Source organism: Bradyrhizobium sp. LVM 105 (assembly GCF_003957705.1).
Classification (GTDB): Bacteria; Pseudomonadota; Alphaproteobacteria; order Rhizobiales; family Xanthobacteraceae; genus Bradyrhizobium; species Bradyrhizobium frederickii.
Map to the genome: position 1 here is coordinate 55263 of NZ_QZMV01000016.1, position 57009 is coordinate 112271.

Sequence of the window (57009 nt, forward strand, 5' to 3'; positions counted from 1 at the left end):
TTCCAGCCGTTGAAGACCTCGGCCGAGAGCACCTCGGCGGCGGAGAGCGCCATGCGCAATGATGAGAAGTCGGTCTTGTCCGCGCCCTCGGCCTTGGTCAGCGACGTATACAGCGTCGGCAGGCCGAAGAACACCGTCGGCCGGTACCGCGCGATCGCTGCGAAGATCGCGGCGGGTTTCGGCTGGCCCGGCAGCAGCAGCGTCGCAGCTCCCGCCGAGAACGGGAAGGTGACGGAATTGCCGAAGCCATAGGCGAAGAAGATCTTCGGCACGGAGAAGCAGATGTCGTCGGGCGTGAGCTTCAGGATGTTCCGAGCGAAGGCGAGATCGCTGTAGGCCATGTCGTGCTGGAGATGCACGATGCCCTTGGGCCGGCCGGTCGAGCCGGAGGAGTACATCCAGAACGCCATCTCGTTGCGATGCGTGTGGGCTTCGGCCAACTCGGTCGAAAACTGCGTAAGCCAATCCGCCGCCGCAACAGCTGCTGGCGCCGCGTGATCGCCCACCGCGCCATTGACGACGATCAGCGTACGCAGCTTCGTGTCCTTGCAGGCTTCGACGTTGAAGCGCGCGGAGAATTCGGACTCCGCCACCGCAACGACGGCCCCGGAATCGGCGAGATAGAATTGCAGCAGGTCGGGCGGCGTCAGCGTGTTGATCAGGAGCGGCACGAAGCCGGCGCGCACCGCGCCGAAAAACGCGGCCGGATAGGCCGGGGTGTCGTCGAGGAATAGCAGCACGCGGTCGCCGCGCTTCAGGCCGAGCGAAGCAAAGCCGTTGCCCCAGCGGCAGGCGTCCGCGCATAGCTCGGCATAGGTCCGCGTGCCCGCGGGCCCCAACAGCGCCAGCTTGTCACCGCGGCCCTTGCCGAGGTTGTCAAACAGCACTCGGCTGGCATTGTAGATGTCGGGAACGGCAAAGCCGATCTCGCGCGTCCCCGCGCTGTCGGCAGGCACCTGGTCGAAAATCTCGTTGCTCATGCCTCGTCTCCGCCGTTCTTGGCCGCCTCGTAGCGGGACATGAAGGCCGGCGACATCGCGCGCAGCCGGGAATCGTCGATCCGGCCCGAGCGGGTGATGTAGCTGTAGGCGAAATCCATCAGGGGAAGCTTCATGTGCTCGGCAAAGCGCTCATACCAGAACGCCGAGGTGCGCGCGGCGTTGACGAGCTTCTGCACCACCGGTTTGCGCGCGGCCTGGTAGCGATGCAGGGCGGTCGCAAGATGCGCATCCGATTCCAGCGCCTTGACCAGCGCAATGGCGTCCTCGATGGCAAGCCGCGTGCCCGAGCCGATCGAGAAATGCGCCGAATGCAAGGCGTCCCCGAGCAGCACCATGTTCTTGAACGACCAATGCTCGTTCCAGACCCAGGGGAAGTTGCGCCAAACCGATTTGTTGGAGACGAGGCAATGGCCGCCAAGCGTGTCCGCAAACACTTCTTCGCAGACGCCCTTGGACTGCTCGACGTCCTTGTAGGCGAAGCCGTAGGCCTGCCAGGTCGCATGGTCGCATTCGACCAGGAAGGTGCTCATGGCCGGCGAGTAACGGTAATGATGCGCGTTGAAGGCGCCGCGGTCGGTCTTCACGAAGGTTTGCGACAGCGTGTCGAAGCGCTTCGAGGTGCCGTACCAGACGAACTTGTTGGAAGAGTAGGACAGTGAGGTGCCGAAATCGCCCTCATAGGCGCGGCGCACCAGCGAGTTCAAGCCGTCGGCGGCGACGATCAAATCGTGGCCATTGAGCTGGTCGATGGCGTGGATCTGCGAGTCGAAGCGGGGCGTGACGCCGACGTCGAGCGCGCGCTGCTGCAGGAATCTGAGCAGCTCCAGCCGCCCGATCGAGGAGAAACCGACCCCGTCGATGGCGACGCTGTCGCCATGAAGGTTCAGCGTGATGTTCTCCCAGCTCTCCATATGCGGCGCGATCGCGTCGACCGTCTCGGGGTCGTCGGCGCGCAGGAATTCAAGCGCCTGGTCGGAGAACACGACGCCAAAGCCCCAGGTCGCGTCGGCCGGGTTCTGTTCGAACAGGTCGACCTGATCCTCGGGGTGACGCTTCTTCCAGAGATAGGCGAAATAGAGCCCACCGGGCCCCCCGCCAATCACGGCGATCCGCAACGTCTGCCTCCCTAATTGACAGTATACTTACTATCTAGGGGTAGACTAATGTGCTCCGGCGTCCGGCGCCAGCGGAAATTATCCGCCGAGCGCGGGCGCCGCAGCTCGCCCTCGGACACACGTCTTGTGCGCATCCGAAGCCGTCAGATCCGAACCATAGCCAAACCGCGCCGGCTTGGCTATTCGCGCATCAGACGCAGCGCTTCACATAGACCCCGTTCACCAACACCCTGGTACAGCGGACCACGGGGGCCGGCTTGCGGACCACGACGGCCGCGTTCGGCCCGGCGCAGCCGGCGCGATAGACGCCGCGGGCGCACACCACCGCGTTGGCGTCGGTGGCCTCGAGAATCATGGACGCTCCGAAGGCGAGCAGCGCAGAAGCAACGAGCAGCAATGAACGCATGGTGTCCTCCCGGGGCTTGTCGTGGTCGAAACTGGGTCTGAAGAAAGTATCTGCGTCAGCGTGCGAGCAACTGGTCGCGCACTGCGCAGTTCATCTCCGTGCTGCGGATAAACATCATCCGCTCCGCCCTATCTGGCGGCGAAAGGCGCGAGCACCTCCTTGCAGGCCGGCGAGAGCGATGCCGCCCGGTTGGAAATGCATTGGATGATCCGGCCGCCGCCGGGCGCCACGCCGGCGCAGAGGGTGCGGATGTCGGCGCCGCAAGCCGACCGCGCGATGAACAGCTCTTCGCGCGGCAGCAATGGCCGCAGCACGATGGTGGCCGGTGCCGCGGCAGGCGCCGCCGCGGCGGCCGGTGCAGCACCCGACGCGGGCGCGGCCGCTCCGCCACCGAACGCCGCATTCACGGCCTTGGCGCAACCGGCCGACACCTTCGCCTTGTTCTTCTCCAGGCATTCGATGGCGGGCGCGCCGCCGGGCGGCACGCTGGCGCAGACCTTGGGATAATCGCCGCGGCAGGCGCTCTTGATCGCGGAAGCCTGGGCAGGGCTCGGCTGCTTTGCTGCTGCAGCCGGCTTGGCCGCTGGCTCGGCGGCGGGCGCCGCTTCCGTTTTTGCCGGTTCAGATTTGGTAGGCTCGGATTTGGCGGGCGCCGCTTCTGTCTTCGGCGCGGCGGCCGGCTCGACCGCGCGAACCGCAGCCTGGCACCCCGACGACAAGCTCGACATGTTCTTGGCGAGGCATTGAACCGCCTCCACTCCGCCGGGCGTCACGCTCGAGCAATGCGCCATGAAGTCCGAGCGGCATGCGGACCGGATGGCGCTCTTCTGGGCCTCGGTCTGCGCGAGCGCTCCTGTTGCAGTTGCGAAGAGTGCCGTCGCCAGCAACGCGGTGCGCGTCGATGCATGTTTCAACGTGTTGAGCATTTGAATGAATTCCTGCCCGGTCGGGAACGCCGACTATTTTGAAAAGATATACAAGCGCAATCGTCGCGAGGGTCAGCTCGCGAGCGGCATCTTTGGCTGCTTCGGCCTCTACCGCAAGTCAATTATGCCGGCGCAATTGGGCGCGACTACGTCGTCAGTCTCACCATGCGCTTGCCGCGGTTCTCGCCCGCGAGCAATCCGATCAGCGCTCCTGGCGTGTTCTGCAATCCGTCGATGATGTCTTCCTGCACCTTCAGCTTGCCGGATTTGACCCAGGCCTGGAGCTCGGCGAGCGCGCGCTGGCTCTCCTTCATGTAGTCCATCACGATGAAGCCCTGCATGACGAGCCGCTTCACCACGATCAGTCCCGGCACGCCGCGCGGGCCGTGCGCTGCGGGCGCGCCGTCGTATTGCGAGATCGCGCCGCAGCAGGCGATGCGGCCGTAATTGTTCATCTGCGGCAGGCAGGCTTCGAGAATGTCGCCGCCGACATTGTCGAAATAGACGTCGATGCCCTTCGGAGCAGCCGCGCGCAACGCCTTGAAGACCGCGCCATCCTTGTAGTCCACGGCGGCATCGAAACCGAGCTCGGAAGTAAGCCAGTTGCACTTGTCCGCGCCGCCGGCAATGCCGACCACGCGGCATCCTTTGATCTTGGCGATCTGTCCGACGATCGAGCCGACCGAGCCCGCGGCCGCGGAAACCACCACGGTCTCACCCTGCTTGGGCTTGCCGATCTCGAGCAGGCCGAAATAGGCGGTGAGGCCGGCGATGCCGAACACGCTGAGCAGATGCGTCATCGGCTCGAGCTTCGGCATCTTGGTGAGATGCTTCGCCGGCACCGCGGCAAATTCCTGCCAGCCGGTGTCGCCGAACACGATGTCGCCGGCAGCCAGGTCCGGCGCCTTCGAGCTGACGACCTCGGCAATGGCGCCGCCGGCCATCACGCTGTTGGCCTCGACCGCGGAGCGATAGGTCGCGCCGTGCATCCAGGCGCGGTTGGCGGCGTCGAGTGAAATGTATCGCACGCGCAGCAGGGCCTCGCCGTCTTTCGGTTCCGGCATTGCGCCGTCCACCATCTTGAAATGCTCCGGGCCGAGCTTGCCGCTGGGCTTTTCGACCAGCAGAATTTGGCGATTGGCGTTGCCGCTCATGGCGTTTCCCTCATTGATGTCTTGACGATTATTGATGCAGCCGCCGCAAACAAAACGTGCAGGCCGCATGTGTTCTGCGCCGCATGAAGGCTAGAGCGCGGCGTGCGATTTCACAACGGGAACATCCCGAAAACGCGACCACACGCAAAGCGTGTTGCGTCGCTGTAATATCTACGACATCATGAAGCGCCGATGTACGTGGGGATCAACGATGTCCAACAGGTTTACGCAATACATTCTGGCGGCGATGGTGCTCGGCATCATCATGGGGGCGGCGATCTACAGCTTCCTGCCCGACACGCGCGCCGAGTGGGCCTCCGCCATCAACCTGATCGCCATGATGTTCCTGCGCCTGATCAAGATGATCATCGCGCCTCTGGTGTTCGCGACCCTGGTCGGCGGCATTGCCCATATGGGCTCGGGCTCCAAGCTCGGCCGCATCTTCGCCAAGACCATGGGCTGGTTCGTCAGCGCCTCCTTCATCTCGCTGCTGCTCGGCCTGATCATGGTCAATCTGCTGCAGCCCGGCGCGAATTTCCCCGGCACGTTGCCCGCCGCGGATCAATCGACCGGCCTGCCGGTGTCGGCCTTCTCGATCGAGAAATTCCTCACCCATCTGATTCCGACCTCGATCGCGGATGCGATGGCGCAGAACGAGATCCTGCAGATCGTGATCTTCGCCGTGTTCTTCTCGGTGGCGATGGGCGCGATGCCCGAGCGCTCCAAGCCGATCCTGGCGCTGATCGACGACATCGGCCACATCATGCTCAAGGTCACGAGCTACGTGATGCTGTTCGCGCCGCTCGCGGTGTGGGCCGCCATCACCGCCACGGTCGCCAAGAACGGTCTCGGCGTGCTCTGGAAGCTCGTCGTCTTCATGGGCGGCTTCTATCTCTCGCTGGCGATCCTGTGGGCGATCCTGATCGTCGTCGGCTTCATCGTGATCGGTCCGCGCTACAGCCATCTCCTGAAGCTGATCCGCGAACCGCTGATGATCGCGTTCTCGACCGCGAGCTCGGAGGCGGCCTATCCGAAGACGCTGGAGGGCCTCAATCGCTTCGGCGCCTCGTCGCGGATCTCGAGCTTCGTGCTGCCGCTCGGCTATTCCTTCAACCTCGACGGCACGATGATGTATTGCACCTTCGCGAGCGTCTTCATCGCGCAGAGCTATCACATCGACATGCCGCTCGGCACCCAGCTCGCGATGCTGGCGACGCTGATGATCACCTCCAAGGGCGTCGCCGGCGTGCCGCGCGCCTCCCTCGTCGTGATCGCCTCGACGCTGGCGCAGTTCAACATCCCCGAGGCGGGCCTGCTGATGATCATGGGCATCGACACCTTCCTCGACATGGGCCGCAGCGCCACCAACGTGATCGGCAACACGCTGGCGACCTCGGTCGTGGCCAAATGGGAAGGCGAGCTCGGGCCCGAGCACGCGCTCGGACCCGGCGACGTCGTGCCTGAGGACATGGTGCCGGGCGAGGTGCCCGCGATGGCCGGCCATGGCTAGGAGCGAACCATGGTCCAGATCCTGGCGAGGTCGTTGACCTCAGGCCGCCTGTGGCTCGCGGCATCGCTGCTCGCGGCCGCCTTGTCCGCGACCTCTTTGTTCGCGACCTCTGCGCGCGCGCAGACTGGCGAAGGGCTCAGTCCGACCCTGGCCGCGATCAAAAAGGCGCATGCCGTGCGGCTGGGTTATCGCGAGAGCTCGCCGCCGTTCTCCTTCCTCGACCAGTCGGGCCGCCCGATCGGCTACAGCCTGGAGCTCTGCGAGGCCATCGTCGAGGAGATCGGCGTCGAGGTCGACGATCCCAACCTCAGGATCGACTACGTCAAGGTCACCTCGGACGACCGCATCGACGCCATGCTCCAGAACAAGATCGACCTGGAATGCGGTTCGACCACCGCCAATGCCGAGCGCGGCAAGCGCGTTGCCTTCTCGCCCTTGATGTTCGTCGCCGGCACCAAGCTGATGGTGCCGAAGGGAGCGGCTGTTTCCGGGGTCGCGGACCTCAAGGGCAAGACCGTGGTGGTGACCAAGGGCACCACCAACGAACAGGCGATGCACGCTGTCGACAAGAAGCTCTCGCTCGGCCTCAACATCGTGACCGCGCCGGATCACGAGCAGTCGTTCCGGATGGTAAACGACGGCAAGGCGGATGCGTTCGCAACCGACGACATTCTGCTCTATGGCCTGATCGCGCGTCATAAGGCGCAAGGCTATTTTCGCGTGGTTGGGGACTATTTGTCCTACGATCCCTACGGCATCATGTTCAGGAAGGGCGAGCCGCAGCTCGCCGCATTGGTCGAGCGCGCCTTCCGCAAGCTCGCCTCCAACCGCGACCTCGTCCCGCTCTACAACAAATGGTTCACCGCACGGCTGCCCACCGGCGAACGCCTGAACGTGCCGATCTCGCTGCAGCTGGAAGAGGCGTTCAAGGCGATGGACGATTCGGCCGGCGCGAACAATTGAGCCGGGGCGTCTCTCTCACTCTCTCGCTCCGTCATCCTGAGGCGCGCGCTCGGCGGTGCAAGCGCACCGCTGAGCAAGCCTCGAAGGATGAACGGTCGAGCCGCCAGTTGGGCCGTCGTCCTTCGAGGGCCGCTGAAGAAGCGGCCACCTCAGGATGACGGTGATGGCTCAGCGTTCGTGGCGCGATTCGTCGAACACCCGGTCCAGCGCCGCGTCATACGTCGCCTGCACCAACTCGGGATGCAGCTTCGCCAGCGCCTCCATCATCACGCCGGAATTGATCTCGAGCACGCGCCACGCGCCGTCGACACGAACCACGTCGATCGAGGCAAAGACAATGCCGATGGCGCGCGCGGCGTCGATCGCGAGCTTGACGCAGGCGGTGCGGACATCGCCATCCTCCAGCAGCAGCGGTTTTGCGCCGGCATCGAGATTGTGCCGCCAATCCGCGCCACGCTGCTTGCTGTAGGCGACGCGCGGCAAATCATCCAGCAGCACCACCCGCACCTCGTCCTCGATCGCGACATAGGGCGAGATCACGAGGCCCGTGCTCATCGAGAAGACCTCGCTGGTCGCGCGGTCGAGGTCCGCCTCGGTCGCCACCTTGAATACCGAGCGGCCCGATGTTCCCTCGTTCGGCTTCACCACAACGCCCTGCGGATTGTCGCCGAGCAGCTCGAGCATGGCCGCTCGCCAGCCGGCGCCGACCACGTTCCTTCCCAGCTTCGGATTGAGGAAGAGGTGATGCGGAACGCAGGGCACGCGCTCCAGCGTCAGCACCTCGGCGGTGGCCGATTTGTCGTTGGCGAGACGGTGCGCGATCGCGCTGTTGAGGCCGATGTCGTAGCCGAAGGCGAAACGGCGCATCTGGCCCCGGCGCATCGCGATCAGCCAGCCGTCGGCGCGCAGATCGACGGCGATGCCGTGGTCCGCACAATAGCGCCTGATTGCCTGAACGAAGATTCGCTCGTCGCCTGTCATGTCTTTCGTCGTTCCTGTCGCCGAAGACCGCAAAAACGCGGGCAAAGGCGCCAATCGCGTGGGAAATCAGAGCTATTCTTAATGAAATTCTCGCGAGCGCGACGGAAATTAAGTGCTGCAATCGAGCCCTGCAGGGAAAAGAAATTGCCCTCTCTGCAGCAGAGGCAGCAGATTCGTTAATGATGCGTCCAATTCCGCCGCAAATGCCGGTTTGATCGGCATCAATTGCAGCCGAAACGAGGTTGATTATTGGTCTCAATGGCGTAGATCACACACGCGAAATCCTCCGCCATGGCAATGGTGTCCGCCCCGTTTTCAGGGGCCGGGCCACGCTGTTGCCCGAAAACCGCAATTATTCGGAATATCGAAAATCATGAGCGCGTTTTACCGAGAGAAGGTTCTTTCCGTCCAGCACTGGACCGACACGCTGTTCAGCTTCCGCGCCACGCGCGATACCGGCTTCCGCTTCCAGAACGGCCAGTTCGCCATGATCGGCCTCGAAGTCGACGGCCGTCCGCTGCTGCGCGCCTACAGCATGGCCAGCGCCAACCACGAGGAAGAGCTCGAGTTCTTCTCGATCAAGGTTCAGGACGGCCCGCTGACCTCGCGCCTGCAGAAGATCAAGGAAGGCGACACCATCCTGGTCGGCCGCAAGGCGACCGGCACGCTGATCACCGACAACCTCCTTCCCGGCAAGCGGCTGATGCTGCTCTCGACCGGCACGGGCCTCGCGCCGTTCGCGAGCCTGATCAAGGACCCCGAGGTCTACGAGCAGTTCGAGTCCATCGTGCTGGTGCACGGCTGCCGCCAGGTCTCCGAACTCGCCTATGGCGAGAAGCTGGTCGCGACCTTGCGCGAGGACGAGCTGTTCGGCGAGCTGCTCGCAGACAAGCTCGTGTACTATCCGACCGTGACCCGCGAGCCGTTCAAGAACCGCGGCCGCATCACCGACCTCATCAGCTCCGAGCAGATCTTCAACGACATCGGGCAGGGCCCGCTCGACATCGCAACCGATCGCATCATGATGTGCGGCAGCCCGGCGATGCTGGAAGAGCTGAAGGTGATGTTCGAGAGCCGCGACTTCATCGAAGGCAGCGGCAACAAGCCCGGCCATTTCGTCATCGAGAAGGCGTTCGTCGAGCGGTAAGTTCTGTCGAAGAAGTGGCGTGATCGCGCGCCACATCCGACTCGTCATCCCGGACAAGCGCGCTCAAAGCGCGCGCCGATCCGGGATCCATACCCACAGGCCGGGGTTATGCGATAGTTCGGAGTGACAGCTTTCCCTCACCACGCAATCCTGTGGTTATGGATCCCGGGTCTGCGCTGACGCTTGCCCGGGACGACAGCTGAATGCGTGGAGGCGCGTGTGGGCCCCATTGGCGACCGATCGGGGCGTCGCTCAGGATCGCTCACCATCCCCAGCCCCTTGCTGCACCGCAACACCCGCCCATCGGGCTGATTGATTTGTCTCGGCCGAATTCGCTAGCCTGAAACAAGGGCCGCGTCATATCCGTATGACAGGCGAAGGCGTATCGTACCGCCTCATGCTGGCGAGAGGATAGGAATCGTGGCCGACGACAACAAGACGCAGCAATCCCCCAAACGCCTGCCGCTGGCGGAAGAGGGGATCATGGAAACCCTGCTGCTGCCCTTCTCGCCCCGCTTCATCGTGCTGACGATCTGCGCGGTCGTCACCGCGCTCCTGATCGGTATCGGCATCGTCGACAGCAAGATCTTCGACATCCTGCTGGTGCCGATCCTGATCTTCGGCGCGCTGACGCTGCTCGGCGTCCGCGATCTCCTGCAGAAGAGCCACGCGGTGCTGCGCAACTACCCTATCTCGGCGCATATCCGCTTTCTGCTCGAAGAGATCCGCCCCGAGATGCGGCAATATTTCTTCGAGAGCGAGAAGGACGGCATGCCGTTCTCGCGCGACACCCGCGCGGTGGTCTATCAGCGCGCCAAGATGGAGCTCGACAAGCGTCCGTTCGGCACCCAGGAGGACGTCTACCGCGAGGGCTACGAGTGGATGCACCACTCGGTCGCGCCGAAGACGCATGCGCCGGAGAAATTCCGCATCACCGTCGGCGGTCCCGATTGCACCAAGCCCTATTCGGCCTCGGTGTTCAACATCTCCGCGATGAGCTTCGGCGCGCTCAGCCCCAACGCGGTGCGGGCGCTCAATGCCGGCGCGAAGAAGGGCGGCTTCGCGCACGACACCGGCGAGGGCGGCGTCAGCCCCTACCATCGCGAGATGGGCGGCGACATCATCTGGGAGATCGGCTCCGGCTATTTCGGCTGCCGTCATCTCGACGGCAGCTTCGATCCCGAAGCGTTCGCGCGCGTCGCCTGCGACGACCAGATCAAGATGGTCGAGCTCAAGGTCAGCCAGGGCGCCAAGCCCGGCCATGGCGGCGTGCTGCCGGCGGCAAAGGTCTCGGAGGAGATCTCCAAGATCCGCGGCGTCGCGATGGGCGAGGACTGCATCTCGCCGGCCTCGCACCGCGCGTTCTCCACCCCGGCCGGCATGATGCAGTTCATCGCCGAGATGCGCCGCCTCTCGGGCGGCAAGCCGGCCGGCTTCAAGCTCTGCATCGGCCATCCCTGGGAATTCCTGGCGATCTGCAAGGCGATGCTCGAGACCGGCATCTATCCGGATTTCATCGTCGTCGACGGCAATGAAGGCGGCACCGGTGCGGCGCCGCTGGAATTCATGGATCACTTGGGCACGCCGATGCGCGAGGGCGTCAATTTCGTTCACAACGCGCTGATCGGCATCAATGCGCGCGACCGCATCAAGATCGGCGCCTCCGGCAAGATCGCCACCGCCTTCGACATGGCGCGCGCCATGGCGATCGGCGCCGACTATTGCAACTCGGCGCGCGGCTTCATGTTCTCGCTCGGCTGCATCCAGTCGCTGAGCTGCCACACCGACCGCTGTCCGACCGGGGTGGCAACGCAGGACCCGACGCGCGCGCGCGCGCTCTATGTGCCGCTCAAGATCGACCGCGTGCACAATTATCACCACGCGACGCTGCATTCGCTGACCGAGCTGATCGCCGCCGCCGGCCTCGATCATCCGCAGCAGCTGCGCCCGATCCATTTCAGCCAACGGACTTCGACGACGCAGGTGAGATCCTTTGCTCAGCTCTATCCGGCGCTGCGTCCGGGCGAGCTGCTCGAAGGCACCGCGGACCCGCGTTTCAGCGACGCCTGGCGGATGGCACGCGCGGACACGTTCCAGCCGGCGCTGTAGCGGCAGCGCCCCACCGCGCTACCGGCCTGCGCAAGGCGAGAGCGGAGCGGGCTTTTAACGGTTGGTTCAACTTTGGGTGTAAATTATGCCCATGGACGAACGGCGCAACAAGGCAAGGCATCGCGTGCTGAAAGCCGGAACCATCGAGTTCGGCGGCGGCGCGATCGATTGCACCGTCCGCAACCTGTCCGACACCGGCGCCGCGCTCGACGTCACCAGCCCACTCGGCATTCCCGAGCATTTCACCCTGTTCGTTCCGGCGGACGCAACGCATCGCGCTTGCAGGGTGGTCTGGCGCAAGGAGAAGCGGATCGGCGTGAGATTCGGGTGAGTGGGTGCGGAGCGCGCCGCAATCTCCGGTGTCGTCCCGGACGAGCGCGCTTGTCCGGGACGACAGCGGAGATTGAGGTTCGCGCTTTGGCTCAATTCACCCCGTCTCGACCTCGCTCAGCCGGCTCGCCAAGATCTTGTCGATCCTCCGCCCGTCGAGATCGACCACCTCGATGTGCCAGCCGCCGAAGTCGAAGGCATCGCCAGTGTTCGGCAGCGCGTTGAATTGTTGCAGCACGAGGCCCGCCACCGTGTTGTAGCGGTGCGGCGGCAATTCGACGCCGAGCAAATCGCCGAACTCGTCGACCGGCATCCAGCCGGAGATCAGGAACGAATCGTCCGCGCGCCTGACATAGGCCGGCTCCGGCGGTCCCGCTTCGGAATGGAAGGCGCCGACGATCGACTCGAGGATGTCGGTGGCCGTCACCATGCCCTCGAAGCCACCGTATTCGTCGTAGACGAAACCGACATGAACCGGAGCGGTCCTCAGAATGGTCAGCACGTCGCGCGCATCCGCCGACGCCGGGATGCCGGGCGCCTCGCGCACCAGCGCGCGCAGGTCGGGGTTGCGTTCGTTCATATAGGCGACCAGCAGATCCTTGGCCTGGAGCACGCCGATCGGCTTGTCGCGGTCGCCGTCGGAGACGGGAAAGCGCGAGTGCGGGCTCCTGGCGACGATCTCGCGAATCTCCTCAGGCGGGGCGTTCAGGTCGATCTCGTCGACCTCCGTGCGCGGCGTCATGACCGCGCCGACCGGCCGGTCGCCGAGCCGCATCACGCCGGCGATCATCTCCTTCTCGCCGGGCTCGAGCACGCCTGCACTCTCGGCCTCGCTGACAAGATGATGGATCTCGTCCTCGGAGACCTTCTCCTCGGCCTTGCCGCCGCGGCCGAGCAAAGTGAGGATCAGCTTGCCGGAGACGTCGAGCAGAAAGACCAGCGGCAGCGAGACCTTCGCGAGCACGTGCATGGCCGGCGCGACCCTCACCGCGATGCTTTCGGGGTCGCGCAGCGCCACCTGTTTCGGCACCAGCTCGCCGACGATCAGGGTGGCGTAAGTGATGAGCGTGACGACGAGGCCGACGCCGACGATGTCGGCAAGGCCGGGGGACAGGCCGAGCTCGAGCAGCCATTGCGTCAGCCGCTGTCCGAGCGTCGCGCCCGAGAACGCCCCGGAGAGCACCCCGACCAGCGTGATGCCGATCTGCACCGTCGAGAGGAATTTGCCGGGATCGGCCGCCAGCGTCAGCGCCCGCTCGGCTCCGCGCACGCCCTTGGCCGCGAGCAGCGACAGCCGCGCCGGACGCGACGAGACCACGGCCAGCTCGGACATGGACAGGAGGCCGTTGATCACGATCAGGACGACGACGATGACGAGTTCGACCGAGAGCATTCAGGTTCCGAGGTAACGGAGTGCGGCCAGAGCAGCGGCACCTGCCTTGATATAGGTATTCGGAGCGGAAATGCCGGCAATTTCGCCACATCTGGCCGACGGAACCCGTGCGCGACAACGTTACCGAAGCGTCCTTGACGACCCGATACTCCGCGGAACTACGGATTGATGCTTAACCGCCCCTTCATGGCCGGCAGCTAGATTTTCGACATTGCAGAAATATATTCGGGGAACTCCAAGATGCGGATCGGGAAACTTTTTGCGCTGTCGATGCTGACGGTGACGGTCTTTGCGGTCGTCCTCGGCGCCGAGGTGCTGATCCCCCAGACGCGCATCTTCACGAACCGCTCCGACGCGATCAAGACGGTCGACGCCTTCGGTGCGATGTTGACCGTCAGCCAGCATATCGCCGGGTTTCGTGCGCCCTATATCGGTCCGCTCTTCCAGGAAGCCGCTGCGACGCCGGCCCAGAGCGAAGCTGCCGGGAAGGCCGCCAAAACGGCCGATGCCGGATTCGAGGCGGCAAGGCGCGCCATCATGGTGCTCGATGACAGCGCAGCGATGATCGACATTCTGGATCGCACCGCCCGACGGCTCAAGGATATCTACACGGCGGCAGATCGCGCGATGAGCGTTCCCCTGGCGGCGCGCGACAGCGCTGTGGTCAAGGGCTTCCTGCCCGCCGTTGCCGAGGTCCTCAGCAATATCGAGCCGGTCATGAACCAGCTCGAAGGGCAGGTCGTCAACGCCGATTCCTCGCTTGCGGCGCTCTTGAGCCTGGCGCGAACGGCGCAGGATCTGCGTGTCTCGGCCGGCAGCCGCGCCGCCACCTTGTCACCGGCTCTGTCCACACGCCGTCCGCTGGTGGCCGCCGAAATCTCGTTGATGGACCGCATGCAGGGACGTGTCGAAGCCGACCGCGAGCGCATCGAGGCCGGCATGCAGCAGCTCGGCAATCCGCCCCGGATCGCCACCGCGCTGAAGGCGGCGACGGAGTCCTATTTCGGAAAAGCAGCCCCGATCGTGGAGCAGGCGATGCCTGCGGCCCGCAGCGACGGCAAGTATGGCGTCAACGCCGAGGAGCTGGCGAAGGTGATCGTCCCCGCCATCCAGATGTTCTACGGCGTGCGCGACGCCGCGCTGGCCGAAGCGGCCGAGCGCGCCACGGCTGCGCGCAACGGCGCCCTGGCGATGCTCGCGCTGGCGGGCGTCGCGGTGCTGGCTTTGCTCGGAACGCTCGGTGGCGTGACCATGATGCTGCGCAAGCGCGTGGTGGCACCGCTCGGCCGGATCGCGGACGTGATCGGAACGCTCGCCGCCGGACAGCACGAGGTCGAGATTCCCACGACCGGCCGCGACGACGAGATCGGCCGGGTGGCGGGCTCGCTCCAGCACTTCAAGGATTCGCTGCTCGCCAAGAAAGCCGCCGACGAGGCCGCTGCGGTCGAGGCCGAGGCGAAGCTGCGGCGCAGCCAGCGCATGGACCAGATCGCGCGCGAGTTCGAAGCCATGATCGGCGACGTCATCAACACGGTGTCGTCGGCCTCGTCCGAGCTGGAAGTGTCCGCGGGCACGCTGACGAGCACCGCCGACCAATCGGAGAAGGTCACCGCAACCGTCGCGGCCGCCTCCGAGCAGGCTTCCACCAACGTGCAGACCGTTGCCGCGGCGGCCGAGGAGATGGCCTCGTCGGTCGACGAGATCAGCCGCCAGGTGCAGGATTCCGCGCGCATTGCCGGCGAGGCGGTGCAGCAGGCGGGGCGGACCAACGACCATGTCGGCGAGCTCGCCAAGGCTGCAGGGCGGATCGGAGATGTCGTCGAGCTCATCAGCCAGATCGCGGGCCAGACCAATCTTCTCGCCCTCAACGCCACCATCGAGGCGGCGCGGGCCGGCGAGGCCGGGCGCGGCTTCGCCGTCGTCGCCTCCGAGGTCAAGGCGCTCGCCGAGCAGACCGCCAAGGCCACCGGCGAGATCAGCCAGCAGATCTCGGGTATCCAGACCGCGACGGAGGAATCCGTCGGCGCCATCAAGGCGATCGGCGACACCATCACCCGCATGTCGGAGATCGCCTCCGCGATCGCCTCGGCGGTCGAGGAGCAGGGCGCGGCGACGCGGGAGATTTCCCGCAACGTGCAGCAGGCCGCGCGCGGCACCCAGCAGGTCTCCGCCAGCATCGTCGACGTGCAGCGCGGCGCAAGCCAGACCGGCTCGGCGTCCGCCAACGTGCTCACGTCAGCGAGATCGCTGTCCGGCGAGAGCAGCCGTCTCAAGGTCGAGGTCGGCAAATTCCTGGACGCGATCCGGGCGGCGTAGGCAGGGTCAAACACCCTCGCCGGGATTCTCCAGGCTGAACGTCTCGGACTGCTCGTCATAGGCGAACAGCTCGGCGTAGCGTCCCCAGGACACGACCGTCTTCAGCGTCTCGTCCGCGTAGTCCTCGGACATGTAGTCCTCGAGCTCGTTGCGGAAACGCGCGGCCGGTGCGGTGTGCGAGGGACGTTCGTCGAGCACGCGGCGGATCAGTCCGATGACCGGCACGTAGGAAACCAGATGCTCCGCGAACAATCGCTTGCGTGCGTCGGTCTCGAGATGGGCGAAGCGCCGGCCGGCATCGGTGAGCATCAAATCGCCCTCGCTGAGCTGAGCAAAGCGCAGCAGCTGCAAGGACTCGCCGAGATGCAGGATCTCGTCGGCCTCGAACTGGAGCTGGCTTGCGAGCACGGGCAGGTCGGCGTGCCCGTGATAGGGTGGGCTCGCCAGGGCCTCGATCAGTCCGGACAATACGTTCGACGACACGTGGTGCAACGCCATGCCGACGCCGGTGCCCGGGATCCCCTCATGGGAAGGCATTTTGGGCTCGGCGCGCTGGGTCATGCGCGCGTAGATGCTGTCGACGAGCTGCCGGAAATAGGGATCGAGCCGGTTGCGCGGATGCGGCATGTCGACCTTGATCTCGGCGGCGACGCGGCCCGGATTGGACGAGAACACCAGGATGCGGTCGCACATCAGAACCGCTTCCTCGATATTGTGCGTCACCATCAGGACCGACTTGATCGGCAACCGGCCTTCGGTCCAGAGGTCGATCACATCTGTGCGCAGCGTCTCGGCGGTGAGGACGTCGAGTGCGGAGAATGGCTCGTCCATCAGCAAGAGGTCGGGATGGACGACCAGCGCACGGGCAAAACCGACGCGCTGGCGCATGCCGCCCGACAGTTCCTTGGGGTAGGCGGATTCGAAGCCGTCGAGGCCGATCAGGTCGATCGCGGCGAGCGCGCGCTTGCGCCGCACGGTGGTCTCGATGCCAAGTGCCTCCAGTCCGAGCTCGACGTTCTGCAGCACCGTCAACCAGGGAAACAGCGCGAACGACTGAAATACCATGGCGATCCCGTTCGGCGGACCGACGATGGTGTCGCCGCGGCAGGTCGCGCTGCCCGAGGAGGGCGTGACGAGGCCCGCGATGATCCGCAGCAAGGTGGACTTGCCGGATCCGGAGCGGCCGAGCAGGCCGACGATCTCGCCCGATCGGATCGTGAGGTCGACCCCGTCCAGCACCAGCAGCTGCTCGCCGCTGCCCTTCGGAAACGAGCGGGAGAGGTTCCGGATGTCGATGAGGGCGGATGGCTCTACCTGGTCAAGCATGGATTCCTCCTCATCAGCCGAGGCGAAGGCGGCGCTCGCCGAAGGCATAGAGTGGCCGCCAGAGCAGGCGATTGAACAGCGTCACCATGATACACATCGCGGCGATGCCGAGCACGACCCGCGGAAAGTCGCCGGCCTCCGTTGCCGTGGCGATATAGGCTCCCAATCCGGTGGCCTGCAAATGCGTGTCGCCCCAGCTGGCGACCTCCGCGACGATGGACGCGTTCCATGAGCCGCCGGACGCCGTGATCGCGCCGGTGATATAATAGGGAAAAATGCCGGGCAGGATCACCTTGAACCACCAGCGCCATCCGCCGAGATGGAAGCTGCTCGCGGCCTCGCGCAAATCGCCTGGAAAGGCGCTCGCACCCGCGATCACGTTGAACAGGATGTACCACTGCGTGCCCAGGATCATCAGCGGGCTCAGCCAGACATTGGCGCTCAACCCGTAGTGGACGATGAGAGAGACGAAGACCGGAAAGGCGAGGTTGGCCGGGAACGCGGCGAAGAACTGCGCAAGCGGCTGCACACGCTCGGCAAGCTTTGGACGAAGTCCGATCCACACGCCCACGGGCACCCAGATCAGCGTGGCGAGGCTGATCAGCACGACCACGCGCAACAGCGTGATGAGCCCGCTGCCGATGACGACGAGAACGTCGGACATTCCGAGACTGGCCGAGAGGTAGCGATAGGTCAGCCAGGCGGCATAGGCCGTGCCGGCGAGGACCAGGGCGATCCACAGCGTGTCGACGAGGCGGGACGGACGGCCCTTGCCGCTTCCCGCAGGAGACAGTGTCGGCAGCGGGACGCGCAAATTCGAGACCATCCTGTTCGCCGCCGCGAAGGGGCGCGTGAGGGCGCGCAGCGCCCGGGTGCGACGGAACAGGTCGAGCATCCAGGAGGTCGGCGCGTCGCCGGAGGCGGTTTGCTCGAACCGGAACTTGTCCGCCCAGGCGACGATCGGGCGAAACAGCAGCTGATCATAGGCGATGATCACGAGCAGCATGGCGAGGATGGCAAAGAGGATTGCGGACAGGTTCTGCTGCTGGATGGCCAGCGCGACGTAGGAGCCGACACCCGGCAGCGTCACCGTGGTGTTGCCGACGGTGATCGCCTCCGAGGCCACCACGAAGAACCAGCCGCCCGACATCGACATCATCGCGTTCCAGATCAGGCCCGGCATCGCGAAGGGCACGTCGAGGCGCCAGAAGCGCTGCCAGCCGGAGAGGTGGAAGCTGCGCGTGGCCTCCTCGAGGTCCTTCGGCACGTTGCGCATCGACTGGTACATGCTGAAGGTCATGTTCCAGGCCTGGCTGGTGAAGATCGCAAACACGGACGCGAGCTCGGCGCCCAGTACCTGGCCCGGAAACAGGTTCATGAAGAACACGACGGTGAATGTCAGAAAACCCAGGATCGGCACCGATTGCAGGATGTCGAGCAGCGGGATCAACACCATCTCGGCGCGCCGGCTCTTGGCGGCGATCGCCGCATAGACGAAGGTGAAGACGGTGGAGCAGACGATCGCGAGCAGCATCCGCAACGTCGTGCGCAGCGCATAAAGCGGCAGGTTCGACGGGTCGAGCGACACCGGCGTCAGCTCGAGCTCCGACAGCGGCGCCGTGGTCTGCTCGCCGCCATAGACGATCAGCACCAGTGCGCCGACCACCAGGATCAGTGCGGCGATGTCCCAGACATTGGGACGCAGCGCCTGCCCGATGGCGGCGCTGCGAAAATCCTGGAGCTTCATGCGGCCTGCCCTTCTGGAAGGTTGGGCTGAAGTGGTGGGGCTAGAACTCGGCGTGCAGGCGGCCCGAGAAGATCGAGACAGGCCCACGGTCGGCGTTATAGGCCGGGTTTGTGATGAACTGGTAATCGAACGTCATGGTCGTCCAGGAATTGAGCTTCCAGGCATAGTAGGCTTCGAGGATGCGTTCCGGGCTGTAGTTGAGCCGCCCGTCGCCGATCAGCAGGCCGGTGCCGCCGGCGGCGAGGAAATCGCGATGCGCGTCGGAGAGCCCGTTGACGGCGCCGCCGATGCCGATCGTATCGTCCGGCCGCCCCCAATGGCTGCCCTTGATCGACAGGCCGCCCGATACGCTGCGGTCGATGTCGGTGAAGGACAGGATCTGGTTCTGGCCGTCATTCCAGCTTGCGCGCGCGAACAGCCCGACGTCCTTGACGATCTGCTGCTCGAGGTTGACGTAGAAGCCGTATTTCGAACGGTCGCGCTGGTTGGCCATCGTGATGTCGTTGATGTCGAGCGCAGGGTTGGCAGCGGCGATCGCGACCACCTCGCGGTAATTGGCCGTGTTGCCGCTGTTGTAGAACGTGCCAAGCCGCAGCTTGCCGGGTTGGTCGAAGATCGAGTGGCGCTCTTCGAACTCGACGACGGCGCCGCCGGTCTTGAACACCAGCACGTCGCTGTTGGGCGCATCGGGGACCTGGAACAGGCCGGCGCGGACCGCCCAATCCTTCCGATTGAGCTCGACCACGGCGCCGCGGGTGTAGCCGGGCAAATCCGCGGGGAAGTCGTAAGCGGCCGACGACCACATCGCCCAGTTCATGAAGTCGGCGCGGGGATCCTTGGCGTAGGAATTGCCGTCGAAGAAATCGCCGACGGCGAAGCGGCCGACGATCAGCGTGACGCGGTCGATGTCACGCTTGCCCGCGAGCTGGTTCGGGGCGTCGGGCACTTCCTCCTGCTCGCCGCCGAGGCCAAAGGTCTGCCTGAAATAATAGCGTTGCGCGCGGATCCTCGGAAACGGCGCGCCGGCCTTCTGCGCCTCGCCGTTGGAGAAGCCGGCGAGGCCGAGCGTGCCGTTGATGCCGAAGCCCTGCGCCAGTTCGGGATTGAAGTAGAACTCGCCGCCGTCCCACAGCCGCGCGCCCAGGAAAGCCGTGGTCGTCCAGGTCGCCTGAAACTGGCCGCCGCCGGGAAGGCTCTGCGGGCTCGCATAGGGCGAGTGGATCGGGCCATAGCCTTGCGGCAGCACGGTGGTCTGGGCGTGGACGTTCCAGTCGCCGGACTCGGGCAGCTTCGTCTTGCCGTTGACCGGCGCCATCCAGGGCGTATCGCCGAAATGGTAGTTGAGGCCGAGCTTGAAGAGGTGAACGCGCGGCTCGACATTGACGTTGGCGAGACCGAATTCGCCGAGATCGTAGGTTCGGCGCGACAGCGCGACGTAGTCGTACTCGGCCTTCGCGGTCCAATTGCCGCTGACGGCGAATTCGAGACCGAGTCCCGCGGTCCAGCCGGTATGATATTTGCCGACCGGGAACAGCTCGGTGACGCCGTCGGCATCGTTGACATTGATATGGGTGTGCCCCCAGGCGAAACCGCCGGTGACGAAGGGCATGAAGCGATCGAAGGCATAGCCGATGCGGCCGCGCACGGTGCCGACATAATCGATCGTGGTGTTGAACGGAGCCGGGGCGCGCTGGTGCGCGGGAACATCGAGCGGGCCGGGAAACGTGGAGTCCGCTTCGATGCCGAGAACGACATTGTTCGCAAGCTGGCGATTGTAGCCGAGCTGGTACCCGCCGGTGAGGCCGGTGGCGGTGTGCGGCAAGGCCACGCCCTGCAAGGGCAGTGGGTTGGTGCCGGGTCCGAAGCTGGCGTCACCATAGCCGAAATGGCCGCCGACATAGAACCCGGTCCAGTCGTAGAGGGTCTTTGCCGCGCGTGCCTTCAGCGGCAGATCGGCCGCATGGGCTGTTACGGGAAAAGCCAGCACGCCTGAGGCTATCGCCGCGGCCGTCCGCAAGTACCTGTAGCGGTGATCTCTCAAAGTCAAAACGCACGCCCCAACGCGAATGTCATCCATCCACCGCGACATCCCTGCCGATTCGCGGCGGCCCTGTCACTAGGTCTTAGGCGCCCGCGCACCGCCGAGATGATCTCGGCTCGAGCCGGCTTCGTCCCAAGTTCCTGAACCCCGAGACAAACCTTATTGCGATTAATTCGCAATAGTAACTGATAAGGATTGCCACAGGGGATGGTTCGCACCGCTGTGTGACGAGGATGCAACAATTCCGGCGGCCCTAAAATGAATGACCCCGCCCGGGGGGACAGCCGGGCGGGGTCGGGGGCACGACACGGGGTGGATGAGGCGCCCGTGTCGGACGCAGGATCCACGTTAGATCGGCCTCAGGTACTCAAATCAGTAGCAGGTACGAACGCGGCCGACGTACTGGCCGAAGGCGTTGTACTGAGCGACCCAGCCGCAGCGGTGATAGCCGTGATAATAGGGGTCGTTGCTGACGGCGATCGCGGAGCCGACGACGGCGGCGGTGGCGATGCCGGCGCCCACACCCCAGACCCAGCCGGGCTGCTTGGCTTCGGCCTGCGAGGTGGTGGACAGCATGCTCCCGGTCAGGGCGAGCGTGGCGAGAGCGGCAGCGGCAAGCTTGGTCTTGATCGACATGAGAAACTCCATCCGGGGTTGAGGCGGTCCGTTGTGGCCCGCGTGCCCAGTTGGACGGAGGCTCCTCGCGTCCGGTTCGAATGCGGCAAATCCGCTGCCGGAGACGAGAGCTTTCGCGAATGATTCCAGCAGGATATTGGCTAGCCGAGGGGCCCCTTGGCGAGCCTGTTCACGTCGAAGTTATCGACCTCGCCGAGCAGCTCGCAAAAGGCGCGCGCGCCCTGCTCGAGCAGTTGCTCGCCTTTCGCCGGCTCAGCCAATGTCGCATTGCCGATCGCGCCGCTGGCGTTCAAATCCTGCGCCTGCCAGGCGAACGGTGCCGGCCGCTGCGTCGACAGCCAGCGATATTGCTTTTCCAGTGCGATGCTGCTCGCGGCAAAATCGGCGATCGCGGCTTGACGCACCTGATCGGGATAGCGCGCCAGCATGATCGAGGTCTCGATCGCGCCGCCATGAATGCCGTGGCGCACTTCCTCCGCCGGGAATAGCTTGTCGGCGCCTGACAGCCGCGACCACGACGTCGTCACCACGAACAGTTTTTGATGCGCGCGAAGATCCTGTGCGACCAGCATCATCGCCGCGCTGTTGCCGCCATGGCTGGTGATGATGACGAGCTTCTTCACGCCGCGCCGCGCGATGTCTTCGCCGATCCCGGTCCATCGCTTCAGCGCGACCTCGGTCGGCAGCGTCTGCGTGCCCGGATAGTCGATATGCTCGGTGGAGATCCCGACCGGCTCAACGGGCAGGAACGTCGCTGGAACGCTGGCGGGCAACAGCTCGCGCGTGCGCGCCAGATAGGCGTCCGCGATCAGCACGTCGGTTGTGACAGGCAGATGCGGGCCGTGCTGCTCGGTCGCCGCCAGCGGCAGCACCGCGATCCAGCGCGCCGTCTCCGTAGCGGGCGCATCGGCCCAGCGGATCTCGGTCCAGTCGCGGGACGGCGTCATCAAGGTTTCTTTGCCCGAATTTGTCACGTAATTTGGGTTATCAGGGGGATGCGGACCCGGCCGGCTCCCCGATGTCATGCGGTTCTATCGCGTTGCGTTCATATGGGCCAGACGCGATTGGGCTTTAGGCGAGCGACGGAGTGCCATTATGACCCACTTTCATCTGCGGCGAACGCTCACGGCGGGCCTCTTCGCCGCCCTCGTTTCTCTCGTGCCGGCGCGGGCCGAGACGCTCGACAAGGTCACTTTCGGCACCAACTGGGTCGCCGAGGCCGAGCATGGCGGCTTCTTCCAGGCGGTCGCCGACGGCACTTACAAGAAATACGGCCTCGACGTCACCATCGTCCCCGGCGGTCCCAACGAGAACAACCGGATGCTGCTGATCGCCGGCAAGATCGATTTCTTCATGGCCGCGAACACGCTGATGTCGTTCGACGCGGTCGCCAACAACGTCCCCGTCGTGACCATCGCCGCGATCTTCCAGAAAGACCCGCAGGTGATGCTGACGCAGCCGGATGTCAAGGTCAGCAAGATCGAGGATCTCAAGCCGCTGACGCTGTTCGTCTCCAAGGAGGGTATGGGCAGCTATTTCCAATGGCTGAAATCCGAATACGGCTTCAGCGAGAAGAACGTCCGCCCCTATAATTTCAATCCGCAGCCCTTCATCGCCAACCCCAAGAGCGCGATGCAGGGCTACGTCACTTCCGAGCCCTTTGCGGTCGAGAAGGCGGCGGGCTTCAAGCCCAACGTGCTGCTGCTGGCCGATTACGGCTTCAACACCTATTCGACCCTGATCGAGACCCGCCGCGACATCGTCGAGAAGAAGCCCGATCTGGTCCAGCGCTTCGTCGATGCCTCCATGATCGGCTGGTACAATTACATCTACCGCGACAATTCCGCCGGCAACGCCCTGATCAAGCAGCTCAATCCCGAGATGACCGACGATCTGCTCGCCTATTCCGTCGTCAAGATGAAGGAGCACGGCATCGTCGATTCCGGCGACTCCTTGAAGAACGGCATCGGCGCGATGAGCGACGAGCGTTACACCTCCTTCTTCAACAAGATGGTCAAGGCCGGCGTCGTGAAGGCAGATCTCGACTTCCGCAAATCCTATACGCTGCGCTTCGTCAACAAGGGCGTCGGCGTCGAGCTGCGTCCGAACAAGCCGTAGCGTATGTTGAGATTTGGCACGCCGGTGCGGCTCGGTCTCACCTCTCCCCGTTGGGGAAAGGTGAAGAGTGCTCGAAACGCGGCAGCCAGCAATCGATGACAGAGCGCTCGACCTCGCCCGCCGTCGAGGCGAGCCTGACGGCTCTCGCCGTCAGCCTGCGCGGCGTGACGAAGACCTACGACAACGGCGTCATGGCGCTCGGCCCGTTCGACCTCGCGGTGCGCAAGGGCGAGTTCATCTCGCTGCTGGGCCCGTCCGGCTGCGGCAAGTCGACGGTGCTGCGGCTGATCGCGCAGCTCAGCGCGCCGTCCTCCGGGATCGTGCGGGTGGCGCGCCACGAGGGCGAGCTGCAGCCGGGGCACGGCATCGGCTTCGTGTTCCAGGAGCCGACCCTGATGCCCTGGGCCAATGTGCGCGAGAACGTGCGGCTGCCGCTCAAGCTTGGCGGCGTAGCGAAGGCCGAGGGGCGCGCGCGTGCCGACGCCGTCCTGGACAGGGTCGGGCTCGCCGATTTCGCCGATGCGTTTCCGCGCGAGCTCTCCGGCGGCATGAAGATGCGGGTCTCGCTGGCGCGCGCGCTGGTCACCGATCCCGATATCCTGCTGATGGACGAGCCGTTCGCCGCGCTCGACGAGATCACGCGCTTTCGCCTCAACAATGATCTGCTCGCGCTGTGGCGGGCTCTCGGCAAGACCGTCATCTTCGTAACCCATTCGGTATTCGAATCCGTCTACCTGTCGCAGCGTGTGGTGGTGATGACGGCGCGGCCGGGCCGCATCCAGGCCGATATCCGCATCGAGACGGTCGAGCCGCGCGGCGAGGAATTTCGCACCTCGACCGCCTACGGCGACTACTGCCGCAAGGTCTCGGGCGCGCTGGCGCCGTCCTATTCGGGGCAGCCGCCGCTATGAGCGCCCAGCCCGGCATCGTCGCCAAGCCGCGAGGCGCGCAGCGCGCGCTGCGCCTGGTGCTTCCCGTCATCGTGTTCGCGGCCGGCCTCGTCGCCTGGGAACTGGTGGTCCGCCTCAAGGAGATCCCGCCTTACGTGCTGCCGGCGCCTTCCATCATCATCCTGACGCTGATCAAGGATTGGCAGGTGCTGTCGCAATCGCTGGCGACCACGCTGCTGACCACGCTCGAAGGTTTCCTCGCGGCCAGCATCGGCGGCATCGCGCTGGCGCTGTTGTTCAACCAGTCGAAATGGGTGGAATACTCGCTGTTCCCCTATGCGATCGTGCTCCAGGTCACGCCCGTCATCGCGATCGCGCCATTGTTGCTGATCTACCTGGAACAGCAGACCGCGGTCGTGGTCTGTGCCTTCATCGTCGCCTTTTTTCCGGTGCTGTCCAACACCACGCTCGGGCTCAATTCGGTCGATCGCAACCTCGCCGGCCTGTTCCAGCTCTATGGCGCATCAAAGCCGCAGACGCTGCGCTTCCTCAAGCTGCCGGCGGCGTTGCCCTACATTCTCGGGGGCTTGCGCATCGCGGGCGGCCTGTCGCTGATCGGCGCGGTCGTGGCCGAGATCGCGGCGGGAACGGCGGGCGCCGGCTCCGGGCTCGCCTACAGGATTGCGGAATCGGGCTATCGATTGAACATACCCCGCATGTTCGCAGCGCTGCTTTTGTTGTCGCTGGCCGGGATTGTCATCTATGGGGTGCTGGCGCTAGTTTCGCACCTCGTTTTACGGCGCTGGCATGAGAGCGCGCTTGGAAAGGAAAACTGATGGCTGCCGGTTCGATTTCGTCCGAAAAGATCGACCTTCTGATCTATGGGCCGGTGCGGCCGATCCTCGAGAACGGGTTTTCCGACCATTTCGTCGTGCACAAGGCCGAGACGCACGGCGACCTCGAACGGCTGACGCCGGCGATCCGCGAGAGGATCCGCGGCGTCGCCGTGACCTATCACACCGTCCGCGCCGACAGGGGTTCATTGTCGCAACTGCCCAAGATCGAGATGGTGGCGAGCTTCGGCGTCGGCTACGACCACATCGATGCCAAATACGCGGCCGAGCACAACATCATCGTCACCAACACGCCCGACGTGCTGACCGAGGAGGTCGCCGACGTCGCGATGGGCCTTCTGATCGGCACCTTGCGCGAGTTCATCAAGGCCGACCGCTATGTTCGCTCCGGGCTGTGGCAGACGCAGAACTACCCGCTCAGCGTCGGCTCGCTGCGCGACCGCAAGGTCGGCATCGTCGGCATGGGCCGGATCGGCCAGGCCATCGCGCGGCGGCTCGATGCCTCGCTGGTGCCGGTGGTCTATCACTCGCGCAACCCCTCCAAGGACGTCTCCTACAAGCACTATCCCGACCTGATCGAGATGGCGAAGGCGGTGGACACGCTGATGGTGATCGTGCCCGGCGGCGCCTCGACCAACAAGATGATCAATGCCGAGGTGCTGAAGGCGCTCGGCCCGCGCGGCGTTCTGATCAACGTCGCACGCGGCTCCGTGGTCGACGAGCCGGCGCTGGTGCAGGCGCTGAAATCGGGCACCATCCTCGCCGCAGGCCTCGACGTGTTCGCGGCCGAGCCGAACGTGCCGGACGAGCTCAAGGCCATGCAGAACGTCGTGCTGCTGCCGCATATCGGCTCGGCCTCGGTGGTGACGCGCAACGCGATGGACCAGCTCGTGGTCGACAACCTCAAATCCTGGTTCGCCGGCAAGGCGCCGTTGACGCCGGTGGCCGAGACGCCCTTCAGGGGGCGCTGATGACAGCTCTTCGGGCCGTCGCATTCGCCGTCGCGGCCTGCTTGGCCGCGATCGGCGCTGCACATGCGCAGGATGCGACGAGCCTGAAGAAGTCGATGCCCGGGCAGTGGGAGCTCTCGACCACCGAGCGCAGCAAGACCTGCGTCGTCACGATGAAGGGCGATACCGCAGGCCAGGGCTACAAGCTGGAGCTGGAGCCGGCGTGCAAGACCGCGCTGCCTTTCACCAAGAGCATCGTCGCCTGGAGCGTCAGGGGGCTCGACATCGTGCGCTTCCAGGACGCGACCGGTGAAGCCGTGATCGACTTCACCGAGGTCGAAGCCGGCATCTTCGAAGGCCTGCGCCAGGGCGAGGGTGTCTACATCCTGCAGGATCTCGCCGCGGCCCGCTCGATGGCCAAGTCGATGGACCAGATGATCGGCGACTGGGCGATGGTGCGCGGCAACGGCCAGCCGGTGTGCGGGCTGACGCTGACCAACACCGAGACGAGCCCCGACAATTTCCAGGTCTTCCTCAAGCCGAAATGCGACGCGGCGATCGCGCAGTTCAATCCGGCGCAATGGCGGCTCGAGCGCGGCCAGATCATCCTGATGTCGAAATCGGGCGATGTCTGGCAGTTCGAGGCCGACGACAACGCGCAATGGCGGCGCGTCCCCGACACCGCCGATCCCCTGATCATGCTGCGTCAGTAGCCGGCCCGACATTCGCCGCCGCCGAATGCCGCCGCGCGAAGGCGGAACCCGCAGACCGGGCATCTCGTTGACGGAAGAAGTGATTTCGTTGGGAGATACGGCATGGCCAAGCGCATTCTCGCGATCGGCATCGAACCGGGCAATGCGGATTACAGCGCATTTCCGCAGATCACGCCCGAACATGTCCGCGGCTACATCGAGGCCCAGCTGCTGCGTCTGCGCGGCCTCGGCTTCGAGGTCACGAGCTGCCTGATCGATCTCGATGCGACGGCCGAGGCCGCCGTGACCGCGGCCTTGCGCGACGAGCGCTTCGACTGCATCGTGATCGGCGCGGGGCTGCGCGAGCCGAAGGAGCGCCTCGTGCTGTTCGAGAAGGTGCTCAACCTCGTCCACCGCCTGGCGCCGGAGGCTGCGATCTGCTTCAACACCACGCCCGCCGACACGGTTGAGGCGGTGCAGCGCTGGGTCGAGCCGTGAGATTGAATTCGGCCGCCCGGCGGCGGGGCTGGGCCGGTTTCGATCCTTCGCCCCGGTACTGAATTCGAAATCTCGGCCAGCTTCGAACTTTGTCTCCCCCTCGCGTGACCAAAGACATAATGGTCAGAAGTCGATCGGGATTTGACATGAAATTCGCTGTCCTGGCTTTTTCGTGCCTTCTATTCCTCTCGATACCCGCCGATGCAGATGACGCCGGCACCTTCAATGCGATGGTGGCTTTGGCTGATCAAGGAGATGCCGAGGCGCAATACCATGTCGGCATGATGTATAATAACGGCATCGGCACACAGCAGGATCGCGGCCGAGCGTTCGAGTGGTTCCAGAAATCGGCTGCGGCCAACGATCCGCTGGGGGCCTACAAGCTTGGCTGTTATTTTGACGGGCAAGGCGCGGGTATCGTCGCAACCGATTTCGATCAAGCATTGAAATACAAACTCGTTGCCGCCAAGGCGGGTTATGCGCGCGCCCAGCATGACGTCGCTCTCATGTATGACCGACAAGGGAATTCGGAAGAAGCGCTGAAATGGTGGAAGATGGCAGGCGAGCAGGGGCTTCCCTCTGCCCTCTTCAGCCTGTCCCGTGCGTATTCTGCCGGAAAGGGAACGCCGAGAGATCTGTCCCTGTCGTATGCGTATTTCAAGCTCTCGCAGCTGGCGCCGGCAAAGAATGTGAATGAGATGGCTTCCATGCTATCCAAGCCGGAACGCGAGAGGGCCGACAAACTGGTGGCCGCCTGGGAGCCGCAACCGACCGCGCTGACGCTCAAGGCATTGAGCGGCATCAGGGCCGCAGATGAGCACCTGAGAGTCGCCAAGAGCCAGGCGCACTGATTGCACCGAAGCGCGATGGCTTAGTTTGATCGGTCGCCGCCGCGCTCGTTCCTGTACCGCTTGCGCGAGAGGCGGCGTCGGTCGCACGCTGACCAACATCTACGGATGTGCCGCGCTCTGATCGTCGCGCCCGGTCACTCAGCTTGGGCCGCGCCGAAAGGCCTGCTTTTTCGCTCGGTTTCCGCAGGTGCTCATCTCGCACCAGCGCCGGGACCCGTTCTTTGTTCGGTCAATGAACAGCCAGCGGCAGTCATCTGATGGACATTGCTTCAGGCGCGAGAGCTCATCGCTCCGAAGCAAATCAAGTGCAGACCAGGAGACGGCGCCGGCGATGGAGTCGATGCCCTGGAAACGCAGAGATACTGGACGTCCTGCCAGCGAGGCGGTGCGGAGCGCCTTCGCGGCATAGTCGCGGATGATGTCGAGCGCAGCTCGGGGAGACGGCTTGCCTGCCGCGATCGCCGAGCCAACCTCGCCGATGGCCAGGCGAAGATCGAGGATGCCCTTCATCAGCGCCTTGTGATCTGCGGGACGAACAGCGAAGTGGCCATCGGTCAGGCCGGCTGCTCTCGACCATGCCAGGATGTCCGCGGGCGTTACCAGATGGTCGATTTCCCGGTCTGTCCCGCGCCAGCTGATGGTGTTGGCAAGGTCGAGGGCGAGGTTACCTGCGACGCGATGCGGGAGTGACATTGGACACGCCTTGCTCGCCTCCGGCACGTCTGCTCATGATGCCTTCAGCGCAAATTCTGATCGTTGACGAGGATGCGGTGGATTTCGATTCGTTCGGGGAGTTCGATCAGGAGCTCGGCATCGCGATCGAGATGATGGACCTTGGTGGGGGCTCCCTTCGTGAAGGCGGTCATGGCCTCGATAGTAGGCCAGTATGAGATGGTCGTGAACCAGGTCTCCTCCTCGCGCTCCTCACGGAAAAGCTGGACTCCCAGCGCAACCTTTTGCAGCGGTGGAATGCCTTCGGCTCGGATATAGGCTTCATACGTGTCTGCGACATCCGGTCGGGTACGCCCCCGCCAGATTCGTGCAATGGTCGGCTTTGTCGGCATGACGATCTCCTTTCAGGCTCTGTCTCCACTCACGTTCAGGGCAAGGTCCGCGAAAGAAAGTCGCGAACGAGCGGCAGGGCTTGCTCGAAATGCGTCTCCAGCAACCAATGGCCGGCCTCCGCCAGGAGATGAACCTCCGCATCCGGCAGATCGCGCAGGTAAGCGCGCGCCGACGGCTCGGGCATGTAGCCGTCCTGCGGTCCCCACACGATCAACGTCGGCGGTTGCCGCTCGCGCAGATAGGATTGGTAGCGCGGAAACCATTCGAGATTCTGTTCCAGCTTTTCCATCAGTCCGATCGAAATCGCCCGGCGCGTCGGCGTGTCCATCAGCGGCCAATGCAGCTTCCAAAGATCGGGTGGCACGCGGGCGGCGTCCGCATCGGAGACCTCGCCGACGAACTCATGGCGGAATCCGTCCTCGCTCACCGCCTCCTCGAGCAGTCGGTGGTTTTCAGCCGACTTGTCCGCCCACCATGCCTTGATCGCCGCGTATTTTGGACCAAGGACGTCCGCATAGATGTCGCCGTTCTGAATGATCAGCGCTGCAATCCGGTCGGGTTTGGCGATGGCGTGCCGCAGGCCGATCTGCGAGCCGTAATCGTGCAGCCACAGCACGTAGCGTTTCAGCCGCAGCGCATCGGCGACATCGGCCAGCACGCCGGCATAGGCGTCGAAGTCGTAGCCGAATTCAGCGGGATCTGGCGTGTCACTGTAGCCGAAGCCCGGCCAGTCGAAAGCGACGGTGCGCCATCGGTCGGCCAGCGCCGGCATCAAGCGTCGGAACTGGAAGGAAGAACAGGGATAGCCGTGAGGCAGAAGCAGGACAGGGGCCTCGCTCGGGCCGGCCTCTCGCAAGAAGAGATTGTGCCCGTTGACAACCGCCCATCGATGGCTGACGCCGATATCAGACATGGATTCTCCGTCTCAGAAAGTACCGGTAAAACCCATTTAGCCGGTTCTCGTTCCCCGCCTTGCGGCGCGTTCGATCACGATCGGGTTTCCTCGCATGCGGAACCCCTTCCTGTTCCGCGCTGGTGTCTCGTTCGGAAGGTGCGGCGAGCGAAGGGGCGTCGCTGCGAACGTCAGCAGCAAGTTCTATGGCAGTGAGCAGCCTAGATCAGCCGCATTCCGCGCAGGCTGGAATGCCCGCTTTTCCCGACGATGATGTGGTCGTGCACGGCAATGCCGAGCGGCTTGGCGATGTCGATGATCGCTTTCGTCATCTGGATGTCGGCCTGCGACGGCGAGGGATCGCCGGAGGGGTGGTTGTGCACCAGGATCAAGGCGGTCGCCGATAATTCCAGCGCGCGCTTGATCACTTCGCGCGGATAGACCGGGGTGTGGTCGACGGTGCCGGTCTGCTGCACCTCGTCGGCGATCAGCTGGTTGCGCTTGTCGAGGAACAGCAGGCGAAACTGCTCCTTGTCGGCGAACGCCATGCTGGAGCGGCAATAATCGATCACCTCGTTCCAGGACGACAGCGCGTTGCGGCTGTTGACCTCGCCCCTGGTCACGCGGCTCGCCGCGGCGGCAATCAACTTGAGCTGGTTGATCGCGGATTCGCCGATGCCGTCGACCTCGCGCAGCCGCGCCACCGGCGCATGCACGACCTCGGCGAACGAGCCGAACGTCTTGATCAGCGCCTTGGCCAGCGGCTTGGTGTCGCGCCGCGGCAATGCCGGAAACAGCGCCATCTCCAGCAATTCGTAGTCGCTGAGCGCATCCGCGCCGGCGTTGTAGAAGCGCTCGCGCAGCCGTTCGCGATGGCCGTGATAGTGCGGCACCTCGTCAGGCTTGCTCTTGTCGTGGTCTCGCTTGGCGGGCATCGGCCGCCAGCATTGCCGGGAGCTAGCGTTTTTGCAACCGTCAATTGCGGGGCGCGCCGGCCGGCGTCCTGATGGTCGGTGCGCGCGCGGGCGCCGTGACCGCCACCACCCCGGCGAGAATGAGCGCCATTCCGGCAACGCTGGACCAGCTCAAGCGCTCGCCGAGAATGGCGGTGCCGAGCGCCACGGCGAATCCCGCACGCAGATAGCTCCCGCTGGTCGTGCCGAGCGGGCCGAGCGTGCGGATCAGGCGGAAATAGATCACCATCGCCAAGGCTGTGCAGACCACGCCGAGCGCGATCAGTGCTGCGATTGCCTGCGCGGGCGGCTGCGCCAGCCTCCACGGCTGTTCGAGAGCCGCGGCGGTCGGGAGCATTAGCACCGCGGCGCAGCTCATCGTCCCTGCTGCGGTGACGATCGCGGGAAGGCCCGAGAACCGCTGCCCCCAGATCGGTGCGAGCGCGTAGCACAAGCTCGCGCCGAGCACCGCCATCTGGGCCAGTGGCGCCGCCGTGCCGATCCCGGACAGCGCGTCGATGCCCATGGTCAGGGCCACGCCCGCAAGGCCGAGCGCAACGCCGACGATCTTGCGGCCGCCGATCGTCTGCCGTCCGCGCCCGGTCATGACAGCGATCGCCAGCACGAACATCGGTGGGGTCGCATTGAGCACACCGGCAAGCCCGCTGGCGATATGCATTTCGCCCCAGCTGATCAGGGTAAAAGGCAGCGCGCTTTGCAGCAGCCCCTGCACGAACAAGGCGGCCCAGACCGATTGCCCGCGAGGAAGGACGTGGCCCTGCGCGGTCGCAATCAGGATCAGAAGCATCGCGGCTATGGTCACGCGAGCGGCGACCATCGTGAACGGCGGGATCGTTGCGACAGCGAGCTTGATGAGCGTGAACGAGCTGCCCCAGATCAGCGAGAGCAGCAGCAGGAGCCCGACCTCGATTGCGAGATTGGTCGTCGTGTGTTGCGCCTGTGTGTGTTGTGCCTGTGTGCTCATGCGATTTGCTCCTGGATCGACACCATGATCCGGAGCTGCGGCGCGGGCTGGCTGAATTCGGACCTCGTCGCCCGGTGACGTCCGATTTCAGCTACTCGGTGCGCTGCATCGAAACTATGATTTGGTCATGGCGAAGAATTCAGCCGAGCGGCAAACGCTGCCACCGCATCTCGACTGGGAGACCTGCGATCGGGCCCGGTTGGCGCGCGCCCGCGCATTCGACGGCCTGTTCTTTTCCGGGGTTCGCTCGACGCGCATCTATTGCCGGCCGGTCTGTCCGGTGCGCCCGGCGCGCTCGGAGAACGTCACCTTCTATGCGACCGCGGCTGCCGCCGACCGGGCCGGCTTTCGCCCGTGCCTGCGTTGCCGCCCTGAAACGGCGCCGGGCTCGCCCGCCTGGATGGGAACGGCCACTACCGTCGCGCGCGGCATGCGCCTGATCCATGACGGCTTTCTGGACCGGGCGTCGATGAGCGAGCTTGCGGAAGCCCTTGGCGTCGGGCCGCGCCATCTGCTGCGCCTGTTCATGCGCCATGCCGGCGCGAGCCCGAGCGATATCGCGGCAACCCGCCGCGTGCAGGAAGCCAAGCGTCTGATCGATCAGACCGACATGACGTTGGCGGAGATCGCGTTTGCGGCGGGCTTCGGCAGCGTGCGCCGCTTCAACGACGCTTTCGCGGCGACCTATAAGAGAGCGCCATCGTCATTCCGCCGCCGGCGCTAGCCGACGCGTCGGGATCACCCGATCTGCTTCTCGCCGTGCCGCTCCGACAGCGTGAAGATCTCGACGCCGGTGGCGGTGACGCCGACGGAGTGCTCGAACTGTGCCGACAGCGAGCGGTCGCGGGTGACGGCGGTCCAGCCGTCCGAGAGGATCTTCACATGCGGCTTGCCGAGATTGATCATCGGCTCGATGGTGAAGAACATGCCGGGCTTGAGCTGCACGCCTTCGCCCGGACGGCCGATATGGATGATGTTCGGCTCGTCGTGGAACATGCGGCCCAAGCCATGGCCGCAGAAATCACGCACCACGCTCATGCCCTGCGGCTCGACGAAGCTCTGGATGGCGTGACCGATGTCGCCGGTGGTGGCGCCGGGCTTCACCGCGGCGATGCCGCGCATCATCGCCTCATACGTCACCTCGATCAGCCGCTCCGCCTTGCGGGCGATCGGGCCGACCGCATACATCCGGCTGGAATCGCCGTACCAGCCGTCGACGATGAAGGTGACGTCGATATTGACGATGTCGCCTTCCTTCAGCGGACGATCGCCGGGCATGCCGTGGCAGACCACGTGATTGAGCGAGGTGCAGGTCGAATAGCGATAGCCGCGATACATCAGCGTCGCCGGATAGGCGCCATGGCTGAAGGCGAAGTCGCGGACGAATTGGTCGATGCGCTCGGTCGGCACGCCGGGCCCGACGATGTCGGTGAGCTCGTCCAGGCATTTCGCCACCAGGGCGCCCGCCTTGCGCATGCCGGCAAAGGCGGCCGGCCCATGCAGCTTGATCTGTCCGGTCTTGCGCAGCGAGGTATCGGTGGCTTCGACGTAGCTCATGCTTGTGCAGTCTTCCTTGGGCGGTCTTCCGGGCTGATCGCGATTATCGGTGGAAAGGCTTGATTTCAGGCCCCAATTTAATGATTGCGGGCCTTCATGCAAGCCGAGGCAGGGCGTTTTCGAGCGAAGTGGCTAACCGGTTCGCGTGAAGAAAACGCGTCAAAACAAGATCCTTGCCAGCCTTGGTTGCGAAAGCGGCCTAATTCGGGACTTCTACGGTGGTTTCCACCGGCAGCGCGCCGCCGCGGATGCGGATTTCGCGGACGGGGTAGGGAACCCGGATGCCCTCCTGCTTGAAGGCGTCCCACAGCGCCAGCATCACGTCGCTCTTGACCTTGTCCATGCCGTCGGGGTCGGCGATCCAGAAGGTCAATGAGAACTTCATGCCGGCTTCGGCGAACTCGGTGAGGATGCAGGTCGGCGGCTTGCCTTTTTGCGCGCGCGGATGGGCTTCGGCGATCTCGGCCGCGAGCTTGCAGACCACTTTCGGGTCGGCGTCGTAATTGGTGCCGAAGGCGATCTTCACCAGCGTGTTCTTGTCGGTATAGGTCCAGTTGACGACCTTCTGCGTCACCAGATCCTCGTTCGGCACCAGGAACTCGCGGCCGTCGCCTGCGGCGACGGAAATATAGCGCGTCTTCATCGCGCTGATGCGGCCGGTATTGTCGCCGATGGTGACGAGGTCGCCGGGCTTCACCGACTTGTCGGCGAGCAGGATGATGCCGGAGATGAAATTGGCGACGATCTTCTGCAGGCCGATACCGATGCCGACGCCGACCGCGCCGGAGAACACCGCGAGCGCCGACAGGTCGATGCCGACCGCGCCGAGCGCGATGACGATGGCGACGGCCAGAAGCCCGATGCGGATGATCTTGACCAGCAGCACCTGCACCGACGGCGTCAGGTCGGCGGTCGCGTTGATCCGGCTCTCGGCGAAATTGCTGGTGATGTTGGTGGCCCAGAGCGCGATGAGGAGCAGCGCGCCGGCCTTGATTGCCAGCAGCGGGGTCAGCCTGAGGCCGCCGAACACGATGGCGTAGGCATCGAGCAGGTCGACGGTCGCATCGAACTGCCCGAGGATGGACAGCGCGGCGACGAACCACGCCGTGATCGACACAAGCTTGACGATGAAGGCATTGCGCAGCACCGAAGTCACGAGCCGGATCACGAGCCAGGCCAGCCCGAGCTTGGCGGCGACCATGAGCAGATAGGAGCGGCTCGGCCAGGTCGCGTGGTACATCACGAGGCGCGAGATGATCACGAGTAGAGTGAACACCGCCGTCGAGGCGCTGGCGACCATCACCCGGGCGAAGTGCCGGAGCGGCAGCGGCCAGCGCATCGCCAGCGAGGTCATGTCGACCCGGTTGCGGACGGCGGTCTCCGCCGCATAGGCGATGCCGGCCGCGACCAGAATGAGCCCGAATTGCAGGTAGAACCAGGGCGAGGAGATCTCCGCCCCGACGCTGCGCGCGGTGGTCTGCACGAACTCCATGAAGTCCTTGAGGTCCATGTCCATCGGTCTCGTCGGCAAGCGGGGAGGAATTGATTCGAGGGAGCCGCAGAATCCCACAAAGGGCACGGCCGGGCCATCGATACACCGGCATGTGATGGACGTTAAGGCCGTAAAAACGGCCAGATTGCCGCGAGATGCGAAAATGGGTTGGCGCGCGGAGGCGGCGACGATAGAGATGCATGGATATATGTTTGGGTAAATCCGTTGGTCGCGGCGCGCTTCGCCTCTCCCCGCGTGCGGGGAGAGGCCGAAATTCGAGTGCAGCTTGAATTTCGGGTGAGGGGGACTCTCCGCGAGTCTCACTGTCACCGTCCCCGCGGAGGCTCCCCCCTCACCCCACCCTCTCCCCGCAAGCGGGGCGAGGGAGCGCCGGGCCAGTGGCCCCTGACTGAACTCGCTCATTACTTGGAGTAACCCGCAGCACCGCATGGCCTCTCTCGACTCCGTCAGCCTCGCCATATTGCTCGGCGCCGTCCTCGTCATGGCCGGCATCCTGTCGAGCCTGCTTGCGCTCCGCTTCGGCGCGCCCCTGCTGCTGGTCTTCCTTGCGGTCGGCATGCTCGCCGGCGATTCCGGTCCCGGCCAGCTCCAGTTCGACGACGTCCGCACCACCTATCTGGTCGGCTCGGTGGCGCTGGCCCTGATCCTGTTCGATGGCGGCCTCAGGACACGCTTTGCCAGCATCCGCACCGTGCTCGCGCCGTCCGTGGTGCTCGCGACCGCCGGCGTGCTGCTGACCGCGCTGATCACGGCGCCGTTCGCCAAGTTCGCGCTCGACCTCAACTGGACGGAATCGCTGCTGGTCGGCGCCGTGGTGGCCTCGACCGATGCGGCCGCGGTGTTCCTGCTGGTGCATACCCAGGGCCTGCGCCTGCGCCCGCGCGTCGGCGCGACGCTGGAGGCGGAATCCGGCACCAACGACCCCTTCGCGATCTTCCTCACCTTGATGCTGGTCGAGTACATCTCGGTCGGGTCGAGCTCGGCCGGCCACGTGCTGATGGAATTCGTGCAGGAGGCGGTGCTGGGCGCCGTCGTCGGCTTCATCGGCGGACGTCTCGTCGTCATCGCGCTCAACCAGGTGGCGCTGCCGCAGGGCCTGCATGCGCCCTTCGTGACCACGGCCGCGCTGGTGATCTTCGGCGGCGCGCAGATGATGCATGCTTCCGGCTTCCTCGCGGTCTATCTCGCCGGCATCATCATCGGCAACCGGCCGACGCGCGCGCATAACCAGGTCGTGGCCTTCCTCGATGCCGCGACCTGGCTGGCGCAGATCGTGATGTTCGTGCTGCTCGGCCTCTTGGTCTCGCCGAGCAGGTTGGGGGCCAGCGTGCTGCCGGCGGTCGCCGTCGCGCTCGTGCTGATGCTGGTGGCGCGGCCGATCGCCGTCTTCGTCTGCCTTGCGCCGTTCCGCTTCAACTGGCGCGAAAAGATCTTCATCGCCTGGACCGGCCTGCGCGGTGCGGTCGCGATCTTCCTGGCGTCGATCCCGATGCTGGTCGGCCTGTCCAAGGCCTATCTCTATTTCGACGTCGCCTTCGTCGTCGTCATCATCTCGCTGCTGCTGCAGGGCTGGACCCTGGCGCCGGCCGCGCGCAAGCTTCACGTGGCGCTGCCGCGCGCCGACCGCGGTCCGCGGCGTGTCGAATTGGATCTGCCCGGCCAGCTCGAGCAGCAGCTGGTCGGCTATCCGGTGCGGCCCAAGAGCCTGTATTTCCGCCGCGGCCTGATCCCGTCCTGGTCCAAGCCGACGCTGGTGATCCGCAACGAGAACATCCTGACGCCGCTGGAGGCCGACCCGATCGCGCCCGGCGACTACATCTATCTGCTGGCGCCGCCGGAAAAGGCCGAATCGCTCGACCGCTTCTTCGTCGACATGCAGCCGAGCTCGGCGCCGGATCCGCATCTGCTCGGCGACTTCATGGTCTCCGGCGAGCACACCCTCGCCGAGCTCGCCGAGATCTACGGCGTCAGGATCGGCGCGGACGAGGGCAAGCTGACCCTTGCCGATTATTTCGACGTTCATCTCGACCACGCGCCGAAGGAGGGCGCCGAGCTCGCCCTAGACGAGATCGTGCTGGTCGCGCGCAGCATCTCCGGCGGCCGCGTCAACGTCGTCGGCTTGCGCCTGCCGGAAGATGACGAAACGCCGCCGCCGCTGACCCGCGCGCAGGCGCTGCGGAAGAAGCTTTCGGATGTGTGGGCCTCGGTGGCGGGGGTTTAGCGACGCTCTCGTGTCCCGGACGCGCTGCAACGCGTAAGCGTTGCTGCGCAGAGCCGGGACCCATGGCGCGGTGTGGGCCCCGGCTCTGCGACGCATCACTGCGTGCTGCGTCGCGTCCGGGGCACGAAACTCTCCTCACGCCAGCATCTTCACCCCGCCGAAACTCGTCACCCGGCCCTGTTTCAGCATCACGATCTGCGTGGCGAGCTGGCGCAGCTCGGCGGCGTCGTGACTGACATAGACCATCGGCACATTGGCCTCGTCGCGCAGCCGCACCAGATAGGGCAGGATCTCGAGCTTGCGGCCCTCGTCGAGCGCGCCGAGCGGCTCGTCGAGCAGCAAGAGCCGCGGTCGTGACAGCAGCGCGCGCCCGAGCGCGACGCGCTGACGCTCGCCGCCGGAGAGTTTTCCGGGACGACGATCGAGCAGGGCGCCGATATCGAGCAGGTCGATGACGCGCTTGTGCTGGGCCGGATCTGGCGCAAGGCCGTTCATGCGCCGGCCATAATCGAGATTCTGCGCTACGTTGAGGTGCGGGAATAGCCGAGCGTCCTGAAACACGTAACCGATGCGGCGGCGCCAGCTCGGCACGTGGATGCCGGCCGCAATGTCGTCCACGGTCTCGCCGTCGATCACGATGGTGCCGCGGTCGGGCCGCAACAGGCCTGCGATCATGTTGACCAGCGAGGTCTTGCCGGCGCCCGACGCGCCGAACAGGCCGATGACGCGGCCCTCGCTGGTGAAGGACGCCTGAAGCGAGAACTCGCCGAGCTTCTTTTCGACATCGACGCGCAGCATGGTCAATTCCCGTGCAGCCGCGCGGTGGCGCGGCGGGCGAACCATTCGGCTGCTATCAGCGCACCCAGCGCCAGCACGATCGAGACGATCACGAGCCGGCCGGCCGCGGCATCGCCGTCAGGCGTCTGGATCAGCGAGTAGATCGCCGACGAAATCGTCTGGGTCTCGCCGGGAATGTTGGAGACGAAGGTGATGGTCGCGCCGAACTCGCCGATTGCCTTGGCGAAGCCGAGCACCATGCCGGCGAGCACGCCGGGCAGCGCCAGCGGCAGCGTCACGGTGAAGAACACTTTCCATGGGGCGGCGCCGAGCGTTTCGGCAGCCTGCTCCAGCCGCCGATCGATCGCCTCGATCGACAGCCGCATCGGGCGCACCAGCAGCGGAAACGCCATCACGCCGCAGGCGAGCGCCGCGCCGGTCCAGCGGAACGAGAACACGATACCGAGATAGTCGGCGAGGAAGCCGCCGACGAGGCCGCGCCGGCCAAAGGTGAGGAGCAGCAGATAGCCGGTGACGACAGGCGGCAGCACCAGAGGCAGATGCACGACCGCGTCGAGCACCGATTTGCCCCAGAAATCCCTGCGCGCCAGCAGCCATGCCAGCGCGATGCCGAACGGCGTCGCGACCAGCGTGGCAATGGTCGCGACCCTGAGCGAGAGCAGGATCGCGGTCCATTCGGCGGGAGAGATCTCGAACATCAAGTGCTGAATATCAGATTGTCGGGCTGACCAGGAACTTGAAGCCGTATTTTTCCAGGATGGTCTTGGCGCCCGAGGAGCGCAGGAAGGCGAGATAGTCGCTGGTCCCGGCCTTCGCGATTGTGGTCGCGGCAACCGGATAGATGATCGCGGGGTGCGAGTCCGCCGGGAAGGTGCCGACGATCTTGACGCCGGGCTCGACCTTGGCGTCGGTGGAATAGACGATGCCGAGATTGGCCTCGCCGCGCGCGACCAGCGTCAGCGCCGCGCGCACGCTCTCGGCCATCGCGAATTTCGCTTCGGCGGCCTGCCAGGCGCCGAGCTTCTCGAGCGCCGCCTTGGCATATTTGCCTGCCGGCACCGACTTGACGTCGCCGGTCGCGATCCTGCCGTCGCCGGCGAGCTTGGCGAGATCGAAGCCCTGGGTAATCGCGACGTTGTCGATCTTGGAATCCTTCGGCGCGATCAGCACGATGCTGTTGCCGAGCAGATTGACCCTGGAAGCCTCGTCGATGGTCTTCCTGGCGATCGCGTAGTCCATCCAGTCGGTGTCGGCCGAGACGAACACGTCCGCCGGCGCGCCCTGCTCGATCTGCCGGGCGAGCACCGAGCTCGCGGCATAGCTGACCGAGAACCTGATTCCGGTCTTGGCCGTGTAGGCTGCATTGACCTCGTCGAGCGCATTCTTCATCGACGCGGCGGCGAACACGGTGATGGTCTTGTCCTCGGCGGCGGCCGGCGAAAGGGGGGCGGTGGCAAGGATCACGAAGGCGGTGAGAAGTCCGGACAGACGAAACATGGATGCGCTCCGTGCGAGCTCGCGCGCGCAGGCGGCGCACGCAAATCTGGCGTTGGGTGGGTCAGATGCGACGGGCGGACGCGCCGTTCCACGGCTCCCCGGTGGCTTACGGCCAGCGTGGGATATCGCAGCCGCGAAGATAGCAGGCCAGGTCGGAAGGTCAAACCTGGTGCGTCATCCCGGGGCGCGCGTAGCGCGAGCCCGGGATCCATAGCCACAGGATTGTGTTTGGCGAAGACTCGGCGTTGCCACTTCGTCCGACGACCACTCCCTGGGGCTCTGGGTCCCGGATCTGCGCGCGCTTGGGGCGCGCTTGTCCGGGACGACGGCGATGGGCGAGGGGACAGCGTACCTACGGCTTCGCATCGCCCGCGTGCAGCACCGCCTTGCACGCCGCCGGCATCTGCGCCAGCGTCATTGGCGGCTTCGGTTTTGGCGGCTCCGGCGGCGGCTTGGGGTGCAGCACTGCGTCGGAGAACCAATAGGCGAGATCGGCGGGCTTGCAGCCTTCGTCCTCGGCCTGCGACGGCTGGCCCTCGCACTCCTCGGCACCTGCCGGGCAGCGCATGCGGATGTGGAAATGGTAGTCGTGGCCCCACCAGGGGCGGATCTTCGCCAGCCACGCGCGGTCGCCCTTGGCCTCGCGGCACAGCGCCTTCTTGATCGCGGCGTTGACGAAGATGCGCTGCACCGCCGGCTCGCGCGCCGCATCGCGCAGCACCAGGACATGGCCGGGCGTGAACACGCGGGGGTCGATGTCGAGCCGGTCCTGACGCACCATCATCACCGCCGACATGTCTTCGCGCTCCTCGCGCGAGAGGCGGCGGTCCGGCATCGGCGTCAGCCAGATGTCGGCGTCGAGACCGATCTGGTGGCTGGCATGGCCCGACAGCGCCGGGCCGCCGCGCGGCTGCGCGATGTCGCCGACCAGGATGCCCGGCCATCCCGCGTCCTTGTGCGCCCTGGCCGCAAGCCGCTTGATCAGGCTGATCATCTCGGGGTGGCCATAGCTGCGATTGCGCGACAGCCGCATCACCTGCCAATGATCGCCGTTGAGCGGCATCTGCTCCGCGCCGCCGATGCAGCCCTTGGTGTAGGAGCCGATGACATGGGCCGGCCCCTTCGACGGCAATAGCTTTCGCGCGAACAGCTCCTTGGCGGCCAGATCTGGGTCGTTCGGATTGGCGAGCGGCGGCAGCGGCTTCGGATTCATACTGCCCTTGTCCTGGGCCAGCGCGCCGCCGGCGGCCAGGGGGACGAACCAAAGCAGGAGGAGGATGATGCCGCGGCGACTCATGCAGACGTCCTTATAGCCCAATGCGGCATCAGGGGTAAGAATGAGGCTGGAGCCGGCTGCCGGCTCGCCGCTGCGCGCTAAATCGTGCCTCGAGCCGCGTTTCTTAAGGGTGCAATAACCCTATCCTGCATTGACCAAAATTCGTGCGCGGCGCGAGGAAAACCCGCGGCTCGCATGCAATCGCGCGTGATTTCGGAACTGATTCAAGCGCGCGCGCAATTTTGCATCAGGCCGATCGTTGATTGCGGCTCCAGACACAATGTGACGGCGCCTGCCGCCATAGCCGCGCCGCGCAAACAGGCAGCAAGGTCCGCCTCGCGCGGACCGCGGCCGGGCAAGATTACTTTTTTTTCAGACACTTGCCCCAAGACTTTTCCTCTCAAGACTTGCGCGGGCGGGCGCGACGGGAACGGGTGAAGTTGGGTTTGAAGTCTCGAAAAGCAAAAAAACGAAAGCAAGGCGTGCTTGCCCGGTCCGGCCGATCGCCGCGCAAGCCGCGCTTCGCGTGCGCATCGCGAGCCCTGTCCGAACGCGATGAAGTCTTGCGCAGTCGCGCCGAGACGGAAGCCGCGATCGCGGACGCGCGCAAATCCCATGAGCGGCTGCGCCAGGCCATCGACATCCTGCCGCAAGGCATCGTGTTCCTCGATGCCGAAGGCCGCTACGTCCTCTGGAACAAGAAGTACGCCGAGATCTACAGCAAGACCGCCGATCTGTTCGAGGAAGGCGCCCGTCTCGAAGACACGCTGCGCATCGGCGTTGCCCGCGGCGACTACCCGGAGGCCGTGGGCCAGGAGGAAGCGTGGATCGCCGAGCGTCTGCAAAAGCTCTATCAGCCCGGCGCGCGCCACGAGCAGAAGCTGTCGGACGGCCGCGTCATCCTGATCGACGAGCGCTTGACCGATGACGGCGGCGTGGTCGGCCTGCGCGTCGACATCACCGAGCTGAAGCAGCGCGAAGCCTCGTTCCGCCTGCTGTTCGACGGCAATCCCGTCCCGATGATCGTCTGCGCGCTGGACGACGAGCGTATCCTCGGCGTCAACGATGCCGCGGTCGCGCATTACGGTTACAGCCGTGCCGAGTTCGAGCGATTGACGATCCGCTCCCTGCAGGCCTTCGACAGCGAGCCGCCCTGGACCGCCGACCGTTCCAGCGAGGAGCAGGCCGGCCGCACCTGGAAGCACGTCAAGGCCGACGGCGCGCTGATCGACCTTGCGATCTATTTCCGCGAATTGACCTATGCCGACCGGCCCGCGGTGCTGCTTGCGCTGATGGACATCACCGAACGCAAGCGCGCCGAGGCGCGGCTCGCCTTCATGGCCCAGCATGACGCGCTGACCGGGCGGCCCAACCGCGCCCTGCTGCGCCAGCAGACCGACGAGATGCTGCTGCACACGCGGCGCAGCCCCGAGAAGGTCGCGCTGCTGATGCTGGGGCTCGACAATTTCAAGGCAGTCAACGACACGCTCGGACACGCGGTCGGCGACAAGCTGTTGCGCGGCGTCGCCAAGCGGCTGCGCTCGACGCTTCGCGAGGAAGACGCGCTGGCGAGACTCAACTCGGACGAGTTCGCGATTGCGCAGAGCGGGCTGATGCGGCCCGAGGACGCGGTGGGGCTGGCAAAGCGCCTGCTCGAGGCCATCGCCGATCCCTATCTGCTCGACGGTCATTCCGTGGTGATCGGCGCCTCGATCGGCATCGCGATGGCGCCGGGCGACGGCGATGATTCCGAGAAGCTGCTCAAGAGCGCCGACATGGCGCTGTCGCGCGCCAAGCAGGATGCACGTGGCAGCTTCGCCTTCTTCGAGGCCGCGCTGGATGCGAAAGCGCAGAGCCGCCGTAAGATCGAGGTCGAGCTGCGCGACGCGATCCAGAACGACGTGCTGCGTCCGTATTATCAGCCGCTGATCGACCTCCAGAGCGGCCGCATCACCGGCTTCGAAGCGCTGGTGCGCTGGCCGCATGCCGAGCGCGGCATGGTCTCGCCGGCCGAGTTCATTCCGGTCGCCGAGGACACCGGCCTGATCAATCCGCTCGGCGGGTTGATGCTGCGCCGGGCCTGCCTCGATGCCGCGGCCTGGCCGGACGACGTCCGCATCGCCGTCAATCTGTCGCCGCTCCAGTTCCGCGGCGGCAATCTGCTCTCGATGGTGACCGAAGCACTCAAGGCGTCCGGCTTGCCGCCGCGGCGGCTCGAGCTCGAGATCACCGAGACGCTGCTCCTGGAAAAGAGCGCGCAGGTGCTGGCGACGCTGCATGCCTTGCGCGCGTTGGGCGTGCGCATCTCGATGGACGATTTCGGCACCGGCTATTCCAGCCTCAGCTATCTGCGCAGCTTCCCCTTCGACAAGATCAAGATCGACCAGTCCTTCGTTCGCGATTTAGGGGCCAACCGCGAGGCGCAGGCCATCATCCGCTCCATCGTCAGTCTCGGCAAAGGCTTGGGCGTCACCATCACCGCCGAAGGCGTCGAGACCGAAGCCGAGCTGAGCTGCCTGCGCGCGGAAGGCTGCCACGAAGGCCAGGGCTTTCTGTTCAGCAAGGCCCGGCCCAATATCGAGATCGTCAGCCTGCTCGCCGCACAGCGCGGCATCGACGGCGATGACGCCGCGCTGGTGGCGTGAGGGGCGGTCGCCGCTTGGCGATACCGATGTAAAGGGACGCGCTGCTTTCTCCATCGTCGCAACACGAGGCCGAAACTCGAAGTCCGACCAAGGGGCGGCCTCATGACGCCGGCTTGCTAACACAAAGCGGAAATCTGCCGCCCGACGGCGCTCGGCGGCTTGTGCCTATCAGCTGACCTGCACTGAGATGTCGTTAAGAGCCGCCTTCGACAATGGCGGACCTGAGGTCGGCCAGCCGAGTTGTGCTCCAGGAGAAAGTGTCCCACCCATGTGCCGAGTACAAAATTCTTTCTCTACGCGCTTGGTTGTGGACAAGGGGGCGTCCGGTTCAGAGGGAGCACTACGAATGTTTGGTAAGTCTGACGGCACTTGGTTGAACGAGCCGAAAACATGGTCCGAAAAGGAAAACCTCCTTGAACTAATAACAGACCAGGCCACTGACTTTTGGCGCGAGACACACTACGGCTTTATCCGCGATAGCGGACATTTCCTCGGTTTTGAGACCGGAGATGCGTTCACGGCCGAACTTCGCATCCGAGCTGATTTTAGGGCGCTCTACGATCAAGCGGGCCTGATGGTGCGTATAGACGAACGTCGCTGGCTTAAGGCGGGGATCGAGTTTTCGGACGGGCGCGCCATGCTTTCGAGCGTGCTGACTGCGGGGCAATCGGACTGGGCAACAGCCCACTATGAGCACGACGCCAGTGACTTCCGATTACGTGTCACGGTTGCGCATGGTGTGCTTCGTTTGCAGGCATCGACCGATGGAAAGATGTGGCCTCTCATGCGGCTCGCGCCATTCGCGGAGAGTTCTTCCTATCTCGTTGGACCTATGGCTTGCACGCCGGAGCGGTCGGGATTAGCGGTCGCCTTTTCGGAGTTTCGGCTGGTGCCGCCGCTTGGCAAGGAGCTTCATGATCTTGAATGAGGAGCACAAGCGAAAGCGAGTCGACGTCCGCTAGCCAGGCAAACTGGCGATGTCCGGTGTTGTGAACAGACACGGGTCCTACTCGGCGCGGGCTGACCGGGTTTACGACCACACGCCCTCGCTCGTCGAAATCAGGCCGCGGCGCGGCCAAGGTCGAGCGATGGTCTGCGCTTGGTCGGGAAGCTCAGTGCCACGGCGACGGCGGCAAGGCCGATCGCGAACGAGCCGGCGTGCAGCCACGTGTAGCGCTGGAAATTGTCGAACACGAGCCCGCCGGCCCAGGGTCCGAGCGCCATGCCGAGGCTGGCGAAGGCCGATACCGCGCCGAACACCGTGCCCATGATGCGGGCGCCGAAGAACTCGCGGACCAGCACCGCATAGAGCGGCATCACCCCGCCATAGGCGAGGCCGAATACCACGGAGAGTGCGTAGAATTCGCCGAGCTGCGCCACCGCAAGATAGCTCGCGATGCACATCGCCTGCACGAGGAGCCCGCCGACCAGCACGGGCTTTGCACCGATGCGGTCGGCCAGCGCGCCGAGCAGCAGGCGGCCGCCGAGGCCTGAGACGCCGGCGACGCTGTAGACCGTCACCGCCGTGAGCGGAGCGATGCCACACACCATTGCGTACGACACCATGTGGAAGATCGGGCCGGAATGCGCGGCGCAGCAGGCGAAATGCGCTGCCGCCAGCGCGATGAATTGCGGCGTGCGCAACGCCTGCGCCGCGGTCAGCTCGACCTCCGGCGCAGCGTCTGCATTCGCGGTGCCTGCCGCTGCCGGCGCCGGACGCACCAGGAAGCAGGCGGGGATCAGCAGCGCCCAGGCAGCACAGCCGATCACCAGCATGGCGGTGCGCCAGTCATAGGTCGTGATGAGCCAGCTCGCGAACGGCGCGATCGTCACCGGCGACACGCCCATGCCGGCCGAGACCAGCGCTACCGCAAGGCTGCGGTTCTTCTCGATCCAGGCGCTCGCCAGCGCCATCATCGGCGCATAGAAGCTGCCGGCGGCAATGCCGATCAGCACGCCGAAGCAGAGCTGGAACTGCCACAGGCTCGTCGCCTGGCTTGCGGTGACGAGGCCGAGCCCCAGCAGCAGGCTTCCCGCGAGCACCACGATGCGGGTGCCGAACCGGTCCGACAGCGCGCCCCACAGGAACGCGGCAAATCCCATGAAGAGGAAATCCAGCGTCGCCGCCGCCGACACCCCGGCGCGCGACCAGCCCATGGCGTCCGAGATCGGCTGCAGGAACACCGCCAGCGACAGCATCGTGCCGAACCCGACACACGTCATCAGCGCGCCCGCGGCGACCACGACCCAGCCATAGTCGAAGCGTGACGGCTTGCTCATGCGTTTCCTCAGCGCTGTTGGTTTTGTTGGTGGTGCGCAGGAGAGATGGTGGCCCATCCGCTTCCGGAGAGCAAGGCGCGTTGGGCGCATACTGACACCGTCCAGCCCTGATGATAGCATCCCCTCGTCACCGGCCTGCTTTGTTGTTCTCACAGACGCACCACCAAGAACGCGTGAGGAGGCAAGTTCAATGACATGGGGAGCGCTCTTGGGGCCGCGCGGTTGCCGCAGGCTTGTCTTACCGGTCATTGTCGCCGCGGCGATCTCGGCACCTCTCGCATACGCGCAGGACGGCCAAAACTCTGCCCGCGAGCCGGGGCCGGTGTTTTCGGATAGCGGCCCGGATGCCGAGCTCTACGGCGCGGCTGAGGGCTATCCAGTCGGCACGCGCGGGGCTGCCCCGCAGCTTGACAAGCTGGTCGGGGTCTACAGTCATTTCGACGAGCTCTACAAGTCGCGCGCGATAGGTCGCGCGACGGTGCCGTGGCAATTCAAGCGCGCGCCAGAGCCGTCGATTGCCTATCATTTCGATAACCAGCGGCTCAGCATCGCGGACTACCTCAAGCGCAACCCGGTGACGGGCCTCTTGATCGCCCGGGACGACACCATCCTGTACGAGCACTATCAATATGCGCGGACCGACCACCATCGCTTTGTCTCGCAGTCCATGGCGAAGACGCTGGTGGCCATGCTGGTCGGGATCGCGGTCTCGGAGGGGCGGATCAAGTCGATCGACGACCCCGTCTCAACCTACGTTCCCGGCCTTGCAGGAACGGAATATGGAAACACATCCATCCGCGCCCTGCTGAACATGTCTTCGGGCGTCGAGTTCTCGGAAGTCTATGACGGCAAGGACGACATCGCCCGGCTTGGGCGGGCCCTGTTCGTCGACGAGCCGAAGGACCCCGCTGCCGTCGTCGCGCAATTCAATACCCGAACCGCACCGCCGGGGACCAGATGGCATTATGCCAGCGTTGAAACGGAAATCCTCGGCCTGGTCCTGCGCGCCGCCACGGGCACGCCGCTTGCCGACTATCTCCACGACCGGATCTGGGATCCCATCGGCACCGAAGCGAATGCCTCATGGGCGATCGACGGCAGCGGGCAAGAGATCGCCTTTTGCTGCTTCAACGCGACCTTGCGCGACTATGCGCGCCTGGCCCGGTTGCTCGCACATGACGGTGCCTGGGAAGGCCGCCAATTGATCCCCCGGCAATGGCTGCTCGATGCCACGACCGTCAGGCCAGAGGATGGTCATCTCGCGCCGCACGTGGCCACACGCTATTTCGGCTACGGCTATCAGGTGTGGCTCCTCCCTGGCGAGCAGCGCAGATTTGCCCTGCTGGGCATCCGCGGTCAGGTCATCCTGGTCGATCCGATCTCCAAGCTCGTCATGGTACACACCGCCGTTCGCCAAAAGCCGTCCGAGCCGGGCGCCCTCAGGGAGCCGCTCGCGCTGTGGTTTGCCGTGCTGCAACAGCTCGGGCAATGATGAACTGATGACGCCTGCCAATGGCATACAGCCGCGCTGGCGCGGCCGGTCGGGTCCGTCTTCTGGCCGGTATTCGCCGGCCAGTCGGTGATGGGGGGCCGCAAGCCGCGGCTGCATTGAACCTGTCCGGCTTCCAGGAGCACCAACGGCGCGTAAGTCCCGATAGCCGCGACGAGGGAAGGCGCGATGAGGACCCTAAAAGCATCAATCTGCGCTGCAGTTGCTGCGCTTGCCTTGAGCCTGTCGTTCGGCGCGCCATCCCATGCCGAACATGACGAGGCGGGCACCCTCACGCTGCAGATGAAGCAACTCTATCGGGCCGGCAAATACACCGAAGCGCTGCCATTGGCTCAGAAATCCCTGACTCTGCGCGAGAAGGAGTTCGGCCCTGACGATGCGGCCCTCGCGATGCCGCTGAACGACCTCGGCACGATCCACTACAACCTCGGCCAATACGCGGTTGCGGAGCCGCTCTACAAGCGCGCGCTGGCGATCCGGGAGCGGACACTCGGTCCGGATCATCCGGAACTTGCGATGGTGCTGAACAACCTCGGCGATCTCTACCGCGCGGAACAGCGTTACGCGGAAGCGGAGCCGCTGCTCAAGCGGTCGATCGCCATCAGCGAGAAGTCGCTCGGCCCCAATGACCCGTCGATCGTGCTGGCGTTGAGCAACCTCGGCGCGGTCTACAGCAACCAGGGCCGGTACGACCGGGCCGAGCCGCTGTTCAAGCGAGGGCTGGCCGTTCTCGAGAAAGCGCGCGGACCGGACGATCCCGAAGCCACGGTGCTGATGAGCAACCTCGCCGATGCCTATATCCATCGGCGCCGCTATGCCGAGGCCGAGCGGCTGCTGAAGCGCGCGATGGCGGTGACCGAGAAGGCGTTCGGGCCCGACCATCCGGATGTCGCGCAGGCACTGAACAATCTGGCCGCGCTCTACGGACGGCAGGGGCGTAACGCCGAAGCCGAGCGCCTGTACAAGCGGTCGGTGGCGGCCATGGAGAAGTCGCTTGGTCCCGACCATCCGGACCTCGCCTATGTTCTGCAGAACCTTGCAGCTCTCTACAAGGACCAGGGACGCTACGCCGATGCCCAGCAGGTCCTGAAGCGGTCGATGGCCATCCGAGCCAAGACCAGGCCGATCTGAAGAGCCGCGCTGGTGGTAGAGCGATTTGTTCGGCGCAGCCCGAAGAGCGAAGTTGGACGCGAAACCCAGCGAGCTTCATCTTCATGTCGGATCGTCAGGGAGCATCGCTAGATACTACGTCCGCCCGTCAGCTTTCGCAGGGCGGGCAAGGCACCGCGCGCCGTGCCTGCCATTCTTCCCGAGAGCACACAGGGTGGGCACGCTTCGCTTCGCCTCCGATACGACTTTTCTATTTTTTTAGCGCATTGACGCCGGACCATGTCGGCATGGGTCGGGCTCGATCGTCCTTGGGTGGACACGTCCCGGACGTGCAGGAGATCGACCCGGCACACCTGACGTGATTTCGTCGATTCGAACCGTCAAATTCGCACTGGAGCAATGCCCATGAGGATCACCGTCGAAACCAGCGTCGCAGCCCCCATCGATCAGGTCTGGCAGGCCTATACGACGCCTGCCGACATCGTGAAGTGGAATGCGGCGTCCGACGACTGGCACACGACCAAGGCGACGGTCGACCTGCGGGAAGGTGGCGCCTTCTCGTCGCGGATGGAAGCCAAGGACGGCAGCATGGGCTTCGACTTCGCCGGCACCTACACAAGGATCGTGGAACACAAGCGGATCGAATATGCGTTCGGCGACCGCAAGGCCGAGGTCGAGTTCGTGCCCGCCCCGGACGGCATTGTCGTCCGCGTCGTGTTCGATGGCGAAACGACGCACTCGGTCGAGCAGCAGCGGGGTGGCTGGCAGGCGATCCTCGACAATTTCGCACGATACGTCGAGGCGAAGCGGAAGCTGTGATCGATCAGGAACAGGCGCGCTGACGGACGCCTGCATCAAACCCGCTGCGATGCTGCCATCATCCCCCTGTTTTGCCCGACCGAGCAAACGGATTTCGTGAAATCGAAAAAGCACAATGCCGCCAAGGGGGCGGCTACTGTGCATGGGGTTGTTTTCGCAGTCCTTGCCGGGCTCCAATGGTTCGGGCCGAACTGATCCAGCCGCGAAATCTGGTCTCGCTTCTCCGCCGTCATGGCCGGGCTTGACCCGGCCATCCACGTCTTCACCGCACCAAAACGTGGATGCCCGGGACGAGCCCGGGCAGACGGTGGTTGATATCGGCGGCTCAGCTTGGGAGGTCGCTCAGCTATCCACCTTCAGCGCCGCGATGAAGGCTTCCTGCGGGATGTCGACCTTGCCGAACTGCCGCATCTTCTTCTTGCCTTCCTTCTGCTTCTCCAGAAGTTTCCGTTTGCGGGTGATGTCGCCGCCGTAGCATTTCGCGGTGACGTCCTTGCGCAGCGCGCGCACCGTCTCGCGGGCGATCACCTTGCCGCCGATCGCCGCCTGGATCGGGATCTGGAACATGTGCGGCGGGATCAGCTCCTTCATCTTCTCGACCATGGCGCGGCCGCGCCCTTCCGCGCGGGTGCGATGCACCAGCATGGAGAGCGCATCGACCGGCTCGGCATTGACCAGGATCTGCATCTTGACGAGATCGGCCGGCTTGTAGTCGGTGAGATGATAGTCGAACGAGGCGTAGCCCTTGGAGACCGACTTCAGGCGGTCGTAGAAGTCGAACACGACCTCGTTGAGCGGCAGATCGTATTTCACCATGGCGCGGGAGCCGACGTAAGTCAGCTCCTTCTGCGCGCCGCGGCGGTCCTGGCACAGCTTCAGCACGCTGCCGAGATATTCGTCCGGGGTGAGGATGGTCGCCTCGATCCAGGGCTCGTCGATCTCGGCGATCTTGACCACGTCGGGCATGTCGACGGGATTGTGGATCTCGATCTCCTGGCCGTCGGTGAGCTTCATCTTGTAGATGACGCTCGGCGCGGTCGCGATCAGGTTGAGGTCGAACTCGCGCGACAGCCGCTCCTGGATGATCTCGAGGTGAAGAAGGCCGAGGAAGCCGCAGCGGAAGCCGAAGCCGAGTGCGGCCGAGGTCTCCATCTCGAAGGAGAAGCTGGCGTCGTTGAGCCGCAGCTTGCCCATCGCCGCACGCAGCGTCTCGAAATCGTCGGCATCGACCGGGAACAGGCCGCAGAACACGACCGGGATCGCCGGCTTGAAGCCCGGGAGCATTTCGGTAACAGGCTTCCTGTCGTCGGTGATGGTGTCGCCGACGCGAGTGTCGGCGACTTCCTTGATCGCCGCGGTGATGAAGCCGATCTCGCCGGGGCCGAGCTCGTCGACCTGCTGCATCTTCGGCGTGAAGAAGCCGACGCGCTCGACGTCGTAGGCCGCGCCCGTGCCCATCATGCGCACGCGGCTGCCCTTCTTCATGACGCCGTCGACGACGCGGATCAGAACGACGACGCCGAGATAGACGTCGTACCAGCTGTCGACCAGCAGCGCCTTCAGCGTCGCGTCGCGGTCGCCCTTCGGCGGCGGCAGGCGGGTGACGATGGCCTCCAGCACGTCGGGGACGCCGAGGCCGGTCTTGGCCGAGATCATCACCGCGTCGGAGGCGTCGATGCCGATGACGTCCTCGATCTGCTGCTTGATCTTCTCGGGCTCGGCGGCGGGAAGGTCGACCTTGTTCAGGACCGGGACGATCTCGTGATTGTTGTCGAGCGCCTGGTAGACGTTGGCGAGCGTCTGCGCTTCGACGCCCTGGCTGGCGTCGACCACCAGGAGGGAACCTTCGCACGCCGCCAGCGACCGCGAGACTTCGTAGGCGAAGTCGACATGGCCGGGCGTGTCCATCAGGTTGAAGATGTAGTCCTTGCCGTCCTTGGCGCGGTACGACAGGCGCACCGTCTGCGCCTTGATGGTGATGCCGCGCTCGCGCTCGATGTCCATGGAATCGAGCACCTGCTCCTTGCCCGCCATTTCGCGGTCGGAGAGGCCGCCGGTCATCTGGATCAGGCGGTCGGCCAGCGTCGACTTGCCATGGTCGATATGGGCGACGATGGAGAAATTGCGGATGTTGGAAATGGGGACGGTCGTCATGGGCGCGGGATACCACTCACATCCCCGTGCGGCAACCATATTGCTGTAATTTCAGGGCCTTTCTTCACGCCAAGCTGATTCCACGGCAGGCCAAAACGCGCTACGCAACGGCGCATGTCCACCACCTCGATCCCATCCGTCAGAGCGCGGGCGAAGACCCGCTTGAGTTACAACCGCTTCCGGGCCTGGCTGGTCGCCTGCGCGGTCCGCCCCGAGGCCAGATTGTGGCTGGTGATCCAGCTCGCCATCCTGCATGCGGTGCTCTGGACCTTCATCCTGATCAATCTCAAGGCGGCGCAGGACGTTCACATGGACGTCGCAGAAGCCTATGGCTGGGGCCAGAAATTCCTGTGGGGCTACGGCAAGCACCCGCCGCTGTCGGGCTGGGTCGCCGGCCTCTGGTTCACGGTGTTCCCGGCCGCGGACTGGGCGACCTATGCGCTGGCGATGGCGACCGTCAGCGCCGGCATGGTGATCTGCTGGCTGGTGGCCTTGCGCGTGGTGGATGCGCGCCGCGCCTTCCTGGTCGTGGTGATGGTGGCGCTCTACCCGATCTTCAATTTCAAGGGTTTCAAGTACAACCCGGATCTGCTGCAGCTCGTCACGCTACCGCTGCTCGTGCTCGCTTATCTCAACGCGTTCGAGAAGCGGAGCTGGCAGTCCGGCGTCTTGCTCGGGCTCGCCGGCGCGCTGGCGCTGATGACCAAATATTGGGTGCTGACCATGATCGGCGCCATCGGGCTTGCCGCGCTGATCCATCCGGAGCGGCTGAAATTCCTGCTCTCGCCGGCGCCGTGGGTGGCGATCGTGACGATGGTGCTGGCGATGATCCCGCACTTCGTCTGGCTGGCCGATGCGCATTTCGTGCCGCTGACCTATGCCGGCGACACCTACAGCCTCCAGGACAAGAGCCAGGTGCATCAGCTCGTCGCCGGCTACTTCCTGCATAATTTCGGCTTGCTGGCCCTGCCGGTGGCGCTCGCCGGGCTGGCGATGGCGCTGGTGCCGCCGTGGCTGACGCTGCTGGTGCGCGCGCCCGCGCGCATCGTCACGCGGGCGTGGCAGCGCGGCGCCAATTCCGGTGTCAATGTCTCGCAGGCGCTGAATGTCTGGATCATCCAGATCATCGTCGCGTTCGGCCCGCCGCTCGGCGCGCTGGTCTTCAGCATCTACATGAAGACCGATTGGGGTATCTCGCTGTTCTTCCTGGTGCCGCTGGCGCTGGTCGCGATCCCCACATTGCGCGTGCAGGGCGCGAGCCTGTTCAACATCGCGGCGATCTGGCTCGTGCTCAGCGTCGCGACGCTCGTCGCCTCGCCCTGGATTGCCGCGGGCGAGCTGGCGGCCAATGCCGGCAACACCGCGACCTATGGCGCGCGCTCGGATCTTGCGCGCGAGCTGACCCAGGCCTGGCACGCGCGCTTCGCTTCGCGCTGGGCCGTCGTCGCGGGCAGCATGGAATCGATCCAGCCGATGGTGTTCTACAGCCCGGATCATCCGGCGGCATTCACGCCGAATGAGGCCTGGGCCTCCGGGCTGACCTCGCTCGACGAGCTCAAGCGATACGGCTTCATCGGCGTGTTCGATGCCAACGACGAACGCCTGCCCAAGTTCGAGAAATGGATATCGGAGACCGCGCCGAATGCCGAGCGCGTGGTGATGACCACGCGCCGCTTCACCCACGGCAAGGCCGGCCCGTCGATGAGCTGGCATATCTACATCGCGCCGCCGGGGAAATAGCCGAGCTGCCGTAGGGTGGGCAAAGGCGCAAAGCGCCGTGCCCACCAACTTCGGCCATCGTGACAGGTGCGTGGGCACGCTTCGCTTTGCCCACCCTACGCAGCTTCACTGACGAAGCCGCTAAACCCCTTCCTCGTTGAACTTGCTTTCAACGAGTTCCGTGATCGCCGCGAGTGCGGCTTCGGCCTCAGCGCCGGCGGCGGCGACCGTGATGGTGGTGCCAGGTCCTGCGGCGAGCATCATCAGGCCCATGATCGAAGTGCCGCCGACGGTCTCGCCGCCGCGCGTCACCCACACTTGCGCGTCGAAGCGCTCGACCGCCTGGACGAATTTCGCCGAGGCGCGGGCGTGCAGACCGCGCTTGTTGATGATCAGGAGATCCTTGGAGATCGCGCCCGCGGGCACGCTTGTCCCGGCTTGTGGCGCGTCGCCGCTCATTTGCCGGCGAGCACGCGGCTGGCGATGGTGACGTATTTGCGGCCCGCTTCCTGGGCCATCGCGATCGCGTCAGGCAGCGGACGCTCCTCGCGCACCTTGGCGAGCTTCACCAGCATGGGAAGGTTGATGCCCGCGAGCACTTCGACCTTGGGCCGGCTCATGCAGGATATTGCAAGGTTCGACGGCGTGCCGCCGAACATGTCGGTGAGGATCGCAACCCCATCGCCGGAATCGACGCGGTTAACCGCTTCGATGATGTCGCTTCGGCAGAGATCGGAATCGTCTTCGGCACCGATCGTGATCGCTTCGATTTGTTTTTGTGGGCCCATGACATGTTCAAGCGCTGCCTTGAATTCGTCGGCAAGGCGCCCGTGGGTCACAAGTACTAGACCAATCATCGGAAAACTCCTCGCGGGCGCTTTTGGTGCACCGCACGAACGCGCCACTTTGACCATCCAGAGCCCCCGCGCAAGAGGGGATGTTGCGTATCTCCCTGAATCTATACTGATGGATGAGGGGAGCTGCGCCGGTCTATTCGGTCGCGATAGTGGGGCTCATATGGTTACCATTTCCCTTCAAACAATCGCCTGAAGGCTTAACGGAAGATGAACTCTTGGTAGTGGTCAAGGCCGCAACAACCAGGGGGAGGGGTGAATAATCGCGGCCAACCGGGATTCGCGGTATCTCGACACCGGAAATGCTGGTTTTCAGGGCTTCGGGCGGCGGCAGCCGCTCGGCGTCCGGGGCGTCCAGATCGACCACGAGACCGACGGTCGCATGCTCCACGAAGTCGCAGCGGCGGATTCCGAGGCCCCGGATCTCGATCAGGCCCTTAAGGCGCGGCGCGGGGCGGACCTCAATTTCATCGCCGACTGTCGCCAGATGGACACGGTCATCCCCGATCAGAACGGCCCTGTCGACCACGCCCGCGCGTCCCGCCATGATCAAATCGAAGGCAAGGCGCGACTTGCCGGAGCCCGAGGGCCCGCGGATCAGCACCGCCAGGGGCCCGACCTTGACCGCGGAGGCGTGAACGCTGGGTCCGGGGTCGCTCATAGCGCCGGCAGCCTCACCACGAAGCGCGCACCCGATACGGTCGGGACGCCCTCGTCATCCGGCGGGCCTGCGCGGTTCTCGGCCCAGATGCGTCCGCCATGGGCGTCGACGATCTGCTTGGAGATCGACAGGCCGAGGCCGGAGTTCTGGCCGAACCCCTGATGCGGGCGGTCGGTGTAGAAGCGCTCGAAGATGCGCTCCAGCGCGTCGTCGCGAATGCCGGGGCCGTCGTCGTCGACCACGATCTCGATCTCGGAGCGCACGCGACGGCAGGTGAGGCGCACCTTGTTGCCGGCTTCCGAGAACGATTGTGCGTTGGAGAGCAGGTTGGAGACCACCTGCCCGAGCCGCGAATCATGGCCGCTCACAGCGAAGGTGTCGGTCGGGCTGCGGCCCTCGAAGCGCGTCTCGACCGCGACGTCATGGCCGAGCTTGGTTTCGTTGGCGACGGACACCAGCGTCGTCAGCAGGCGGCGCAAATCGACCGGGATCGCATCCTGGCGCTGCAATTCGGCATCGAGGCGGCTGGCGTCGGAGATATCCGAGATCAGGCGGTCGAGCCGCTTGACGTCGTGCTCGATCACCTCGAGCAGGCGCGCGCGGCTGGTCTCGTTGCGCGCCAGCGGCAGCGTCTCGACCGCCGAGCGCAGCGAGGTCAGCGGGTTCTTCAATTCGTGGGCGACGTCGGCGGCGAACATCTCGATCGCCTCGATCCGGCTGTAGAGCGCGCTCGTCATGTCGCGCAATGCGCCCGAGAGATGGCCGATCTCGTCGCGGCGGCGGGTGAAATCCGGAATCTCGATGCGGGCCTTGATGCGGCGGCGGACGCGCTCGGCGCTGTCGGCGAGCCGGCGCACGGGCCCGGCGATCGTGCTCGCGAGCAGCAGTGACAGCATGATCATGACGGTGGCCGCGACGCCGCCGACCTTCAGGATGGCGAGGCGCTCGGCGGTGACCATCTGGTCGATGTCGTCACCTTGGGTCGACAGCATCAAGGCGCCGTGAATCGCGCGCGAGCGCAGCACGGGCACCGCGACCGAGACGATCACCTCGCCGCGCGCATTGACCCGCACCATCGAGCGCTTCTGGCCCTGGAGCGCATCGCCCACCTCCGCATAGCCGTTGCCGTTCTCGGGCCCGAGCTCGCGATAGAGCGGCAGGTCGCCGCGGTTCAGCCAGGTCCGCACCGCGACCATGCCGCGTTCGACGATGCCGGGCTTCTCGGCCGGCGGCGGCAGATTGTAGCGCAGCACGTTTTCGAGGTTGCGGCTGTCCACCAGCAGGCTGCCGTTCGGATCGTAGATGCGGGCGCGCGTCTTGGTCGGCGAGATCAGCGTGCGCAGCACCGGCGCCACCCGCTCCGGATTGATCGGGAAGTCCAGCGGCGAATATTCGTCCGAGCCGCCATAGGTCTCGCCCGGCTTGAGGTCGAGCAGCCGGTCGGGATCGATGGTGATGGCGTTGGTCTGCACCGTGGCGGAGGCCGCGATCGCACCGGCGATGATCTCGGCCTGCACCAGGAGGCTCTGCGCCCGCGCGTCGATCAGGCCGGCGCGGAATTGCGACAGATAGAGGATGCTGGCGACCAGCGCGACGAGGCCGGCGAGGTTGAGCGAGACGATGCGGCGGGTGAGGCTGGAAAAGGACAGCGCGAAGAAGAACTGCCCGGCGCGCTTCAGCCAGTTCAGCGGTCGGAAGCCCTGCGGCCTGCCTTCGACAAATTGATCCTGAACGCCGTCGGCTGCGACGTCGCCGGCGCTCTGGTTCGGATCAGGCTGCGTTCGGTCCAGCAATGCTTACGCCCGTGTTAGGACGGCGTTGAGAAGGTCCCCACATTCTAGAGCATGATCCGGAAAAGTGTGCAGCGGTTTTCCGAAAGGATCATGCTCAAGAAACAAACCAAGGCACGATGATCTCATCGCGCTTTGGAGCAATCCCGGTCCCGATGGAATCAGAACCGGCGATGCTCTTAGTCCGTTCGTGAAGTTGCCTGCCGCCTCAGGCTTCCTTGAAACGATAGCCGACGCCGTACAGCGTCTCGATCATCTCGAACTCGTTGTCGACCACCTTGAACTTCTTGCGCAGCCGCTTGATGTGGCTGTCGATGGTGCGGTCGTCGACATAGACCTGGTCGTCATAAGCGGCGTCCATCAGCGCGTTGCGGCTCTTCACCACGCCGGGCCGGGTCGCCAGCGCCTGCAGGATCAGGAATTCGGTGACGGTCAACGTCACCGGCTCGTTCTTCCAGGTGCAGGTATGCCGTTCCGGATCCATGCGCAGGAGGCCACGATCGAGCGCCTTGGCGTCGTTCTCCTTCGGCGCGACGGTCGGGTCCTTCGGCGCCGAGCGGCGCAGCACCGCCTTGACGCGCTCGACCAAAAGGCGCTGTGAAAACGGCTTGCGGATGAAATCGTCGGCGCCCATCTTGAGGCCGAACAGCTCGTCGATCTCCTCGTCCTTGGAGGTCAGGAAGATCACCGGCAGGTCGGATTTCTGCCGCAGGCGGCGCAGCGTCTCCATGCCGTCCATGCGCGGCATCTTGATGT

General features: G+C 65.0%; 51 protein-coding genes (2 of these 51 running past the window's edge). 21 read left to right on the forward strand and 30 right to left on the reverse strand.

Features of this window, described 5'->3' with window-relative positions:
- From D6B98_RS31965 to D6B98_RS31985, 5 genes are all read right to left on the reverse strand, one after another.
- Positions 1-980: the 5' portion of a benzoate-CoA ligase family protein gene (locus D6B98_RS31965; RefSeq protein ID WP_126261003.1), read on the reverse strand. It extends 634 nt beyond the left edge of the window; 980 of the gene's 1614 nt are visible here — the first part of the coding sequence; its start codon is at positions 978-980; its stop codon lies off the left edge, out of view.
- Positions 977-2116 carry an FAD-dependent monooxygenase gene (locus D6B98_RS31970; protein ID WP_164719010.1) on the reverse strand — a complete coding sequence of 380 codons (1140 nt, stop codon included), beginning with the start codon at positions 2114-2116 and terminating at the stop codon, positions 977-979. The genes D6B98_RS31965 and D6B98_RS31970 overlap by 4 nt, the downstream gene beginning before the upstream one ends.
- A 190-nt stretch (positions 2117-2306) precedes the next feature.
- Entirely contained in the window at positions 2307-2522 is a 216-nt protein-coding gene (locus D6B98_RS31975) for a hypothetical protein (protein ID WP_126261004.1), read from the reverse strand.
- A 128-nt stretch (positions 2523-2650) separates the two neighbouring features.
- Positions 2651-3448 carry a cysteine rich repeat-containing protein gene (locus D6B98_RS31980; protein WP_126261005.1) on the reverse strand — a complete coding sequence of 266 codons (798 nt, stop codon included), beginning with the start codon at positions 3446-3448 and terminating at the stop codon, positions 2651-2653.
- 146 nt (positions 3449-3594) lie between these two features.
- The gene (locus D6B98_RS31985) at positions 3595-4602 is read right to left on the reverse strand and encodes an NADP-dependent oxidoreductase (protein ID WP_126261006.1); all 1008 of its coding nucleotides are present in this window, start codon (positions 4600-4602) and stop codon (positions 3595-3597) included.
- A gap of 211 nt (positions 4603-4813) precedes the next feature.
- On the opposite strand from D6B98_RS31985, the gene D6B98_RS31990 reads away from it, so the two are divergent.
- Both D6B98_RS31990 and D6B98_RS31995 read left to right on the forward strand, forming a co-directional pair.
- Positions 4814-6112, forward strand: coding sequence for a dicarboxylate/amino acid:cation symporter (locus D6B98_RS31990; protein WP_126261007.1), 1299 nt, complete (start codon positions 4814-4816; stop codon positions 6110-6112).
- 9 nt (positions 6113-6121) lie between these two features.
- On the forward strand, positions 6122-7075 hold the full coding sequence (locus D6B98_RS31995; protein ID WP_126261008.1) for an amino acid ABC transporter substrate-binding protein: 954 nt from the start codon (positions 6122-6124) through the stop codon (positions 7073-7075).
- Between the two features lie 168 nt (positions 7076-7243).
- Here the strand turns inward: D6B98_RS31995 and D6B98_RS32000 are convergent, their stop codons facing one another.
- Positions 7244-8056: an ATP-grasp domain-containing protein gene (locus tag D6B98_RS32000; RefSeq protein ID WP_126261009.1), complete on the reverse strand. Its 813-nt coding sequence runs from the start codon at positions 8054-8056 to the stop codon at positions 7244-7246.
- A gap of 373 nt (positions 8057-8429) precedes the next feature.
- Between D6B98_RS32000 and D6B98_RS32005 the strand changes: the two genes are divergently transcribed.
- The 3 genes from D6B98_RS32005 to D6B98_RS32015 all read left to right on the forward strand — a co-directional run bounded on the left by D6B98_RS32005 (position 8430) and on the right by D6B98_RS32015 (position 11643).
- Positions 8430-9203 carry a ferredoxin--NADP reductase gene (locus tag D6B98_RS32005; protein ID WP_126261010.1) on the forward strand — a complete coding sequence of 258 codons (774 nt, stop codon included), beginning with the start codon at positions 8430-8432 and terminating at the stop codon, positions 9201-9203.
- A 420-nt stretch (positions 9204-9623) separates the two neighbouring features.
- Entirely contained in the window at positions 9624-11312 is a 1689-nt protein-coding gene (locus D6B98_RS32010) for an FMN-binding glutamate synthase family protein (protein WP_502699955.1), read from the forward strand.
- A gap of 91 nt (positions 11313-11403) precedes the next feature.
- On the forward strand, positions 11404-11643 hold the full coding sequence (locus D6B98_RS32015) for a PilZ domain-containing protein (protein ID WP_126261099.1): 240 nt from the start codon (positions 11404-11406) through the stop codon (positions 11641-11643).
- Between the two features lie 96 nt (positions 11644-11739).
- On the opposite strand, the gene D6B98_RS32020 is transcribed toward D6B98_RS32015, so the two are convergent.
- Complete coding sequence (locus tag D6B98_RS32020; protein ID WP_126261011.1) at positions 11740-13035, reverse strand: hemolysin family protein; 1296 nt, start codon at positions 13033-13035, stop codon at positions 11740-11742.
- 240 nt (positions 13036-13275) lie between these two features.
- Here D6B98_RS32020 and D6B98_RS32025 point away from each other — a divergent pair, with 240 nt between their 5' ends.
- On the forward strand, positions 13276-15351 hold the full coding sequence (locus tag D6B98_RS32025) for a methyl-accepting chemotaxis protein (protein WP_126261012.1): 2076 nt from the start codon (positions 13276-13278) through the stop codon (positions 15349-15351).
- 6 nt (positions 15352-15357) lie between these two features.
- On the opposite strand, the gene D6B98_RS32030 is transcribed toward D6B98_RS32025, so the two are convergent.
- The 5 genes from D6B98_RS32030 to D6B98_RS32050 form a co-directional block, all read right to left on the reverse strand.
- Positions 15358-16677, reverse strand: coding sequence for an ABC transporter ATP-binding protein (locus D6B98_RS32030; RefSeq protein WP_126261013.1), 1320 nt, complete (start codon positions 16675-16677; stop codon positions 15358-15360).
- Between the two features lie 13 nt (positions 16678-16690).
- Positions 16691-18424, reverse strand: a complete 1734-nt coding sequence (locus D6B98_RS32035) for an ABC transporter permease (protein ID WP_126261014.1) — start codon at positions 18422-18424, stop codon at positions 16691-16693.
- A 40-nt stretch (positions 18425-18464) separates the two neighbouring features.
- Positions 18465-20501 carry a carbohydrate porin gene (locus D6B98_RS32040; RefSeq protein ID WP_126261015.1) on the reverse strand — a complete coding sequence of 679 codons (2037 nt, stop codon included), beginning with the start codon at positions 20499-20501 and terminating at the stop codon, positions 18465-18467.
- A 336-nt stretch (positions 20502-20837) separates the two neighbouring features.
- Positions 20838-21101: a hypothetical protein gene (locus tag D6B98_RS32045; RefSeq protein ID WP_164719011.1), complete on the reverse strand. Its 264-nt coding sequence runs from the start codon at positions 21099-21101 to the stop codon at positions 20838-20840.
- Positions 21102-21241: 140 nt separating this feature from the next.
- A complete protein-coding gene (locus D6B98_RS32050; RefSeq protein WP_126261017.1) occupies positions 21242-22048 on the reverse strand; it encodes a creatininase family protein in 807 nt (268 codons plus the stop codon).
- A 148-nt stretch (positions 22049-22196) separates the two neighbouring features.
- Here D6B98_RS32050 and D6B98_RS32055 point away from each other — a divergent pair, with 148 nt between their 5' ends.
- The 7 genes from D6B98_RS32055 to D6B98_RS32085 all read left to right on the forward strand — a co-directional run bounded on the left by D6B98_RS32055 (position 22197) and on the right by D6B98_RS32085 (position 27954).
- A complete protein-coding gene (locus tag D6B98_RS32055) occupies positions 22197-23219 on the forward strand; it encodes an ABC transporter substrate-binding protein (RefSeq protein ID WP_126261018.1) in 1023 nt (340 codons plus the stop codon).
- A 95-nt stretch (positions 23220-23314) separates the two neighbouring features.
- Positions 23315-24130, forward strand: a complete 816-nt coding sequence (locus D6B98_RS32060) for an ABC transporter ATP-binding protein (protein ID WP_126261019.1) — start codon at positions 23315-23317, stop codon at positions 24128-24130.
- Positions 24127-24945, forward strand: coding sequence for an ABC transporter permease (locus D6B98_RS32065; protein WP_126261020.1), 819 nt, complete (start codon positions 24127-24129; stop codon positions 24943-24945). Before D6B98_RS32060 ends, D6B98_RS32065 begins: the two co-directional genes overlap by 4 nt.
- Positions 24945-25934: a 2-hydroxyacid dehydrogenase gene (locus D6B98_RS32070; RefSeq protein WP_126261021.1), complete on the forward strand. Its 990-nt coding sequence runs from the start codon at positions 24945-24947 to the stop codon at positions 25932-25934. The genes D6B98_RS32065 and D6B98_RS32070 overlap by 1 nt, the downstream gene beginning before the upstream one ends.
- Positions 25934-26626: an AprI/Inh family metalloprotease inhibitor gene (locus D6B98_RS32075; RefSeq protein WP_126261022.1), complete on the forward strand. Its 693-nt coding sequence runs from the start codon at positions 25934-25936 to the stop codon at positions 26624-26626. The genes D6B98_RS32070 and D6B98_RS32075 overlap by 1 nt, the downstream gene beginning before the upstream one ends.
- Before the next feature lie 102 nt (positions 26627-26728).
- Positions 26729-27103 carry a hypothetical protein gene (locus D6B98_RS32080; RefSeq protein WP_126261023.1) on the forward strand — a complete coding sequence of 125 codons (375 nt, stop codon included), beginning with the start codon at positions 26729-26731 and terminating at the stop codon, positions 27101-27103.
- Positions 27104-27249: 146 nt separating this feature from the next.
- Positions 27250-27954 carry a tetratricopeptide repeat protein gene (locus tag D6B98_RS32085; RefSeq protein WP_164719012.1) on the forward strand — a complete coding sequence of 235 codons (705 nt, stop codon included), beginning with the start codon at positions 27250-27252 and terminating at the stop codon, positions 27952-27954.
- 138 nt (positions 27955-28092) lie between these two features.
- On the opposite strand, the gene D6B98_RS32090 is transcribed toward D6B98_RS32085, so the two are convergent.
- The 5 genes from D6B98_RS32090 to D6B98_RS32110 all read right to left on the reverse strand — a co-directional run bounded on the left by D6B98_RS32090 (position 28093) and on the right by D6B98_RS32110 (position 31849).
- A complete protein-coding gene (locus tag D6B98_RS32090) occupies positions 28093-28647 on the reverse strand; it encodes a CGNR zinc finger domain-containing protein (RefSeq protein ID WP_126261025.1) in 555 nt (184 codons plus the stop codon).
- A 44-nt stretch (positions 28648-28691) separates the two neighbouring features.
- The gene (locus D6B98_RS32095; protein ID WP_126261026.1) at positions 28692-29018 is read right to left on the reverse strand and encodes an antibiotic biosynthesis monooxygenase family protein; all 327 of its coding nucleotides are present in this window, start codon (positions 29016-29018) and stop codon (positions 28692-28694) included.
- Between the two features lie 35 nt (positions 29019-29053).
- Positions 29054-29932: an alpha/beta fold hydrolase gene (locus tag D6B98_RS32100; protein WP_126261027.1), complete on the reverse strand. Its 879-nt coding sequence runs from the start codon at positions 29930-29932 to the stop codon at positions 29054-29056.
- Between the two features lie 200 nt (positions 29933-30132).
- On the reverse strand, positions 30133-30846 hold the full coding sequence (gene radC, locus D6B98_RS32105) for a RadC family protein (RefSeq protein WP_126261028.1): 714 nt from the start codon (positions 30844-30846) through the stop codon (positions 30133-30135).
- 40 nt (positions 30847-30886) lie between these two features.
- Positions 30887-31849: a DMT family transporter gene (locus D6B98_RS32110; RefSeq protein ID WP_126261029.1), complete on the reverse strand. Its 963-nt coding sequence runs from the start codon at positions 31847-31849 to the stop codon at positions 30887-30889.
- 127 nt (positions 31850-31976) lie between these two features.
- Between D6B98_RS32110 and D6B98_RS32115 the strand changes: the two genes are divergently transcribed.
- On the forward strand, positions 31977-32573 hold the full coding sequence (locus D6B98_RS32115; protein WP_126261030.1) for a bifunctional transcriptional activator/DNA repair enzyme AdaA: 597 nt from the start codon (positions 31977-31979) through the stop codon (positions 32571-32573).
- A gap of 14 nt (positions 32574-32587) precedes the next feature.
- On the opposite strand, the gene map is transcribed toward D6B98_RS32115, so the two are convergent.
- Positions 32588-33406 (reverse strand): type I methionyl aminopeptidase, encoded by an 819-nt coding sequence (gene map / locus D6B98_RS32120; protein ID WP_126261031.1) that lies wholly within the window; start codon positions 33404-33406, stop codon positions 32588-32590.
- A 199-nt stretch (positions 33407-33605) separates the two neighbouring features.
- Complete coding sequence (locus tag D6B98_RS32125) at positions 33606-34922, reverse strand: mechanosensitive ion channel family protein (RefSeq protein WP_164719013.1); 1317 nt, start codon at positions 34920-34922, stop codon at positions 33606-33608.
- A 424-nt stretch (positions 34923-35346) separates the two neighbouring features.
- On the opposite strand from D6B98_RS32125, the gene D6B98_RS32130 reads away from it, so the two are divergent.
- Positions 35347-37140 carry a potassium/proton antiporter gene (locus tag D6B98_RS32130; RefSeq protein ID WP_126261032.1) on the forward strand — a complete coding sequence of 598 codons (1794 nt, stop codon included), beginning with the start codon at positions 35347-35349 and terminating at the stop codon, positions 37138-37140.
- Between the two features lie 135 nt (positions 37141-37275).
- On the opposite strand, the gene modC is transcribed toward D6B98_RS32130, so the two are convergent.
- From modC to mepA, 4 genes are all read right to left on the reverse strand, one after another.
- Positions 37276-37938: a molybdenum ABC transporter ATP-binding protein gene (modC, locus tag D6B98_RS32135; RefSeq protein WP_126261033.1), complete on the reverse strand. Its 663-nt coding sequence runs from the start codon at positions 37936-37938 to the stop codon at positions 37276-37278.
- 2 nt (positions 37939-37940) lie between these two features.
- Positions 37941-38636, reverse strand: coding sequence for a molybdate ABC transporter permease subunit (gene modB, locus D6B98_RS32140; protein ID WP_126261034.1), 696 nt, complete (start codon positions 38634-38636; stop codon positions 37941-37943).
- Positions 38637-38649: 13 nt separating this feature from the next.
- Positions 38650-39435, reverse strand: coding sequence for a molybdate ABC transporter substrate-binding protein (gene modA / locus D6B98_RS32145; RefSeq protein ID WP_126261035.1), 786 nt, complete (start codon positions 39433-39435; stop codon positions 38650-38652).
- A gap of 352 nt (positions 39436-39787) precedes the next feature.
- The gene (mepA, locus tag D6B98_RS32150; protein WP_126261036.1) at positions 39788-40732 is read right to left on the reverse strand and encodes a penicillin-insensitive murein endopeptidase; all 945 of its coding nucleotides are present in this window, start codon (positions 40730-40732) and stop codon (positions 39788-39790) included.
- A gap of 461 nt (positions 40733-41193) precedes the next feature.
- On the opposite strand from mepA, the gene D6B98_RS32155 reads away from it, so the two are divergent.
- Together D6B98_RS32155 and D6B98_RS32160 are read left to right on the forward strand one after the other, a co-directional pair.
- Complete coding sequence (locus D6B98_RS32155) at positions 41194-43356, forward strand: EAL domain-containing protein (protein ID WP_126261037.1); 2163 nt, start codon at positions 41194-41196, stop codon at positions 43354-43356.
- A gap of 346 nt (positions 43357-43702) precedes the next feature.
- A complete protein-coding gene (locus D6B98_RS32160; protein ID WP_205680541.1) occupies positions 43703-44284 on the forward strand; it encodes a DUF1349 domain-containing protein in 582 nt (193 codons plus the stop codon).
- A gap of 131 nt (positions 44285-44415) precedes the next feature.
- Here D6B98_RS32160 and D6B98_RS32165 read toward each other — a convergent pair whose 3' ends face one another.
- Positions 44416-45636 (reverse strand): MFS transporter, encoded by a 1221-nt coding sequence (locus D6B98_RS32165; RefSeq protein ID WP_126261039.1) that lies wholly within the window; start codon positions 45634-45636, stop codon positions 44416-44418.
- A gap of 208 nt (positions 45637-45844) precedes the next feature.
- Between D6B98_RS32165 and D6B98_RS32170 the strand changes: the two genes are divergently transcribed.
- From D6B98_RS32170 to D6B98_RS32180, 3 genes are all read left to right on the forward strand, one after another.
- Positions 45845-47128: a serine hydrolase domain-containing protein gene (locus D6B98_RS32170; RefSeq protein WP_245481506.1), complete on the forward strand. Its 1284-nt coding sequence runs from the start codon at positions 45845-45847 to the stop codon at positions 47126-47128.
- A gap of 186 nt (positions 47129-47314) precedes the next feature.
- The gene (locus D6B98_RS32175) at positions 47315-48277 is read left to right on the forward strand and encodes a tetratricopeptide repeat protein (protein ID WP_126261040.1); all 963 of its coding nucleotides are present in this window, start codon (positions 47315-47317) and stop codon (positions 48275-48277) included.
- Positions 48278-48661: 384 nt separating this feature from the next.
- Positions 48662-49075, forward strand: coding sequence for an SRPBCC family protein (locus D6B98_RS32180; RefSeq protein WP_126261041.1), 414 nt, complete (start codon positions 48662-48664; stop codon positions 49073-49075).
- A gap of 342 nt (positions 49076-49417) precedes the next feature.
- Here D6B98_RS32180 and lepA read toward each other — a convergent pair whose 3' ends face one another.
- Positions 49418-51229 carry a translation elongation factor 4 gene (gene lepA / locus D6B98_RS32185; RefSeq protein WP_126261042.1) on the reverse strand — a complete coding sequence of 604 codons (1812 nt, stop codon included), beginning with the start codon at positions 51227-51229 and terminating at the stop codon, positions 49418-49420.
- A gap of 114 nt (positions 51230-51343) precedes the next feature.
- On the opposite strand from lepA, the gene D6B98_RS32190 reads away from it, so the two are divergent.
- Entirely contained in the window at positions 51344-52969 is a 1626-nt protein-coding gene (locus D6B98_RS32190; RefSeq protein WP_126261043.1) for a glycosyltransferase family 39 protein, read from the forward strand.
- 120 nt (positions 52970-53089) lie between these two features.
- Here the strand turns inward: D6B98_RS32190 and D6B98_RS32195 are convergent, their stop codons facing one another.
- The 5 genes from D6B98_RS32195 to D6B98_RS32215 all read right to left on the reverse strand — a co-directional run.
- A complete protein-coding gene (locus tag D6B98_RS32195) occupies positions 53090-53407 on the reverse strand; it encodes an HPr family phosphocarrier protein (protein WP_126261044.1) in 318 nt (105 codons plus the stop codon).
- The gene (locus tag D6B98_RS32200; RefSeq protein ID WP_007597752.1) at positions 53404-53805 is read right to left on the reverse strand and encodes a PTS sugar transporter subunit IIA; all 402 of its coding nucleotides are present in this window, start codon (positions 53803-53805) and stop codon (positions 53404-53406) included. The genes D6B98_RS32195 and D6B98_RS32200 overlap by 4 nt, the downstream gene beginning before the upstream one ends.
- Positions 53806-53938: 133 nt before the next feature.
- Entirely contained in the window at positions 53939-54463 is a 525-nt protein-coding gene (locus tag D6B98_RS32205; RefSeq protein ID WP_126261045.1) for an HPr kinase/phosphorylase, read from the reverse strand.
- Entirely contained in the window at positions 54460-56256 is a 1797-nt protein-coding gene (locus tag D6B98_RS32210; protein WP_164719014.1) for a sensor histidine kinase, read from the reverse strand. Before D6B98_RS32210 ends, D6B98_RS32205 begins: the two co-directional genes overlap by 4 nt.
- 205 nt (positions 56257-56461) lie before the next feature.
- Positions 56462-57009 carry the 3' portion of a response regulator transcription factor gene (locus D6B98_RS32215; RefSeq protein WP_008542552.1) on the reverse strand. The gene runs 154 nt beyond the window's last position, so 548 of the gene's 702 nt are visible here — the last part of the coding sequence; the start codon falls outside the window, past its right edge — the gene reads right to left on this strand; it ends in the stop codon at positions 56462-56464.

What these genes read in the sequence shown, in the direction of transcription:
- D6B98_RS32165 (WP_126261039.1), bottom strand. Translation starts at nt 45,636, where the DNA reads ATGAGCAAGCCGTCACGCTTCGACTATGGCTGGGTCGTGGTCGCCGCG.
- D6B98_RS32190 (WP_126261043.1), top strand. Translation starts at nt 51,344, where the DNA reads ATGTCCACCACCTCGATCCCATCCGTCAGAGCGCGGGCGAAGACCCGC.
- D6B98_RS32015 (WP_126261099.1), top strand. Translation starts at nt 11,404, where the DNA reads ATGGACGAACGGCGCAACAAGGCAAGGCATCGCGTGCTGAAAGCCGGA.
- D6B98_RS32090 (WP_126261025.1), bottom strand. Translation starts at nt 28,647, where the DNA reads ATGTCACTCCCGCATCGCGTCGCAGGTAACCTCGCCCTCGACCTTGCC.
- D6B98_RS32175 (WP_126261040.1), top strand. Translation starts at nt 47,315, where the DNA reads ATGAGGACCCTAAAAGCATCAATCTGCGCTGCAGTTGCTGCGCTTGCC.
- D6B98_RS32110 (WP_126261029.1), bottom strand. Translation starts at nt 31,849, where the DNA reads ATGAGCACACAGGCACAACACACACAGGCGCAACACACGACGACCAAT.
- D6B98_RS32005 (WP_126261010.1), top strand. Translation starts at nt 8,430, where the DNA reads ATGAGCGCGTTTTACCGAGAGAAGGTTCTTTCCGTCCAGCACTGGACC.
- D6B98_RS31975 (WP_126261004.1), bottom strand. Translation starts at nt 2,522, where the DNA reads ATGCGTTCATTGCTGCTCGTTGCTTCTGCGCTGCTCGCCTTCGGAGCG.
- D6B98_RS31995 (WP_126261008.1), top strand. Translation starts at nt 6,122, where the DNA reads ATGGTCCAGATCCTGGCGAGGTCGTTGACCTCAGGCCGCCTGTGGCTC.
- D6B98_RS32030 (WP_126261013.1), bottom strand. Translation starts at nt 16,677, where the DNA reads ATGCTTGACCAGGTAGAGCCATCCGCCCTCATCGACATCCGGAACCTC.
- modA (WP_126261035.1), bottom strand. Translation starts at nt 39,435, where the DNA reads ATGTTTCGTCTGTCCGGACTTCTCACCGCCTTCGTGATCCTTGCCACC.
- D6B98_RS32025 (WP_126261012.1), top strand. Translation starts at nt 13,276, where the DNA reads ATGCGGATCGGGAAACTTTTTGCGCTGTCGATGCTGACGGTGACGGTC.
- lepA (WP_126261042.1), bottom strand. Translation starts at nt 51,229, where the DNA reads ATGACGACCGTCCCCATTTCCAACATCCGCAATTTCTCCATCGTCGCC.
- D6B98_RS31985 (WP_126261006.1), bottom strand. Translation starts at nt 4,602, where the DNA reads ATGAGCGGCAACGCCAATCGCCAAATTCTGCTGGTCGAAAAGCCCAGC.
- modC (WP_126261033.1), bottom strand. Translation starts at nt 37,938, where the DNA reads ATGCTGCGCGTCGATGTCGAAAAGAAGCTCGGCGAGTTCTCGCTTCAG.
- D6B98_RS32080 (WP_126261023.1), top strand. Translation starts at nt 26,729, where the DNA reads ATGGCCAAGCGCATTCTCGCGATCGGCATCGAACCGGGCAATGCGGAT.
- D6B98_RS32000 (WP_126261009.1), bottom strand. Translation starts at nt 8,056, where the DNA reads ATGACAGGCGACGAGCGAATCTTCGTTCAGGCAATCAGGCGCTATTGT.
- D6B98_RS31990 (WP_126261007.1), top strand. Translation starts at nt 4,814, where the DNA reads ATGTCCAACAGGTTTACGCAATACATTCTGGCGGCGATGGTGCTCGGC.
- D6B98_RS32200 (WP_007597752.1), bottom strand. Translation starts at nt 53,805, where the DNA reads ATGATTGGTCTAGTACTTGTGACCCACGGGCGCCTTGCCGACGAATTC.
- D6B98_RS32160 (WP_205680541.1), top strand. Translation starts at nt 43,703, where the DNA reads ATGTTTGGTAAGTCTGACGGCACTTGGTTGAACGAGCCGAAAACATGG.
- D6B98_RS32050 (WP_126261017.1), bottom strand. Translation starts at nt 22,048, where the DNA reads ATGACGCCGTCCCGCGACTGGACCGAGATCCGCTGGGCCGATGCGCCC.
- D6B98_RS32115 (WP_126261030.1), top strand. Translation starts at nt 31,977, where the DNA reads ATGGCGAAGAATTCAGCCGAGCGGCAAACGCTGCCACCGCATCTCGAC.
- modB (WP_126261034.1), bottom strand. Translation starts at nt 38,636, where the DNA reads ATGTTCGAGATCTCTCCCGCCGAATGGACCGCGATCCTGCTCTCGCTC.
- D6B98_RS32075 (WP_126261022.1), top strand. Translation starts at nt 25,934, where the DNA reads ATGACAGCTCTTCGGGCCGTCGCATTCGCCGTCGCGGCCTGCTTGGCC.
- D6B98_RS32040 (WP_126261015.1), bottom strand. Translation starts at nt 20,501, where the DNA reads ATGGATGACATTCGCGTTGGGGCGTGCGTTTTGACTTTGAGAGATCAC.
- D6B98_RS32065 (WP_126261020.1), top strand. Translation starts at nt 24,127, where the DNA reads ATGAGCGCCCAGCCCGGCATCGTCGCCAAGCCGCGAGGCGCGCAGCGC.
- D6B98_RS32125 (WP_164719013.1), bottom strand. Translation starts at nt 34,922, where the DNA reads ATGGACATGGACCTCAAGGACTTCATGGAGTTCGTGCAGACCACCGCG.
- D6B98_RS32020 (WP_126261011.1), bottom strand. Translation starts at nt 13,035, where the DNA reads ATGCTCTCGGTCGAACTCGTCATCGTCGTCGTCCTGATCGTGATCAAC.
- D6B98_RS32055 (WP_126261018.1), top strand. Translation starts at nt 22,197, where the DNA reads ATGACCCACTTTCATCTGCGGCGAACGCTCACGGCGGGCCTCTTCGCC.
- D6B98_RS32045 (WP_164719011.1), bottom strand. Translation starts at nt 21,101, where the DNA reads ATGTCGATCAAGACCAAGCTTGCCGCTGCCGCTCTCGCCACGCTCGCC.
- D6B98_RS32205 (WP_126261045.1), bottom strand. Translation starts at nt 54,463, where the DNA reads ATGAGCGACCCCGGACCCAGCGTTCACGCCTCCGCGGTCAAGGTCGGG.
- D6B98_RS32130 (WP_126261032.1), top strand. Translation starts at nt 35,347, where the DNA reads ATGGCCTCTCTCGACTCCGTCAGCCTCGCCATATTGCTCGGCGCCGTC.
- D6B98_RS32100 (WP_126261027.1), bottom strand. Translation starts at nt 29,932, where the DNA reads ATGTCTGATATCGGCGTCAGCCATCGATGGGCGGTTGTCAACGGGCAC.
- mepA (WP_126261036.1), bottom strand. Translation starts at nt 40,732, where the DNA reads ATGAGTCGCCGCGGCATCATCCTCCTCCTGCTTTGGTTCGTCCCCCTG.
- D6B98_RS32070 (WP_126261021.1), top strand. Translation starts at nt 24,945, where the DNA reads ATGGCTGCCGGTTCGATTTCGTCCGAAAAGATCGACCTTCTGATCTAT.
- D6B98_RS32035 (WP_126261014.1), bottom strand. Translation starts at nt 18,424, where the DNA reads ATGAAGCTCCAGGATTTTCGCAGCGCCGCCATCGGGCAGGCGCTGCGT.
- map (WP_126261031.1), bottom strand. Translation starts at nt 33,406, where the DNA reads ATGAGCTACGTCGAAGCCACCGATACCTCGCTGCGCAAGACCGGACAG.
- D6B98_RS32180 (WP_126261041.1), top strand. Translation starts at nt 48,662, where the DNA reads ATGAGGATCACCGTCGAAACCAGCGTCGCAGCCCCCATCGATCAGGTC.
- D6B98_RS32060 (WP_126261019.1), top strand. Translation starts at nt 23,315, where the DNA reads ATGACAGAGCGCTCGACCTCGCCCGCCGTCGAGGCGAGCCTGACGGCT.
- D6B98_RS32085 (WP_164719012.1), top strand. Translation starts at nt 27,250, where the DNA reads ATGAAATTCGCTGTCCTGGCTTTTTCGTGCCTTCTATTCCTCTCGATA.
- D6B98_RS31980 (WP_126261005.1), bottom strand. Translation starts at nt 3,448, where the DNA reads ATGCTCAACACGTTGAAACATGCATCGACGCGCACCGCGTTGCTGGCG.
- radC (WP_126261028.1), bottom strand. Translation starts at nt 30,846, where the DNA reads ATGCCCGCCAAGCGAGACCACGACAAGAGCAAGCCTGACGAGGTGCCG.
- D6B98_RS32195 (WP_126261044.1), bottom strand. Translation starts at nt 53,407, where the DNA reads ATGAGCGGCGACGCGCCACAAGCCGGGACAAGCGTGCCCGCGGGCGCG.
- D6B98_RS32095 (WP_126261026.1), bottom strand. Translation starts at nt 29,018, where the DNA reads ATGCCGACAAAGCCGACCATTGCACGAATCTGGCGGGGGCGTACCCGA.